The sequence below is a fragment of the Proteus penneri genome (assembly GCF_003144535.1).
Classification (GTDB): domain Bacteria; phylum Pseudomonadota; class Gammaproteobacteria; order Enterobacterales; family Enterobacteriaceae; genus Proteus; species Proteus penneri.
Genome location: NZ_PHFJ01000001.1, coordinates 403,700 through 461,370, shown reverse-complemented (window position 1 = coordinate 461,370; position 57,671 = coordinate 403,700). Strand labels below are relative to the sequence as shown.

49 protein-coding genes and 1 tRNA gene (2 of these 50 running past the window's edge) are annotated in these 57,671 nt (G+C 36.4%); 19 read left to right on the top strand and 31 right to left on the bottom strand.

What is annotated here, in order from left to right; genetic code table 11:
- A protein-coding gene (locus CUB63_RS02285; RefSeq protein ID WP_109847363.1) for an HIT family protein crosses the window boundary here: on the top strand, positions 1-426 show its 3' portion. Its footprint begins 39 nt before the window's first position; only the last 426 of its 465 coding nucleotides appear in the window; its start codon lies off the left edge, out of view; its stop codon occupies positions 424-426.
- Between the two features lie 107 nt (positions 427-533).
- Here CUB63_RS02285 and CUB63_RS02280 read toward each other — a convergent pair whose 3' ends face one another.
- The 7 genes from CUB63_RS02280 to betI form a co-directional block, all read right to left on the bottom strand.
- A complete protein-coding gene (locus CUB63_RS02280) occupies positions 534-878 on the bottom strand; it encodes a low molecular weight protein tyrosine phosphatase family protein (protein ID WP_006536478.1) in 345 nt (114 codons plus the stop codon).
- 2 nt (positions 879-880) lie between these two features.
- Positions 881-1,099 carry a hypothetical protein gene (locus CUB63_RS02275; RefSeq protein ID WP_006536477.1) on the bottom strand — a complete coding sequence of 73 codons (219 nt, stop codon included), beginning with the start codon at positions 1,097-1,099 and terminating at the stop codon, positions 881-883.
- 397 nt (positions 1,100-1,496) lie between these two features.
- Entirely contained in the window at positions 1,497-2,774 is a 1,278-nt protein-coding gene (locus CUB63_RS02270; RefSeq protein WP_006536476.1) for a cytosine deaminase, read from the bottom strand.
- Entirely contained in the window at positions 2,764-4,014 is a 1,251-nt protein-coding gene (gene codB / locus CUB63_RS02265; protein ID WP_109847362.1) for a cytosine permease, read from the bottom strand. The genes CUB63_RS02270 and codB overlap by 11 nt, the downstream gene beginning before the upstream one ends.
- Positions 4,015-4,387: 373 nt before the next feature.
- Positions 4,388-6,058, bottom strand: a complete 1,671-nt coding sequence (gene betA / locus CUB63_RS02260; protein ID WP_109847361.1) for a choline dehydrogenase — start codon at positions 6,056-6,058, stop codon at positions 4,388-4,390.
- Between the two features lie 39 nt (positions 6,059-6,097).
- A complete protein-coding gene (gene betB, locus CUB63_RS02255; protein WP_109847360.1) occupies positions 6,098-7,573 on the bottom strand; it encodes a betaine-aldehyde dehydrogenase in 1,476 nt (491 codons plus the stop codon).
- Between the two features lie 24 nt (positions 7,574-7,597).
- Positions 7,598-8,200 carry a transcriptional regulator BetI gene (betI, locus tag CUB63_RS02250; RefSeq protein WP_006536469.1) on the bottom strand — a complete coding sequence of 201 codons (603 nt, stop codon included), beginning with the start codon at positions 8,198-8,200 and terminating at the stop codon, positions 7,598-7,600.
- A gap of 210 nt (positions 8,201-8,410) precedes the next feature.
- On the opposite strand from betI, the gene CUB63_RS02245 reads away from it, so the two are divergent.
- Complete coding sequence (locus tag CUB63_RS02245; RefSeq protein ID WP_109847359.1) at positions 8,411-10,447, top strand: choline transporter; 2,037 nt, start codon at positions 8,411-8,413, stop codon at positions 10,445-10,447.
- A gap of 223 nt (positions 10,448-10,670) precedes the next feature.
- A complete protein-coding gene (locus tag CUB63_RS02240) occupies positions 10,671-11,828 on the top strand; it encodes a pyridoxal phosphate-dependent aminotransferase (RefSeq protein WP_109847358.1) in 1,158 nt (385 codons plus the stop codon).
- A 68-nt stretch (positions 11,829-11,896) separates the two neighbouring features.
- Here CUB63_RS02240 and CUB63_RS02235 read toward each other — a convergent pair whose 3' ends face one another.
- The 13 genes from CUB63_RS02235 to CUB63_RS02175 all read right to left on the bottom strand — a co-directional run bounded on the left by CUB63_RS02235 (position 11,897) and on the right by CUB63_RS02175 (position 26,872).
- A complete protein-coding gene (locus CUB63_RS02235; protein ID WP_267472748.1) occupies positions 11,897-12,424 on the bottom strand; it encodes a fimbrial protein in 528 nt (175 codons plus the stop codon).
- A 49-nt stretch (positions 12,425-12,473) separates the two neighbouring features.
- Positions 12,474-13,469 carry a fimbrial protein gene (locus CUB63_RS02230; RefSeq protein ID WP_109847357.1) on the bottom strand — a complete coding sequence of 332 codons (996 nt, stop codon included), beginning with the start codon at positions 13,467-13,469 and terminating at the stop codon, positions 12,474-12,476.
- A gap of 18 nt (positions 13,470-13,487) precedes the next feature.
- Positions 13,488-16,079 (bottom strand): fimbrial biogenesis usher protein, encoded by a 2,592-nt coding sequence (locus tag CUB63_RS02225; protein ID WP_109847356.1) that lies wholly within the window; start codon positions 16,077-16,079, stop codon positions 13,488-13,490.
- 33 nt (positions 16,080-16,112) lie between these two features.
- Complete coding sequence (locus tag CUB63_RS02220) at positions 16,113-16,805, bottom strand: fimbria/pilus periplasmic chaperone (protein WP_006536456.1); 693 nt, start codon at positions 16,803-16,805, stop codon at positions 16,113-16,115.
- Positions 16,806-16,829: 24 nt separating this feature from the next.
- The gene (locus CUB63_RS02215; protein ID WP_109847355.1) at positions 16,830-17,372 is read right to left on the bottom strand and encodes a fimbrial protein; all 543 of its coding nucleotides are present in this window, start codon (positions 17,370-17,372) and stop codon (positions 16,830-16,832) included.
- 65 nt (positions 17,373-17,437) lie between these two features.
- Positions 17,438-17,998, bottom strand: a complete 561-nt coding sequence (gene fimA, locus CUB63_RS02210; RefSeq protein WP_072064082.1) for a type 1 fimbrial major subunit FimA — start codon at positions 17,996-17,998, stop codon at positions 17,438-17,440.
- 265 nt (positions 17,999-18,263) lie between these two features.
- Positions 18,264-18,599, bottom strand: coding sequence for a helix-turn-helix domain-containing protein (locus CUB63_RS02205; RefSeq protein WP_109847354.1), 336 nt, complete (start codon positions 18,597-18,599; stop codon positions 18,264-18,266).
- Positions 18,600-19,398: 799 nt separating this feature from the next.
- Entirely contained in the window at positions 19,399-20,406 is a 1,008-nt protein-coding gene (gene oppF, locus CUB63_RS02200; protein WP_109847353.1) for a murein tripeptide/oligopeptide ABC transporter ATP binding protein OppF, read from the bottom strand.
- Positions 20,403-21,389, bottom strand: a complete 987-nt coding sequence (gene oppD, locus CUB63_RS02195) for an ABC transporter ATP-binding protein (protein WP_072064085.1) — start codon at positions 21,387-21,389, stop codon at positions 20,403-20,405. The genes oppF and oppD overlap by 4 nt, the downstream gene beginning before the upstream one ends.
- A 10-nt stretch (positions 21,390-21,399) precedes the next feature.
- The gene (gene oppC / locus CUB63_RS02190) at positions 21,400-22,308 is read right to left on the bottom strand and encodes an oligopeptide ABC transporter permease OppC (protein ID WP_006536448.1); all 909 of its coding nucleotides are present in this window, start codon (positions 22,306-22,308) and stop codon (positions 21,400-21,402) included.
- A gap of 18 nt (positions 22,309-22,326) precedes the next feature.
- A complete protein-coding gene (gene oppB, locus CUB63_RS02185) occupies positions 22,327-23,247 on the bottom strand; it encodes an oligopeptide ABC transporter permease OppB (protein WP_023581988.1) in 921 nt (306 codons plus the stop codon).
- 78 nt (positions 23,248-23,325) lie between these two features.
- Positions 23,326-24,963, bottom strand: a complete 1,638-nt coding sequence (gene oppA, locus CUB63_RS02180; protein ID WP_109400565.1) for an oligopeptide ABC transporter substrate-binding protein OppA — start codon at positions 24,961-24,963, stop codon at positions 23,326-23,328.
- Positions 24,964-25,234: 271 nt separating this feature from the next.
- Positions 25,235-26,872: an ABC transporter substrate-binding protein gene (locus CUB63_RS02175; RefSeq protein WP_109847352.1), complete on the bottom strand. Its 1,638-nt coding sequence runs from the start codon at positions 26,870-26,872 to the stop codon at positions 25,235-25,237.
- A 752-nt stretch (positions 26,873-27,624) separates the two neighbouring features.
- On the opposite strand from CUB63_RS02175, the gene CUB63_RS02170 reads away from it, so the two are divergent.
- The 5 genes from CUB63_RS02170 to CUB63_RS02150 all read left to right on the top strand — a co-directional run bounded on the left by CUB63_RS02170 (position 27,625) and on the right by CUB63_RS02150 (position 32,673).
- The gene (locus tag CUB63_RS02170) at positions 27,625-29,190 is read left to right on the top strand and encodes an ABC transporter substrate-binding protein (RefSeq protein ID WP_072064089.1); all 1,566 of its coding nucleotides are present in this window, start codon (positions 27,625-27,627) and stop codon (positions 29,188-29,190) included.
- Between the two features lie 77 nt (positions 29,191-29,267).
- Positions 29,268-30,311, top strand: coding sequence for an ABC transporter permease (locus tag CUB63_RS02165; protein ID WP_006536438.1), 1,044 nt, complete (start codon positions 29,268-29,270; stop codon positions 30,309-30,311).
- Positions 30,311-31,141: an ABC transporter permease gene (locus CUB63_RS02160; protein WP_006536437.1), complete on the top strand. Its 831-nt coding sequence runs from the start codon at positions 30,311-30,313 to the stop codon at positions 31,139-31,141. Before CUB63_RS02165 ends, CUB63_RS02160 begins: the two co-directional genes overlap by 1 nt.
- Positions 31,134-31,970, top strand: a complete 837-nt coding sequence (locus CUB63_RS02155) for an ABC transporter ATP-binding protein (protein ID WP_006536436.1) — start codon at positions 31,134-31,136, stop codon at positions 31,968-31,970. The genes CUB63_RS02160 and CUB63_RS02155 overlap by 8 nt, the downstream gene beginning before the upstream one ends.
- Positions 31,960-32,673 carry an ABC transporter ATP-binding protein gene (locus tag CUB63_RS02150; RefSeq protein WP_006536435.1) on the top strand — a complete coding sequence of 238 codons (714 nt, stop codon included), beginning with the start codon at positions 31,960-31,962 and terminating at the stop codon, positions 32,671-32,673. Before CUB63_RS02155 ends, CUB63_RS02150 begins: the two co-directional genes overlap by 11 nt.
- Before the next feature lie 82 nt (positions 32,674-32,755).
- Here the strand turns inward: CUB63_RS02150 and CUB63_RS02145 are convergent, their stop codons facing one another.
- Positions 32,756-33,400, bottom strand: a complete 645-nt coding sequence (locus CUB63_RS02145) for a YchE family NAAT transporter (protein ID WP_006536434.1) — start codon at positions 33,398-33,400, stop codon at positions 32,756-32,758.
- Between the two features lie 514 nt (positions 33,401-33,914).
- Between CUB63_RS02145 and adhE the strand changes: the two genes are divergently transcribed.
- On the top strand, positions 33,915-36,581 hold the full coding sequence (adhE, locus tag CUB63_RS02140) for a bifunctional acetaldehyde-CoA/alcohol dehydrogenase (RefSeq protein WP_072064093.1): 2,667 nt from the start codon (positions 33,915-33,917) through the stop codon (positions 36,579-36,581).
- 1,223 nt (positions 36,582-37,804) lie between these two features.
- Here the strand turns inward: adhE and CUB63_RS02130 are convergent.
- On the bottom strand, positions 37,805-38,401 hold the full coding sequence (locus tag CUB63_RS02130) for a thymidine kinase (RefSeq protein ID WP_006536430.1): 597 nt from the start codon (positions 38,399-38,401) through the stop codon (positions 37,805-37,807).
- A gap of 508 nt (positions 38,402-38,909) precedes the next feature.
- Between CUB63_RS02130 and hns the strand changes: the two genes are divergently transcribed.
- The gene (gene hns, locus CUB63_RS02125) at positions 38,910-39,314 is read left to right on the top strand and encodes a histone-like nucleoid-structuring protein H-NS (protein WP_006536429.1); all 405 of its coding nucleotides are present in this window, start codon (positions 38,910-38,912) and stop codon (positions 39,312-39,314) included.
- Positions 39,315-39,533: 219 nt separating this feature from the next.
- On the opposite strand, the gene CUB63_RS02120 is transcribed toward hns, so the two are convergent.
- From CUB63_RS02120 to rssB, 3 genes are all read right to left on the bottom strand, one after another.
- A complete protein-coding gene (locus tag CUB63_RS02120) occupies positions 39,534-40,541 on the bottom strand; it encodes an NAD-dependent epimerase (RefSeq protein ID WP_006536428.1) in 1,008 nt (335 codons plus the stop codon).
- A 266-nt stretch (positions 40,542-40,807) separates the two neighbouring features.
- A complete protein-coding gene (galU, locus tag CUB63_RS02115) occupies positions 40,808-41,716 on the bottom strand; it encodes a UTP--glucose-1-phosphate uridylyltransferase GalU (protein WP_006536427.1) in 909 nt (302 codons plus the stop codon).
- A 180-nt stretch (positions 41,717-41,896) separates the two neighbouring features.
- Complete coding sequence (rssB, locus tag CUB63_RS02110; RefSeq protein WP_109847351.1) at positions 41,897-42,916, bottom strand: two-component system response regulator RssB; 1,020 nt, start codon at positions 42,914-42,916, stop codon at positions 41,897-41,899.
- Positions 42,917-43,065: 149 nt separating this feature from the next.
- On the opposite strand from rssB, the gene CUB63_RS02105 reads away from it, so the two are divergent.
- From CUB63_RS02105 to CUB63_RS02095, 3 genes are all read left to right on the top strand, one after another.
- A complete protein-coding gene (locus CUB63_RS02105; RefSeq protein WP_109400570.1) occupies positions 43,066-43,539 on the top strand; it encodes a YchJ family protein in 474 nt (157 codons plus the stop codon).
- Positions 43,540-43,577: 38 nt separating this feature from the next.
- Positions 43,578-44,426 carry a formyltetrahydrofolate deformylase gene (gene purU / locus CUB63_RS02100; RefSeq protein ID WP_072064098.1) on the top strand — a complete coding sequence of 283 codons (849 nt, stop codon included), beginning with the start codon at positions 43,578-43,580 and terminating at the stop codon, positions 44,424-44,426.
- Between the two features lie 251 nt (positions 44,427-44,677).
- A tRNA-Tyr gene (locus CUB63_RS02095) sits at positions 44,678-44,762 on the top strand.
- Between the two features lie 33 nt (positions 44,763-44,795).
- On the opposite strand, the gene CUB63_RS02090 is transcribed toward CUB63_RS02095, so the two are convergent.
- Positions 44,796-45,659 carry a helix-turn-helix domain-containing protein gene (locus CUB63_RS02090; protein ID WP_072064099.1) on the bottom strand — a complete coding sequence of 288 codons (864 nt, stop codon included), beginning with the start codon at positions 45,657-45,659 and terminating at the stop codon, positions 44,796-44,798.
- A 436-nt stretch (positions 45,660-46,095) separates the two neighbouring features.
- Here CUB63_RS02090 and xthA point away from each other — a divergent pair, with 436 nt between their 5' ends.
- Positions 46,096-46,902, top strand: coding sequence for an exodeoxyribonuclease III (gene xthA, locus CUB63_RS02085; RefSeq protein WP_109400572.1), 807 nt, complete (start codon positions 46,096-46,098; stop codon positions 46,900-46,902).
- A 66-nt stretch (positions 46,903-46,968) separates the two neighbouring features.
- Here the strand turns inward: xthA and CUB63_RS02080 are convergent, their stop codons facing one another.
- From CUB63_RS02080 to CUB63_RS02070, 3 genes are read right to left on the bottom strand one after another with little or no spacing between them, the layout of a single operon-like run.
- Positions 46,969-48,930 carry a DNA topoisomerase III gene (locus CUB63_RS02080; RefSeq protein WP_109847350.1) on the bottom strand — a complete coding sequence of 654 codons (1,962 nt, stop codon included), beginning with the start codon at positions 48,928-48,930 and terminating at the stop codon, positions 46,969-46,971.
- Between the two features lie 4 nt (positions 48,931-48,934).
- Positions 48,935-49,978, bottom strand: a complete 1,044-nt coding sequence (selD, locus tag CUB63_RS02075) for a selenide, water dikinase SelD (protein WP_109847349.1) — start codon at positions 49,976-49,978, stop codon at positions 48,935-48,937.
- 16 nt (positions 49,979-49,994) lie between these two features.
- Positions 49,995-50,546 carry an NAD(P)H nitroreductase gene (locus CUB63_RS02070; RefSeq protein WP_006536414.1) on the bottom strand — a complete coding sequence of 184 codons (552 nt, stop codon included), beginning with the start codon at positions 50,544-50,546 and terminating at the stop codon, positions 49,995-49,997.
- Between the two features lie 533 nt (positions 50,547-51,079).
- Between CUB63_RS02070 and sppA the strand changes: the two genes are divergently transcribed.
- The 3 genes from sppA to pncA all read left to right on the top strand — a co-directional run bounded on the left by sppA (position 51,080) and on the right by pncA (position 54,870).
- A complete protein-coding gene (gene sppA / locus CUB63_RS02065; RefSeq protein ID WP_109847348.1) occupies positions 51,080-52,936 on the top strand; it encodes a signal peptide peptidase SppA in 1,857 nt (618 codons plus the stop codon).
- A gap of 244 nt (positions 52,937-53,180) precedes the next feature.
- Positions 53,181-54,203, top strand: coding sequence for an asparaginase (gene ansA / locus CUB63_RS02060; RefSeq protein WP_109847347.1), 1,023 nt, complete (start codon positions 53,181-53,183; stop codon positions 54,201-54,203).
- 22 nt (positions 54,204-54,225) lie between these two features.
- Positions 54,226-54,870, top strand: a complete 645-nt coding sequence (gene pncA / locus CUB63_RS02055; protein WP_006536409.1) for a bifunctional nicotinamidase/pyrazinamidase — start codon at positions 54,226-54,228, stop codon at positions 54,868-54,870.
- Positions 54,871-54,990: 120 nt separating this feature from the next.
- Here the strand turns inward: pncA and CUB63_RS02050 are convergent, their stop codons facing one another.
- A complete protein-coding gene (locus CUB63_RS02050) occupies positions 54,991-55,272 on the bottom strand; it encodes a YeaC family protein (RefSeq protein ID WP_072064107.1) in 282 nt (93 codons plus the stop codon).
- 80 nt (positions 55,273-55,352) lie between these two features.
- On the bottom strand, positions 55,353-55,790 hold the full coding sequence (msrB, locus tag CUB63_RS02045) for a peptide-methionine (R)-S-oxide reductase MsrB (protein ID WP_109847346.1): 438 nt from the start codon (positions 55,788-55,790) through the stop codon (positions 55,353-55,355).
- 343 nt (positions 55,791-56,133) lie between these two features.
- Between msrB and gapA the strand changes: the two genes are divergently transcribed.
- A complete protein-coding gene (gapA, locus tag CUB63_RS02035; protein WP_109400579.1) occupies positions 56,134-57,129 on the top strand; it encodes a glyceraldehyde-3-phosphate dehydrogenase in 996 nt (331 codons plus the stop codon).
- Positions 57,130-57,242: 113 nt separating this feature from the next.
- Positions 57,243-57,671, top strand: partial view of a D-hexose-6-phosphate mutarotase gene (locus tag CUB63_RS02030; RefSeq protein WP_109847345.1) — the start only. It continues 456 nt past the right edge of the window; the window shows 429 of its 885 coding nt (coding positions 1-429); the start codon lies at positions 57,243-57,245; the stop codon falls past the right edge of the window.

Genomic DNA, 57,671 nt, shown 5'->3' with positions numbered 1-57,671 from the left:
GCACCTTGCCATAAAATTTGGGAAGACGAACACCACCTTGCATTTCTGTCTATATTTCCAAACACCAAAGGCTTTACTGTTGTTATTCCTAAAAAACACTATCCAAGTTACGTTTTTGATCTTAGTGATGAAGCCTTAGCTTTATTAGTGATTGCCACAAAAAAAGTGGCAAAAATCTTAGATAAAACATTCCCTGATGTCTCCCGTACAGGCATGTTTTTTGAAGGATTTGGTGTTGATCATGTTCACAGTAAACTTAGTCCAATGCATGGCACTGGTGATATGACTAAATGGGCACCCATTGAAAATAAGCAGAAGATTTTCTTTGATAAATATCCAGGTTATCTTTCATCTCACGATTTTGAACGAGCGAGTGATGAAGAACTTGCACAATTAGCCGCCTTGATCAGAAAAAATAATCAATAAATACAACAAATAAAATTTAACTTATTTTTTATACCCAAGGCTTTCAAATATAAAAAAACGCTCAGTCTTATATTTTGAACTGAGCGTTTTTGATCAAGATAAATAAATTATTTAGTTGAAAGCTTTGCTTCCATCGATAAATAAGGCTGAACTTTCTGTTCAAGGCGTTCAATTAATGCCGGATCATTAAAGCGATAATTATCAGGTATTCCCAATGCATGGGCTTTTTTATAGCGCATGGTTGCAGGAAAATGTGCAGATAAGCGATTTAAATGTTTAGATTCCATAGTAAGGACTAAATCAGCCCATTTTAGCAATTCGTTATCAACAACACATTGCGCATCTTTGCGCGTACCCGCTGAAAGTGTATTAATCCCTTCTCTATCTGCAAACAATAGTTCAGCAGTCGGGCTTCGCCATTGGTTTTTACTGCAAATAAATAAGATATTCATTATTACTCACTATCAGATAACGCATTTAATCGACGCTGACTACGAGAAATTCTTGGGTATTCAATTCCTAGTTGTGTAGCTCTGGTCATTTTAAGTGATCGAGTATATAAATTAGACCATTTTTTTTCTGGTTTAAACATCACTCGTGAACAACCCATTTCTTGATGTTTATTTTTTCGGTTAACACATTGGCGCCAACCACGATCTCTTTGTGTAGACATAAAAACCTCTCAGATTAAAGGGATAGCAGCCGCAGTAATACGGAGAGGATCTAACAGCGTCTTATTTTAATTAAATTAGGTAAATCTGCAATGATTCATTTTTATTCAATAAATCTTGAAATAAGAAAACAAAGAGTATTCTAAATAGATTAACTATCTTCTTGTTTTATATAAAACACCAAACATGAGATAATAATAATTTAAATATATTTATTTGCGTTTAGGAATTGCATTTCACAACCATAAGGTAAATATTGATTTTTAAGTTAAATAATACAAATAAAAAAAACATAAAATAATTAAGCATTACATGTCTATTTATTATTCAATTTATTAATTTACTTATATAAAAAAGTCATCCTAAATAAAGATGACTTTTACTACAATTATTGGGTTATTATTTATAATTAACTAGTGTCGGCTTATCTAACATAATTTCTGTTTTTGCTGGCTCTGTTTGTGCGATCACTTTACCTTGACGAACGGAATAACGCACTGGTACTTGGCGACGTAAAGCATCAAATCCATTATCAGCGGGTAGAATGATAAAGTTTGCACTATTTCCTACTTCAACACCATAATCTGTTAAAGCGAGTGTTTTTGCACTGTTGTGGCTAATTAACTGTAATCCGTTATCAATTTGACCATAACCCATTAATTGGCAAACATGCAGCCCCATATGTAAAACTTGAAGCATATTTGCTGTACCTAATGGATACCACGGATCAAAAACATCATCATGACCAAAGCAGACGTTAATATTACTTTCTAGCATCTCTTTTACGCGAGTAATACCACGACGTTTTGGATATGTATCAAAACGCCCCTGCAAGTGAATATTCACTAAAGGATTCGCCACAAAGTTAATGCCTGACATTCTTAATAAACGGAATAAGCGCGAAGTATAGGCCCCATTATAAGAGTGCATTGCGGTTGTATGACTTGCAGTAACTCTTGAGCCCATATTTTCTTTATGTGCTAAAGCGGCAACGGTTTCAACGAAGCGAGATTGCTCATCATCAATTTCATCACAATGAACATCAATTAAACGATCATATTTTTGTGCTAATGCGAAGGTTTTATGCAATGATTCAACACCATATTCACGCGTAAATTCAAAGTGTGGAATAGCACCTACAACATCAGCACCTAATTTTAATGCTTCTTCTAATAAAGCTTCACCATTAGGGTAAGACAAAATACCTTCTTGTGGAAAAGCAACGATTTGTAAATCAACCCAAGGTTTAATTTCTTCTTTCACTTCCAGCATTGCTTTTAATGCGGTGAGCGATGCATCCGAAACATCCACATGAGTTCTAACATGTTGAATACCATTAGCAATTTGCCATTGAAGCGTTTGCCATGCACGTTGTTTAACATCATCATGAGTTAACAATGCTTTTCGCTCTGCCCAGCGCTCGATACCTTCAAATAACGTACCTGATTGATTCCAATTCGGCTGCCCCGCAGTTTGTGTAGTATCTAAATGAATATGAGGTTCAACAAAAGGAGCGTGAACTAAACCACCTTGCGCATCTAATGACTCAAGATGAAAATTATTTTCAGGCTGAGGCTCTATCGCTTCAATTTTGTTATTTTTTAGCGTAATGCGCCACAAACCTTCTTTTCCAACTAGACGAGCATGGTTAATTTGTTCGATATTTTTACCCAGCATGATTTATCTCCGCTTGTCGAGCTGTACGACGATTTAATATGGGATTTAACACAGCATAACTTATTGCTCCCCCCAACACGGCATTAACAGGCACAATACCCGGTAACCAGTGCCCTGCGATAATACCAATTGCAACAGCGAGTAATGCAACCCAGTTAACCGATTGCATTGTAGCAACATTAAAGCTGTTATAGCGTGCTTTATTCATCAGATAATCTGCAATAATAACACCTCCTACTGGTGGAATTGCTGCAGATAAAAAGGTAAGCCAACCAACAAAGTTATTATAAAGCCATAATGCACACAGCGTACCAATGATACCGTTTATTACAGAAAGTTTTTTACTTGATAAACCAGTGATATTGGCAAAGCCCAATCCTGATGCATATAACGCATTATCATTGGTTGTCCAGATATTTAAACCTAGCACCACGATAGCCGGCAGCAATAATCCTTGCGCAATCATCACATCAGAAATATCTGCCATTCCCAGTGAAGCGGCGCCTGCTGCGCCAAAGACAAACATCAATGTATTGCCTAAGAAGAAGGCGACAATTGCAACAACCACTGCGACTTTAGGGTTTCGTCCAAAGCGGACAAAATCAGCCGTCAGTGTACCCGCACTAATAAACGATCCGACAACCATCGCCAGCGCTAAATTAAAATCTAATGGCTGAGTAGGTTTAACAGCCATTAACGTAGAAAGCCCGCCCATATCATGTATGGCAAGATAAACAGAGTAACTTCCAAGGATAGCAATAGCGGGAACAGCAATGATAGAGAGAACGGTGAGAGCGGAAATGCCGAAAAATACAGTGATGGTCATTAAAATGCCGGAAACGGCGATGAGGAGATTGATATCAATACCAGTGGCTTTTCCTACTGGGATGGCAAACATTGCCACCCCCACACCGAACCAACCAACTTGAGTACCACCGAGTAAAAATGAGGGAAGCCAAGAACCTTTAATACCGAAAGAGTAACGCGCGAGAAGATGAGTAGTAAGACCTGTTTTTGAACCAATAAAACCAAGAAATGCGGTGTAGATACCAAGAAGAAGATTACCAATTAGAACTGCGAGGAAGAAATCATTAAAGGAAAGACCAGTACCAAGAGCGCCGCCAGTCCACATACTGGCTGAAAAAAACGTTAATCCCAACATCACAAAGGTTAACGCTAATCCACCCTTTCTTGCGGATATGGGCACTGGGCTCTGACTATAATTGTTGTCCTGAGACACTTTAACCCCCTATTAATTTCACCAGGCCAAAAAAATCTGGCGAATTCTATCTACATAAAAATATTATGCAAACGTTTTCGTCGTCTGTTTATTATAATTAATGGAATGCTTCACTTATGGAGAGTTGATATTCGTCACAGAAATGGCAGAACAATCGTTGTTTTACTTGAATTTATCTCGTTATTTCGAATACGACTTATCAAGTAATTTTATTTAGGAATATTTATGATAAAGATTAATCACATTCCCTCTCTCGAAAACCTCAAATTACATAAATATTTCTTATTTAAATTGAAAGCAATAAAAAGAAATTATTGATAAACGCACAAAAGAGGAACTTTCATCCCCCTTTTGCATATTGTAAATAACTTGCTTAATTTCGTCTTCTCACCGGAGTATTATCTGCAACATAGTATTTTGCCTGACTTTTAGGTAAAGGTTTAATCCCTCTCACCTTATCAGCTAACTTTTCTGCAATCATAATTGTAGTCGCATTCAAATTCCCAGTGATTATTAGTGGCATGATAGATGCATCAATAACTCTTAAGTTTTCCATGCCGTGTACTCGACCTTCACCATCAACAACAGCCATTTCATCCGTTCCCATTTTACACGTACCACAAGGATGAAATGCTGTTTCAGCACGTTCTCTAACAAAAGCATCAAGCTCTTCATCACTTTGGATATGTTTGCCTGGACTAATTTCTTCACCACGATAAGCATCTAATGCCGGTTGTGCCATTATTTCTCGCGTGATACGGATAGCTGAACGAAACTCTTCCCAATCTTGTTCTGTGGACATGTAATTAAATAAAATATTGGGATGTTGATGAGGATCTATAGATGCTAATTTTACTCGCCCTCGACTGGGTGAACGCATAGAGCCCACATGCGCTTGGAAACCATGTACTTCTACCGCATTGGTGCCATTATAATTAATGGCAACAGGTAAAAAATGGAATTGAATATTAGGCCAGGCAAACTTTTCGCTAGAGCGAATAAACCCTCCCGCTTCAAATTGATTGCTTGCCCCAATCCCTGTTCCTTGAAATAGCCATTGCGCACCAATCTTAGGCTGGTTATACCATTTTAAAGCAGGATAAAGTGAAACAGGCCTTTTACATTCATACTGCAAATACATTTCTAAGTGATCTTGCAGATTTTCCCCAACTCCAGGTAATACATGTACTGGTTGAATATTAAATTCATTTAGTACTTTTTCAGGCCCAACACCAGAACGTTGCAAAATTTGGGGCGAAGCAATTGCACCAGCGCAAAGCAATACTTCTCGGCGAACTTTTACATGGTGAGGAGTGGTATTTCTCCCTAAAAAATAGCGAACGCCTACGGCTTTTTTGCCTTCAAACTCAATAATATCGGTCGTTGCATGTGTCTCGATCGTTAAGTTTTTGCGTGCTTTCGCTTGATCAAGATAGCCTCTTGCTGTGCTTGCTCGACGGCCTTTAGGTGTGACGGTTCTATCCATCGGGCCAAAACCCTCTTGCTGATAGCCGTTAAGATCAATCGTTCTTGGGTATCCTGCTTGTACACCCGCCTCAATCATTGCTTGAAATAAGATATTATTGCCTTTTTTCGGCGTAGTCACACTTACAGGGCCTTTATCACCATGATAATCATTGGCACCAATATCGCGACTTTCTGCCTTACGAAAATAAGGTAAACAACTTAAGTAATCCCACTCTTCAAGGCCGGGGAGTTTTGCCCAACCATCAAAGTCCATCGCATTACCACGGATATAACACATACCATTAATTAATGATGATCCACCAAGCCCTTTCCCACGACCACATTCCATGCGTCGGTTATTCATATAAGGTTCAGGCTCTGTTTCATAAGCCCAATTATATCGCCTACCTTGTAACGGATAAGCTAATGCCGCTGGCATTTGTGTACGAAAATCGAACCTGTAGTCCGGACCTCCAGCTTCAAGGAGCAGCACAGTAACTTCAGGATCTTCTGTCAAGCGGGTAGCAAGAACGTTACCGGCTGAACCAGCACCGATAATAATGTAGTCATAGACCATTGTTATCTCCTCTGTTTCAGTCATTAAAAAAAGAATGGATTAAAAAACGGATGAAAACTCCCCAAGTTCAACTTGAATAGATTTTATTTGCGTGTAATTTTGTAATGTAACTAGGCCATTTTCGCGCCCCACCCCAGAATGTTTATAGCCACCAACTGGCATTTCTGCTGGAGACTCGCCCCATGTATTAATCCAACAAATTCCAGCTTCCAATTGGTGAATAACACGATGAGCTGTTGTGAAATCTTTAGTGACAAGACCTGCGGCTAAACCATAAACGCTATTATTTGCGCGTGAAATCACTTCATCTTCAGTTTGATAACTCAAAATACTCATCACTGGGCCAAATATTTCGTCTTGCGTAATTTTCATATCATCAGTGCAATCAGTGAAAACCGTCGGTGCAACATAAGCACCTTGCGCAAAATTGCTTTCTAACAAACGGTGACCACCACAAAGTAATCTTGCCCCTTGAGCTTTGCCTAACTCAATATAATTCAAGACTTTTTCAAGATGAGGAAAACTGACCAGTGGACCAAAATTGGTATCCATCTCAAGAGGAGAGCCGATCCTAATACGTGATACGCGCTCTATAATTTTCGCTTCAAATGCAGCCTTTAATCTTTCGGGAACAAAAACACGAGTGCCATTGGTACACACCTGCCCCGAACTATAAAAATTCGCCATCATCGCAATATCAGCGGCGGTATCTAAATCTGCATCATCAAAAATAATTAAAGGCGATTTTCCACCAAGCTCCATGGTTACTTCTTTTAAACTTGAAGCAGAAGCATTTGCCATTACCTTTTTACCCGTTTCAATTCCACCAGTGAAAGAAACTTTCGCGATATCAGGATGCTGTGTTAACCACTGTCCCACATTAGCTTTTCCTGTAACAACATTAAAAACGCCCTTTGGCAATCCTGCCTCAGTGTATATTTCGGCAAGTTTTAATGCTGTTAATGAAGTCATCTCACTTGGTTTAAAGATCATGGCATTACCTGCGGCAAGTGCAGGTGCAGACTTCCACAACGCTATTTGAATCGGATAATTCCAAGCACCGATACCAGCAACAATTCCCAATGGTTCACGGCGAGTATAAGCAAAAGCCGTTTCTCTTAGTGGAATTTGCTCTCCTTCAAGTGCAGGAATAAGACCTGCGTAATACTCTAAAACATCAGCGCCCGTCACAATATCGACATAACGTGTTTCAGATAGGGGTTTGCCTGTATCTAGGGTTTCTAAATAAGCCAATTCATCATTACGTTCACGTAAAATATCAACAGCCCGTCGTAAAATTCGAGAGCGTTCCATCGCGGTCATTGCACGCCAAATTTTTTGCCCTTGCTTCGCACTCTCGACGGCCCAATTGATATCTTCTTCACTTGCAGATTGTAAATGTGCAATCACTTCGCCATTAGCAGGATTAATCGCATCAAATTGTTCACACTCTGGCTCTGCACAATCGACATATCCACCATGAATATAAAGTTTATGTAACGGTGGGTTTGGCATAGTTTCTCCTTTATTATTAGTTTTTTAAGTCTTTATTTGACTCCGATTTGTAAGTTGCATATCGATATATTCATTAGTAATGGTTTTGGCCTCTTCAAGAGAAAATGGTGCATTACTTAATGCACTTCGTAGCCATAAACCATCTATTAATGCGGCTAAACCTTTCGCAGCCAAACGTGCTTGATCTTTAGTAAGAACACGCCCAAACTCGTAACTTAAATTGGAATAAAGTCTTCTATCATTGACCTTTTGTAGACGATTCAAATTAGGCTGATGCATACTACTCGCCCAAAACGCTAGCCATGTTTTCATGGCAGCTTCACTGGTTTGCGTAGTATCAAAGTTACCTTCAACAATGGCTTGGATACGTCGCTTAGGTGTTGCATCGCTTAACATTCTTAAACGTATCGCCACCGCAAAACCCAATTGATACTGGATATGGCGCATAGCAGCTTCCAACAATCCATTTTTATCACGAAAGTAGTGGCTAATAATGCCGTTAGAAACACCGGCTTTTCGAGCGATCAATGCGATGCTCGCCTCTTGCATTCCAACCTCATTAATAACTGCTAACGTCGCTTGGATTAATTGCTGTTTACGTATCGACTGCATTCCTATCTTCGGCATGTTTTAAAGACCTAAAAAATACATTGAACATATTCATTAAACGTTTTTTTAATTGAACATTCAATCAATATTAACTATTGTTTATCACAATTAATTTACATTTCTATATGGGAGGATATTGTGAAAATTTGAATCTTTGCAACTAATTCAATTAGTTAACAAAGAATGCAACTTTTAACTTTTAGATAAATAAATTTTTTGGAATTTCTGATGACAACTCTTAACAGCACAAAAAAACCACAGAAAGACAAGCTAAATTCTGTCGTTTTTTTCGCTTCAGCAACGCTGATTTTAGCGTTTTCTTTCTTCACTATTTTGATGACAGAAACAGCAAATACATGGATTGTGGCAACACTGGGATGGGTATCAAAAACCTTTGGTTGGTACTATCTATTGGCAGCCACGTTATACATTGTTTTTGTTATTTTTGTTGCCACATCTCGTTTTGGAAATATCAAATTAGGACCTGAACAATCGAAACCTGAATTTAGTGTTTTAAGTTGGTCTGCGATGTTATTTGCAGCCGGTATTGGGATTGATTTGATGTTTTTCTCTGTAGCAGAGCCGATTACACAATATATGTTACCGCCAACCGGCGAAGGTGAAACAATAGAAGCAGCCCGTCAGTCGATGGTGTGGACTTTATTCCACTATGGCCTGACGGGCTGGTCTATGTATGCACTTATTGGTATCGCACTAGGTTATTTTAGCTATCGTTACAATTTGCCATTAACCATACGCTCTGCACTTTATCCTATCTTTGGAAATCGTATTTATGGCCCAATTGGTCATACAGTTGATATTGCTGCGGTATTAGGTACCATTTTTGGTATTGCAACAACGTTAGGTATTGGTGTTGTACAACTTAATTATGGCTTAAAAGTTCTTTTTGATTTACCCCAAGGATTAGGTGTCCAAGGTGGATTAATTCTATTATCCGTTATTATGGCCGTTATTTCGGCAACATCGGGCGTTAATAAAGGGATCAGGATTTTATCTGAACTGAACGTATTACTCGCATTGGGGCTTATTTTATTTATCTTATTTGCAGGGGATACTGAGTTTTTATTAAATGCACTGGTATTAAATGTCGGTGATTACACTAATCGTTTTTTAAGCATGACATTAAATAGTTTTGCATTTGATAGACCAACAGATTGGATGAATAGCTGGACACTGTTTTTCTGGGCTTGGTGGGTTGCATGGTCACCTTTTGTTGGACTCTTTTTAGCACGTATTTCAAGAGGACGAACAATTCGACAATTCGTCATAGGTACTTTAATTATTCCCTTTGTTTTTACACTGTTATGGTTATCCATTTTTGGTAATAGCGCTTTATATGAAGTGATCCATGGCAATAAAGCACTCGCACAAACCGTATTAGAAGCCCCCGAAAAAGGATTCTATTCTTTATTAGAACTCTATCCCGGTTTTGGTTTAACGGCTTCTGTCGCCACAATGACGGGATTATTATTTTATGTCACTTCTGCCGACTCTGGTTCATTAGTATTAGGCAATTTCACCTCTCAATTAAGCCATGTTAATAACGATGCACCCAATTGGCTTCGCATTTTCTGGTCTATTGCTATTGGTTTATTAACGTTAGGTATGTTAATGGCAGATGGTATTTCTGCCTTACAAAACACGACAATAATAATGGGATTGCCCTTTAGCTTTGTTATTTTCTTTATTATGGCCGGACTTTATAAGTCATTAAAAGTTGAAGATTTCAGACGAGTTAGTTCGCTAAATACCAATGCGCCGGCACCACTTTATGGTAATACGACGATGAATTGGAAACAGCGTTTAGGGCGGGTTATGAATTTCCCAGGAACCACCTATACACAACGCATGTTAGATTTAACCTGTATGCCAGCAATGCAAGATGTGGCTAAAGAACTTTTATTACGTGGAGCGAAAGTTGAATTCAATTATTACCCAATCGAAGATAATGAACGCTTACATCATTTAGAACTTGTGGTCGATCTTGGCCAAGAGCAAAATTTTATTTATCAAATTTGGCCACAGAAATACTCAGTACCTGCATTTACTTATCGTGCTCGTCGAGGTAAATCAGACTATTACCGTTTAGAGACCTATTTATGGGAAGGTACACAAGGTAATGACTTAATGGATTACACCAAAGAGCAAATTATTACAGATATTTTAGACCAATATGAAAAACACCTGAACTTTATTCATCTTAGTCGTGAAGCACCCGGATCGACACTAACTTTTCCTGAATAAAAGCTATAAATAGCCATTAATATCTAAGGGAAATCTGATAAACGATTTCCCTTTTTTATTATATTGATATTGAACCGTGTTAGACAATGTTTTCCAAAGAACCACGCAAGAAAAAAAGTGAATATTTAATTATTTTTATTACATAACTATTTACTTTGGTTTTCTTTTTAGTAATCTATGTGAACTAATAAAACATAGAATAATTTACTTGGGAAAACATCACATGAATCGTCGTTCATTCTTAACATCATCCAGCCTAGTGATTGGGGGGCTTTCGTTAAGTTCCTTTGTTAGCTCTGCTTATGCCAATGAACCATTGAAAAATAAATTGGTATTTAATGCAGAAAATCCGTTACTACTCAATTTTAATGAAAATTCACTTGGCATGTCGCAAAAAGCGAAACAGGCTATTATCGATGCTTTACCCAATGCTTTCAGATATCCAGATGATGCACGTAGCGCATTAATTAGCGAATTAGGGAAAGAATTTAAACTTTCAGATAAACATATTACCTTAGGAAATGGCTCATCTGAGACAATTCAAGCAGCCGTACAATTTGTGGCAAACAAAGCACAAAAAGAAGGTAAAGCAGTTCAACTTATTGTTCCTGACCCGACATTTAACTATGCCGAGCTTTATGCTGAACCTTTAGGTGTAAAAATCGTTAAAGTACCCGTTGATAATACTCTAGCTTTCGATTTAACAACCATGCAGAAAAAAGCGCAAGAATTTGACGGTATCAGTATGGTCTATTTATGCAATCCGAATAATCCAACAGCAATGTTAACCCCTAGTGCAGAATTATCGAACTGGGTAAAATCAGCAAAAGAGAATGTCTTTTTTATTATTGATGAAGCTTACGCTGAGTTTGTTTCAACACCTGAATTTATCAGTGCAATTTCGTTAGTTGCTGCAGGATATAAAAATCTGATTGTCGCCCGTACTTTCTCAAAAATTTATGCCTTAGCTGGGTTACGTGTAGGTTATGGCGTTGCTGTCCCAGAAGTAATCTCACAAATTGATTCCTTTGTTTCTATTGATAATACTAATACTGCAGGTGCAGTTGCCGCATTAGCCTCACTAAAAGATAAAGCTTATGTGGAATATAGTCGTAAATCGATTGATGTTTCACGTCAGATAGTCGTTGATGCCTTAAAAGAGCTGAATATTGAATACGCACCTTCTCATGCAAACTTTATATTTCATAAAGTTAAAGGCGATGTAAAAACCTATCAAAATAGAATGAAAGACGCGAATATTATGGTGGGTCGTGAATTTCCACCTGCTTTGGGTTGGAGCCGTTTAACTTTAGGCACACCCGAAGAGATGAGCTATTTCGTCGCAACCTTAAAAGAGTTTCGAACTAAAGGCTGGATTTGATTTTATTTTATTCAAATTCACTCATAATAGTTTATATATAAAGGGAACTAAAACGTTCCCTTTATAATTTAAAGATATTCTAAAGAAAACAAAACTTCGCCATTTGCACTACCACTGACAACAGACGACCCTGTTGATACATATTGCGCATAAAAATCAAGAGCAATATTATTGATTGTTCCTACTGGATAAATAACACTACTTTCACCTGGTAATACCTTATCTTTATTTTTATCTAAAATTGCGATCCCAACATTTTTTGCAGAGTCATTTTCTGACAATTTAAATAGTGTATTATCTTGATTATCAGTATCCCCTTTAAAGGTCACTTTCACTCCCGTCGTAAATACACTACAATCCGTTAAGTTAAGCGTAAACTTTATCGGTTCTGTTGTTTTGTTTTGCTGAAAGTCTTTCGTTCCCCACACACCTAAATCTACGAATTTATTCATTGATTCAGGACTTACTCTACATGTATTTGCAACAATATTTGCTTTTATAACAATATTGGTATTTGCCAATTCAGCTTTTGCGTCTTGAACTAGAAATATTGAACACCCTATCAATAAAAATAGTATCCATAATAAAGAGCGCATTATTTTGTTACTATAAAATAACTCATTCATGATGTGAGCCTATATAAATTTAAGGGAAATCGACTCTTAAGAAACCACTAGATGTCACGGAACCTTCTGCTGGTGTTTTTCCATCAATACTGACAGGATACACATTAATAGTAACATTAGAGTCAGAATTTCCATTTAGTTTAAAAGGAATAAAACTGGATAAATCGTTAGGGGTTAACTCCGTACCGTTAGCGTTCGCAATAATAAATCCAACACTTTTATTATTAGAAACAATTGCATTACCGTATACAGAATCGGCTTGTAAACGCATTGTCAAATCTGCACTGGCCTCTATATTGTCACATTGAATATTTAAATTACGCGAAATTGTATTTACTCCTTCCGCTTTTTTCCCCGCTTCTTTAAAACTTGATGCAGGAATATTATCAAAATCAATATTTAACACTTGACCCGAATTAATCACACAAGATTGTGGTACAGATATCGAAAGATTTAAAAATAACTTAGTGATCACCGCTTGTTTTGTTGCGCAATTTTGTGGTTGGCAGAATCCAAATTCACCGACAAAAATATTATTTACATAAGTACCTGAAATAATCGCTTTATCTATTTTTATTCGTGTCTGATATTTTCGTGTAGAAACAACCCCTTCTTCACCTTCTGTATAAGAACGAGGACCACAAGTAGAACTTAAAGTTGGTACATTATAAGGAACATAAATTGTTCTACAATTATTTGTCATCCTTAAAGCCACAGATATATAGTCATCTATTCTTGAGTATACCCAATCATTATTACTGGTGTTAGCTGTAGGAATATTACCATTAGAATATGTTGCCCAAGTTTGTCCTTGACCGGCATTCCACCTTAATGTTGTTCGATTTGTTAAATTAATATCAGAAGCATCTTTAGTGACCCCTACTTTATTTTCATTCTTTGTTAACTGTCCACTGAGTGTTGAAATTTCATTAGCATTACAACCACTGATGCAGTTAACAGCAATAGCACTATTTGAAGCAATGGCTATTATCGTAAATAATAATATTCTCATCATAAAAAACCCATTCAGTTGCTATTTATCAGATTGACAAGTAGAAGAGATAAAATAAATCCCTTTTTCTTTAGATGATTTATCGTTAATTTCATAATCAAATGTACATTGTTGGTCTTCCATTCTTCCCCACTTAGCTTTTAATTTCCCTATAGGTGCTAATCCAGAAATAAAGACATTCCCGTTATCACCAACAATACCACTTACAGAACGCGATTCGTCAATAACCATTGCACCAAATGGGATAATCGCACCATTTTTTTTCTTTAAATTTACTATTGCTCGATAACCGATATTGGTTTTAAAATTAGCCTGCACTAATGCTCCTTTAGTAGGAATAACATTCATAATTGCATTTTCTAATTCAATATTTTCACCTAATGAATTTATATCCAAAGAAACACGATTATTCTTATAAATAGATGCATAAGGTAGAACGGCATATCCTTTATTATTAGTTAATATACCATTAGCATTCTCAACTCTAATGTTATTAGCATCATTTGCTTTAATAAGAATATTTGTATCACCTAAAGGCTGGCTTAAAGTAATTCCACCAGAATGTGCAACAACACCACCATTTAAATTATAATTTAATTCATGCCAATCGTTATTATAATTATATCCGCTCCCCAGATTAGCATACTTTCCTTTATAGTTAGCATAAACCATTCCAGAGTAACCACCACCGTTATGAGCATACCCTTGTTGGATATTATAATTTAAATTATTATCCTCAAGTAATGTTCCTGTTAATCCAGCTTGTTGAACCCATACATTGTCATTACTTCTATTCATAGAATAAACGGCATACATACTATTTCGACTAGCGTTTAAATCATTAACTCTATTTTGATTAAAAAGATCATTAATAGGAATAGAAATATTAAATGCAATATTTTTATTATCTCCACTCATACCTGGCGATTTAGATTTAGAAAAATTCAAGCTATAATTAATTTGCTTTATATTTCCATTATAACCAATTTGCCATAATTGTTCTGTTTCTGTTGTTCGCCAATAATTTTGATAAGAACCCAATAAATATAAAGAACTGTTATCCGTCACTTGCTGATTTATATTAACTTGAAAACGTCCTTTTTTAGAATAATTTAAATTATAATAGTTAGATAAACTTTCATTATCCCTTATTATTCCATCAGAAGTGATAATTTCACGTCCTTCCATTTTATTGTAACTAACTTCATTTAACGTATAATATCCTTGAGTCGAATATCGATACCCCATAATTTGAAAGTTTGTCCCTGTGCTATTAATTGACTTCGCATAAAGTAGACGAAATGATTGTCCTTTTTTATGTTCATCATTTGGTAAAATACTATTTGCTTGAATAACATCTGCTGATATCGCACCTAAATTTCCTAAATTTCCACCTAGACCAATAGCATAAGCTTGATAGTTATTCGAAAATTGACTTCCCCCATAGAGGGTTAAATTATAAGGCAAACCATAAATTAAATTTAATTGCCCAAAATTAGGTTTATCCTGAAAATCAGACCCACTTCTAAATTCCCCTCCAATAAACTCATATTTAAGGCGTCCTTCACGTTGCAAAATAGGAACATTTGAATAAGGCACAACAAATTGAGTAATTTCTCCATTATTCTCTTTGATTACCACATCTAAATTACCACTGCTTGATGTTGCATAAAGATCTTTTATTTCGAATGCACCAGGAGGAACAGAAATTTGGTAGATAACAAAGCCATTTTGTTTAACAGTAACAATCGCATTGCTATTTGCAATCCCTTTAATTGTAGGAGCAAATCCTCTCATACTATCAGGTAGCATATTATCATCAGATTCTAGTTTAGCACCTCTAAAACCAAGGCTATCAAAAATGATACCGCTAGAAAATGAATCACCCACTGTCAGCTCTGCTTTTAATGGAATTATCGGTTTTTGTACATATGTTCTTATATTACGCCATTTATTCTGGTTATTTTCACCACTAGCGTACATCCATGTGCTTTCATTACGTAGTCGCCATGATCCTACATTAATACCAGGGTTTAGATTTAAAAAGTAATTATTATTATTAATATTATCTTTGAAATTTTTACTATTTCTTCCTGTAAAATTATAATTTAACAAAAAGGCATTAATACCATTATCCCATTTTTCTGGAGGAATATAGCCACGAACATTATTTTTAAACATTACTTGTGGAATACTTAAAAATAACTTTTGACTTTCAAAATCAAATCTAATATTTGACTTTTCAATCTCATCTAATATATCAATACACTCTTTACTATTAATTTTTTTACTATCATCATTTAAACTCACACCTATATTTTTTAATTCTTTATTGTTTAAACAAGGTAGCAACCCTGTTCCATCAGATGATTTATTATTTTCATAAAAGGGAATACTTTTAGTTTCAATATATTCATTATTGACATAAATTTCGACTGAATAGATTCCTTCTGGCTGGCCTTCACCTTTATCAAAGCGTGATAAATCTGCAACTTCACTATCAATGCTCGATATCAAATTAGGATTAAAAAAGCTATCTGCATAACTAATGCTAGAATAAAAAGATCCTAAAACGAAATAGAGATTAAAAATTATAGTCTTAGATTTTAACATAATAAAACCTTATCATTAATTAATCTTGTAGTATTATTTACTAACCTTTTTTATTATTATTGGCGTACTGGCACCATAATCATTAATAGTTTGATAAGATATTTGATTATAGCTAGGATTATTGACTTTTATTTCTATAGATCCTTTAGGCGGCACCATAGTACTATTCAACTTTTCTTCTCCGACTTTTATATTAATTAAGGTTGCATAATATGGTGTTGGATTTTTTATTGTTAAATTTTTCCCTGAAGGTATAAATTCAATACTACTAGGAACATCTTCAGTTCTAAATACCAAGCCTTGTGGCCTAACAAATATTTTTATTCTAGATAACACGGCCAATTGCAATATATTTTTATCTTTAATTTCTTCTCTTTCAATTTCAGGTATTGCTTTCATATTTAGCCAAAATAAACTTTCTCTATCAGTAGGTAAAATTTTTCCTGCATATATAATTCTTAATTTATTTTCACTTTCAGGCTTACTTACAAAAAGAGGTGGAGTCACAATAAATTCATTTGTTTTTTTATCATCGTTATCATCAATCCACGACTGAATTAAAAAACGTAATTTTTTATCTGTATTATTAATAGTAATTGATGTCTGTTTAGCATCCATTGGATATATAATTCGAGTTGCAGCCAATGCTACACCTCCAGCATAAGAGAATGAAGAAAAACAAAAGAGAAAAAATAAAATAATATAGTTTCTATATATTAAATACATATGAGCCTCGAGTAACAGGTTTAATTAGTGATAACTAAAAACAAACCACACAACACTATCGGCCTTACCGCCAATAACCGTTTCTTTTGTTGCTAAATAGCTTGCTTTAAATTCTATTTTTAACTCATTTTCTTTAATAAACTTATATTTATTAATATTATTTGGAATTATCATCTCATCTTCAGAATTAAATAGTGCAACACCAACACCTGAAGCTGAATTTTGTTTTTCTGTAATATTAAATAATCGTTTATCTATACTATTGACATCACCTAAAATATATAAACTGACTTTATCAGCCATATTTTTATTACAATTCATTAATTTAATAAAAAAAGGGAGCTTTATTGAATGACTTCCTACACCATTAAATTGATTACTACTAATAATACCTAAATCAACAATCTGATTTTTACTTTCTGGAGATACTGTACATGCTGGTTCAACAATACCTCCCCTAAAATAAACAATACCATCATCTAAAAATGTTTTATTCCTTTCTATAGAATATGTTGTAAATGAAATAGAAAAAAACAGTGCAATAGAATATATTAAGCTATATTTCATATTTGCCTCGATATAAAAGTATGGCCTTTATTATTAGGCCATACTTCTCAATAAACTAATTAGACTTATTCATATTGCATTCTAAAAGTCACATTGGCATCAGCCTGACCCGGTGTTACTGTATCTAATGTTGATTTATAGCGGGCAACAAAATTCAAAGTATTAGCTCCGTCAATTAACTGTTTAGCGGTAGAGAACACAGAACCATCTGGTGATAAAATTTTACCCGTATGGTCTGTAATCTCAATACCAACACCTGTGGCTGCGCCTGCGCCACCAGTTGTAATATTACTGACAGCTAATACTGTTTTGTCATTTGAATCACTAACACCTGAAAATGATGCTGAGGCATTTTTTGCAACTGTAGTATCACACGCTTCTAAATCAATCGAAAAATCAGTGTTTCCAACAGTTTTACCAACACTATCAAATTGGGCTGTTCGATATTGACCAATATTGATAGTTTGATTCATTGACTTTGCACTAACAGCACATGCAGCATTTACTATTTGCCCCGTAAAATTAATTTTACCACCATTAACAATAGTAGCCGCCGAAGCAATACTACTCAGTGATAAAACTGATACAGCTAATACGGTTTTAACTAGCATTTTTCTTTTAAGCATTGACTTTTCCTTTTATATTACAGGTAAATATAAACAACATCTTCACTTCAAAATATACTCAAGGCAATAAAACTCATATTAAAGAGAAATATTAATAATGGATTTCCATATCTAAATATAAAATTAAGATATGGATATTAAAATAAAGTATCAAGTAACAATAACTCAATAGACATGTCGATATTACATAAATAGGATTTAATTTAAATCCTTATTAAAAGTGTAATATTGGTATATCTATATAAATTAAAAAATCAAAAATATATTAAATAACATTTTTAAAAAAAGGAATGTTATTATCAGTATCATATTTTATTTTATACTTTAGTGTAATTACTCTATTTCTTACTCGATCAAAAAAATCACTAATTGAAATATCAAATATATTTAGTATATAACATAATATATCTACAGGTATTTTATTTATACCTCGTTCATAACGAGATATCTGTTGTTGAGAAATATTTAATATTTTTCCTAGTTCAGCCCCCGTCATAAAATTACGTTGTCGTAAGAGAGAGAGTTCATATCCTATCGAATGACAAAATATCTTTCTTTCTGAGATATATTTAAAATTCAATGAGAAATCATTTATTTCCAAAATTATCTTCCCCAAATGTATTTGTATTTAATTTACGATATAAGATTAATAAAATCAAACATTCAAAATTTTCTAACCAATTAAGATGCACATAATAAAACACCAAATAAGTGTAAGTAAATATACTCAATCACCTTATATCAGGAGGTTAATAATTTATTTTATTTATATCATCTTTTTTGTAAGGTGATAAAATCTAAAAAACAATGATTATTTGACAAAATAAAAGATAATATTCTGCATTTATAGGAAAGGTAAACACTTATCATTGTATGATAAAAGAATAATTTTGGAGGGATTAATATTTAATTAAAAGTAAAAACAAAGACAAAGCTAAAAAACAGTCTTTTTCATCCTTTTGAATTAAGTTAAAGAGATGAAGGCATTAACTAATCTTATTAATTGTAAAATATAACTAATTCCTGCTGAGTTTTGTTGATGAAAATCAAACTTTGTGTTAATTAATATTTCATTACAATAGTGAAAGTATAAGTCTCACTTAAACCACACCTAACTCATTAAAAAATAATATTTTTTTCAATATATTAAGATATCTAAACACAATAGATATGGTTAACATTAAAAATAAGCAACTTAATTGGTTTATAATTAGAATATTAATTATAAAACTAGGCTTCTTAAGCTTTTTGAAAAAATAATGATAAGCACTAAAACAAGGTGTATTAATAAAATATTTTTTGCTTATTAAACAACATAGAATTGACGTTCATATTTTATGATAAAAAAAGTCTGAATAAATTCAGACTTTTTTTATCCATTAGTATAATTTTATTAAAAATTAAAGTGGATCGACTTTTAAACAAGAGACGGCATGGCGGAAGCTTCCTTCTAATAAAGGTCGTGTTTTTGCACATTCTTCATCCGCCATAGGACAACGTGTACGGAAAATACAACCTGATGGTGGATTAATCGGAGAAGGCAACTCCCCCTCTAATAAATCAATGTGCTTATTACGCTCTTTATCGGGATCAGGAATAGGTACTGCTGACATCAACGCTTTAGTATAAGGATGTAGTGGATGATGATAAACTTCATCATAGGTTCCTAATTCTACCGCATGCCCTAAATACATCACCAAAACACGATCTGAAATATGCTTTACCACTACCAAATCATGCGCAATAAAGATTAAAGATAATCCCATCTCTTTTTGAATATCTTTCAGCAAGTTAACCACTTGAGCCTGAATTGATACATCTAATGCTGAAACGGATTCATCACAAATCACTAATTTAGGCTCTAGAATTAACGCGCGAGCAATACCGATACGCTGACATTGCCCACCAGAGAATTCATGAGGATAACGGTTGATTAAGTTTGGCAATAATCCGACTCGCATCATCATTGCTTTGACTTTTTCAACAACTTCAGCCTGTTTCATTTTAGGGTGATAAGTTTTTAATGGTTCAGCAATGATATCGCCAATCGTCATTCTTGGGTTTAGAGAAGCCAGCGGATCTTGGAATATCATCTGGATATCTTGGCGAATATCGCGCCATTGCTTATTCCCCATTCCCAGTAAATCATTACCTAACCAAGTGACTGTTCCACCAGAGGCTTTGACTAACCCAATAATGGCCCGCGCAAATGTCGATTTACCACAACCAGATTCACCAACAACCCCTAATGTTTCACCTTCATATAAACGTAGCGTGACACCATCAACGGCTTTGAGGCTTTTTTTAGGTTGCCAGAACCACTGTTTATTATCTTGAACATCGAAATAAACTTTTAAGTCATTCACTTCGAGAATAACTTTTCTATCTTGTAACATGGCTTGAGTCATACCAATTCCTCCACCGCTTTAAAACAGGCACGTAATCGCCCTTGTGCAAATTGCTCTAATTGAGGTTCACTCGTTAAGCATTGCTCTGTTGCATACTGGCAACGAGGTTGGAATGGACAGCCTTTTGGTAAACGCAATAAGTTAGGCGGATTACCCGGAATAGTCGCTAGTCGCTCATCTTCACCGTCTAAACGCGGAACGGCTTGTAGCAACCCGATAGAATAAGGGTGTGATGGTTGATAAAAAATATCACGCGCATTCCCATATTCCATCGTGCGCCCTGCATACATTACCAATACTTTATCGCAAATTCCTGCAACAACCCCTAAGTCATGGGTGATCATAATAATTGCGGTGTTTAAATCATTCTTAAGCTCATTTAACAGTGTCATGATTTGTGCTTGAACCGTCACATCAAGCGCTGTTGTCGGCTCATCAGCAATTAATAGTTTAGGCTTACACAGCAATGCCATTGCAATCATGACACGTTGACGCATCCCACCTGAAAATTCATGGGGGTACATACTCATTCGTTTATGCGCTTCAGGCATTTTTACGGCATCTAACATACGCACAGATTCTGCATATGCATCGTTTTTACTCATGCCTTTATGAAGCATTAAGACTTCAATAAGCTGTGAACCCACTTTCATATAGGGATTTAATGAGGTCATTGGATCTTGAAATATCATGGATATTTCTTCAGCACGCATTTTATTTAATTCACTTTGGCGAAGATTTAAGATCTCACGACCATTAAAGTTTGCGCTACCCGCTGTGCGACCATTTTTTGCTAATAATCCCATCAATGCGAAAGCTGTTTGCGATTTACCTGAACCCGACTCACCAACAATGCCTAGAGTTTCACCTGCGGCTAATTCAAAATTGAGTTTATTAACTGCGGTGACATCACCATCTGCGGTACCAAAAGTGACACTGAGATCTTTAACGCTTAATAACGACTTATTTGCTGTATTTGTCATTTTGTTCTCCTTAACGATCTTTCGGATCTAATGCGTCACGTAAGCCATCACCGATAAAGTTAAAGCAAAACAGTGTGACAACTAAGAACGAAGCCGGGAAAAGTAACAACCAAGGAGAAACTTCCATTGAGTTTGCACCATCACTTAATAGTGCTCCCCAACTACTTAATGGCTCTTGTGTTCCTAAACCTAAGAAGCTTAAGAAGGATTCAAATAAAATCATGCTAGGCACTAATAAAGAGGCATAAACCACCACCACACCGAGTACGTTAGGTACGATATGTCTTAACACGATATTGCGTGATGACACACCACAAACTAATGCAGCTTCAATAAACTCTTTACGTTTTAGACTTAAGGTTTGTCCTCTTACAATACGCGCCATATCGAGCCAAGATACCATCCCAATCGCAACGAAAATCAGTAGGATATTTTGACCGAAAAATGTCACCAGTAAGATAACAAAGAACATAAATGGGAATGAGTTTAATATTTCCAGTAAACGCATCATAATTGAATCAACACGCCCACCAATATAACCCGCCATTGCGCCATACAGCGTACCAACAATAACAGCAACAAAGGCGGCGGCGATACCGACCATTAATGAGATACGACCACCAATCGCAACCCGTACTAATAAGTCACGACCTGATGAGTCAGTGCCAAAATAGTGAGAAGAGGCAAAGTCAGGTGCCATCGACATCATTTCCCAATCAGTATCGTCATAAACAAAGGGCGATAACATTGGGGCAAAAATAACAAATAATAAAATAAAGAAAAGTAACACAAGACTCGTGATCGCAGCTTTATTGTGCATAAAACGACGACGAGCATCTTGCCATAAACTACGACCTTCAATATCTAGCTGCTCCGAGAAATTCCCCAGAGCTTCGCTGTTTTCCTTCAGTGATAACATAACGTGCTCCAGTGTCTATTAATAACGAATTTTCGGATCAATAACGGCATATAAGATATCGACAATGGCATTAAAGAAGATCGTTAATGCACCTACGATAATGGTTAAGCTTAATACCAATGAATAATCTCGGTTTAAAGCACCATTAACGAATAATTGTCCGATACCCGGCAATCCAAAGATGGTTTCAATAACCATTGAGCCCGTAATAATACCGACAAATGCAGGCCCCATATAAGAGATAACAGGTAGCAACGCGGGTTTTAAAGCATGGCGCAGTACAATTCTTTTCATCGGCAAGCCTTTCGCTTTTGCCGTTCTAATAAAGTTTGAGTGTAATACTTCAATCATTGAACTACGGGTAATACGCGAGATACTAGCAATGTAAGAAAGCGACAGTGCGATCATTGGCAACAACATATATTGTACAGCTCCGCCATTCCAGCCCCCTGCTGGCAACCACCTTAAGGTAATCGCAAAAATAAGCACTAATAGTGGTGCGACAACAAAACTCGGTATTACAACCCCCGTCATGGCAAAAGTCATGACGGTATAATCCCATTTGGTGTTTTGATTCAGTGCGGCTATCACGCCTGCCCCCACACCTAAAATGACAGCAAAAATAAATGCCGACAGCCCTAATTTAGCTGAAACAGGGAATGCTTTACCGACTAAGGTGTTTACACTGTAGTCTTTATATTTAAAAGAAGGCCCTAAATCCCCTTTCGACAATTGAATTAAATAATCGAAGTATTGCTTATAAATGGGATCATTTAAGTGATATTTCGCTTCAATATTTGCCATAACCTCAGGCGGGAGTTTTCTTTCACCCGTAAAAGGACTACCCGGGGCTAAACGCATCATAAAGAACGAAATCGTTATTAGAATAAATAGAGTCGGTATCGCTTCTAAAAAGCGACGAAAAATAAATTTGAGCATTGCCCGTTCCTATAATACAAACCTATTCAGGCGTGACGATAAAAAGACCTCGTCTTAATAAGACAAGGTCTCGCCCGATTATTTAGCAATAATATACAAGTCTTTAGTATGTAAATTATCTAATGGATCTTTACCTGAATAACCACCCACATAAGGTTTAACTAAACGGGTGTTTACATAATAGTAAAGTGGAACAATGGCCGAATCTTTATCTAATACACCTTCAGCTTTTTGATAAATAGCGGCACGTTCATCATCAGATTTCACACGTAACGACTCTTTGAGCAATGCGTCAAATTCTGTGTTTTTATAGTGAACAGTGTTGTTACTGCTGTAAGACAGCATCATGTTAAGGAATGAAGAAGGTTCATTATAATCTGCACACCAACCGGCACGAGCAACATCATAAGTTCCTTGATGACGAGTATCTAAGAACGTTTTCCACTCTTGGTTTTCAAGAGAAACATCAGCACCTAAGTTTTTCTTCCAAATTGAAGAAGCGGCGATCGCGACTTTTTTATGTAAGTCGGATGTATTGTACAGAAGCTTAAATTTTAGTGGATTTGCTTTATTATAGCCCGCCTCTTCTAATAATTGGCGTGCTTTTTCATTACGTTGTTCTTGAGTCCAACTTGCAAACCACTCAGGTTTGCTCTCTTTAATTCCATCTGTAAATGGAGGGGTAAAGCCATAAGCTGGGATATCACCTTGGTTTTTCACTTTATAAGTAATGATATCTCTATCCATTGACAGTTTCAGTGCTTCACGAACACGAGGATCGTTAAACGGAGCCTTCTCATTATTAATTTCATAATAATAAGTACATAAATATGGGCTTATACGCAATTCATCAGGGATCTCTTTTTTCAATTTTTGGAAAAATTCGATTGGTAAATTGCTATATGTCATGTCGATTTCACCCGCACGATAGCGGTTTACATCAGTGACTTCTGATGAAATAGGTAAGAACGTCACTTGATCAATAACAGTATTTTTGTTATCCCAATAAGTTGGACTACGCTCTAACACAATACGTTCGTTGACTGTCCAGTCTTTTAAATGATAAGCGCCGTTACCGACGAAGTTAGCAGGTTGCGTCCATTTCTCACCAAATTTTTCAATCACTTTTTGGTTAACTGGCGACATGGAGGAGTGAGCTAATAATTTTGGTAAATAAGGCACAGCTTCAGATAAAGTGATTTCTAATGTGTTGTTATCTAATGCCTTAACACCTAATTCTGTGGCTTTTTTCTTACCTGCAATAATATCGTCGATATTCACGATATGCGCATATTGCAGATAACTTTCATAAGGAGATGCAGTGTTAGGATCCGCTAAACGTTGCCAGCTATAAACGAAATCTTGCGCTGTAACAGGTTCACCATTCGACCATTTAGCACCTTCACGAATTTTAAATGTCCAAACAGTAAAATCTTTATTTTCCCAACTCGTTGCGGAGCCTGGTAAAATTTCACCATCTGGTCCAACAATAGTAATGCCTTCGAAAAGATCACGCGCTAATGCAGACTCAGGTACACCTTCGATTTTATGAGGATCAAGTGATTGTGGTTCAGAGCCATTATTACGCACCAGCACTTGTTTTTCAGCCAATTTCACCCCGTCAGGAACAACAGCAGCGTTAGCTGTTAGCGCTGACAATCCAAAGATTGCGCTTATTGCAATCGCCAACGCACTCTTTTTAGTTAAATTACTCATCTTATAAAATACTCCCAGTTAGTGAGCTGGTTGTTAGACAACCATTCTGTGATGTTCAGTTGTGTTTTAGAACGGTTTACACAACTTATTGTTTTTACAAAAAATAAATCAATTTTGTTTATTTGCTATCAGTTCTTAATTGCCTGATAGCATTATAATTTTTTTAATGCCGCTATCTTTTTTGGGTAGTTTTTTATTGTTTCACTACTTTTTAAATAACTTTTAATAATTAAATCGCACATAACTATAGAATGTCGATAATTTACCAGTTTTAGTTATCTGCCTTTATAAAATAGCGCTTTAAGTCCGTATAATCAAAGGGGTCTTTACCTATAAATCCGCCTACTTTTGGACTAACTAATCTAACACTGACACGATAATAAACAGGTACTATCGCCGAGTCCATGTCTAACAAGGCTTCAGCGCGCTGATAGAGTTGATGTCGAGCCTCTTTATCAACCGCAATTGAAGCATTATTTAATGCGTCATCGTAATCATTATTTTCATAAAAGACTGTATTAAGACTACTTGTGGAAAGAAATGAATTTAAAAACGAGGTTGGTTCATTGTAATCTGCACACCACGTTGCTCTCGCAACTTGATAATTTCCTTGATTACGATTTTCTAATGCGGTTTTCCACTCTTGGTTTTGCAACGTCACATTTGCACCAATACTTTTTTTCCACATTGATGCAGCAGCTATGGCCTGCTGTTTATTTTGATCAGACGTATTGTAGAGCAAAGTAAAAGTTAGAGGATTTTGAGCATCAAATCCCGCTTCTTTTAATAATTCACGCGCCCTCTCATTACGTTGCTGTTGTGTCCAATAAGCCCATTTAGGCGCTTTAAAATTACCGTTACCAATAAAAGAGGGAGTAAAAGAATAAGCGGGTATTTGCCCTTGTCCCATTATTTTTTCAGCAATAACTTCTCTATCAAGTGTCAGTTTCACCGCTTCACGAACACGAGGATCATCAAAAGGCGCTTTTTTATTATTTAATTCATAATAGAAAGTACATAAATACGGTGTGACATGTAAATTCTCTGGCTGTTCTTGCCTCATTTTTCTATACAGAACAGGAGGAATAGCGCTATTAGTGATATCTATTTCACCGCTACGATAGCGATTAATATCACTGGTTTCTGAGCTAATTGGTAAAAATGTAGCTTGCTCAATAATGGTGTTTTTATTATCCCAATAAAGTGGATTACGTTTTAAAGTCACCTTTTCATTCACAACCCAATTTTCAATAACATAAGCACCATTACCGACAAAATTTTCAGGACGAGTCCAATTCACGCCATATTTTTCAACAACCTCTTTTTTAACTGGTTTTAATGGCGTATGGCTGACCATATCGACTAAATAGGGAATTGGCTTGGTTAAATTAATTTGCAAAGTATGAGGATCTATCGCTTTCACACCTAGTGCTTCAGGCGTTTTTTTTCCACTAAGAATATCTGCAACATTTTCAACATAAGCATATTCAAGATAACTGGCATAAGGTGAACCTGTTTTAGGATCGACCACTCGACGCCAGCTATAAACAAAGTCTTCAGCGGTCACTGGTGTACCATCACTCCACTTTGCATCTTCTCGCAAATAGAATGTCCACACCTTGTTATCATCCGTTTCCCAGCGTTGTGCAACGCCCGGCATGCTCTCGCCATTAGGCCCCACATAAGTCAGACCTTCTAATAAATTTAAAATAATATTAGTTTCTGGTGCGCCTTCTACTTTATGCGGGTCAAGAGATGAAACTTCAGTACCGTTATTAATCACAATATTCTGTTGTTTGGCCAGAGTAGTGCCTTCAGGAAGAGTAATGGCATGAGAAAAAAAGGAGGTTAATACAAGTGACATAATACTAAGTGGGAACACTGTTTTTAACGTGGCTTTATTTTTCATGGGTACCTCTCCTAATAAACAATAATTTATAGCGGGGTCGCTCAATTAACGATATGTATCGTTGTTAAATTTTGATTGTAATATTTGTGGCTCTTAAAGATTTTAAAGATATTTATGAGATAAAAATGATACCAACACTCTTCTTTTTTACACTTATCGTAAATTTTGTCAATTAATGCGGTATTCTTATCACTTAACTTTATTGAGCCCTCTAGAGTTCTATCCTGAGAAAATAAAATATATATATCGAGAGGAACAAAACAACAAATAAACATTAAATTAACATCATGCAAGTTTTATAGATAGAAAACCTACTCAGCTCACAAATTTAATATAATTAGGATGGGTTTTACTTAACTCACAGAACTTTATGATGCTTTATTTGTAAAAAATTTCTCTTTGAAATTAATTTAAAATAACAATAAATTCATCTCTAAACTGAATAACAATTCTAATATAAAAATATTTATAGATTATTAAATATTCACTTTTATTATTTGTTTTTAAAATTTAATCTAAATGTTTAATTTGAATGGAAAGTGATCGTCTAAAGACATATTTCATCACCCTATTCTTGCGGTTAATTATTCTTCTACCATAATTAATTTTGGCTACTTATAACGAAGGGTTATATGTAAGCGTAATTAAAACTTTGCGCATTGGTCACGTTTTGCCTAAGTTAAGTTCACAAAGTAATAAGTAATAAGTTATTGACATAACGACTTTAGCTACACCATTTCAGGGAGCGTCTCATGAAAGCAAAATTATTATCATTATTCGTTGTGGGTGCCCTTTCCGTACCGGCATTTGCAGCAACACCTGCGAATACATTAATTGTGGTACAAGGGCTTGATGATATTGTTAGCCTTGATCCAGCTGAAAGTAATGAACTGTCTAGTATTCAAACTGTGCCTAGTTTATATCAGCGTATTGTTCAACCTAATCGTGATAATCCTGAGATTAATGAGCCAATTTTAGTTGAAAGCTGGCAAGCAAATCCTGAACAAAAATCTATCGTATTCAAAATTAAACCTGATGCAAAATTTGCATCTGGTAACACCGTTCGCCCTGAAGATATTATCTTCTCTTATCAGCGTGCGATCACCATGAATAAATCACCAGCCTTTATTCTAAATGTCTTAGGTTGGAAAACAGAAAACATTACTTCATTATTGAAAAAAGTCAGTGATAATGAATTAGAAGTGCGTTGGACTGCGGATGTCAGCCCTGATGTTGTGCTAAATATCCTCTCAACCCCAATTGCTTCTATCGTTGATGAAAAGCTAGTTTCTGCTCACATTAAAAATAATGACTTTGGGAATAGCTGGCTGAAAATGAACTCAGCCGGAAGTGGCGCATACAAAATGCGGGCTTATCAACCACGTCAAGCCATAGTGTTAGAAGCAAACCCTCTCTCACCAACTGGCGCGCCTAAAATGGCGAATATTATTATTAAAAACGTGCCCGATCCGGCATCACGTCGCTTATTGATTGAAAAAGGTGATGCAGATATTGCACGTGAACTAGGCACTGACCAAACTGCCGCATTAGCAGGCAAAGCAGGGATCAAAATTTTAGATATCCCTTCTGCAGAACAAGTGTATATGGCGTTTAATACTGCCAGTGGAAACCCTGCACTGAGTAACCCTGCATTTTGGGAAGCGTCTCGTTATTTAGTTGACTACAAAGGCATTACTGAAGATCTAATGCGCGGTCAGTATTTTATTCACCAAAGTTTTTTACCCGTAGGTTTACCGGGTGCACTAAAAGATAACCCATTCACTTTTGATCCAAAGAAGGCCAAAGAAATTTTAGCCAAAGCAGGCATTACCAATGCTCGCTTTACATTAGATGTTGAGAACAAAGTACCTTATATTACGGTGGCACAATCCATTCAGGCAAGTTTTGCTCAAGCAGGTGTACAAGTAGATTTATTGCCAGCGGCAGGTAGCCAAGTGTATAGCCGCGTACGCGCTAAACAACACCAAGCCGCGATTCGTTTTTGGATCCCAGACTATTTTGATGCGCATTCAAATGCGAGTGCCTTTGCTTATAACGATGGACAATCCAATACTGTTGCTTGGTTAAATGGTTGGAAAATTCCTGAACTAAGCCAGCAAACATTGGCTGCACTTAATGAAGCAGACAAAACAAAACGTCAATCGCTCTATACTGAAATGCAAAAAGAGTTACAACGTAGTTCACCTTATGTCTTTATCGATCAAGGTAAAAACCAAATCGTCATGCGCGATAATGTTAAAGGTTATGCCCAAGGTCTAAATGCAGATATGGTTTATTATGACAAAGTAACTAAGTAATATTTTCTCCTGAAACCATCCACAGTCATGTTATTGTGGATGGTCTATTTTTTGCCATTTCACTAGGCTATTGCTGTATGAATACTGCTATGACGTTACCTATTCGTCTAAAAAGTCAGTTAATTACTTTTGCTCAAGGAATATTGACATTAGTACTTACACTTTTTGGGCTTCTTGTAATTACTTTCACGCTTTCTGCACTTTCCCCTGTTGATCCTGTTCTGCAAATTGTTGGTGATCATGCAAGCCTCGAAACCTATAACCAAGTCAAACATGAATTAGGGCTGGATTTACCTCTCTATATGCAGTTTTTTCACTATGTGGAAGCACTGCTACAAGGGCATTTAGGTACAGCAACATCAACAGGCCAGCCAGTGCTTGATGATTTGTTAGCAACATTCCCCGCGACATTAGAATTAGCGACGATTGCATTACTGATTGGTGCCAGTCTCGGTATTTTATTCGGTGTTTTATGTGCGCGATTTGTGGGAACACCTCTCGATTTTATTTTGCGCATTTTGACGCTATTGGGTAGCTCTGTTCCTATTTTCTGGTTAGGTTTGATTTTGCTATTGATCTTCTATGCCACATTACAATGGACTGCTGGCCCCGGACGATTAGACGATATCTATCAATTTACGATTGAACCCGTAACAGGCTTTGCGTTAATCGATACCTTATTAGCAGGTGATAAAGACGCCTTTTTTAACGCGTTATCACACCTTATTTTGCCCGTTTCTCTGTTAGCTTATTTTGCCCTTGCTTCTATTACTCGTTTAACTCGTTCGGCCTGTTTAAACGAAATGAATAAAGAGTATGTCACACTAGCGAGAGCAAAAGGCATTGGTGAGTTACGTATTCTTTTTTATCACGTATTACCCAATATTCGTGGTGTTTTAATGACTATTATCGCCCTATCTTATACCGGTATGTTAGAAGGGGCGGTATTAACAGAAACGGTCTTTTCTTGGCCGGGAATCGGTCGATATCTTACAACCGCACTTTTTGCGGGTGATACCACCGCTATTATGGGTGGTACTTTAGTTATCGGTTTATGCTTTGTCTTTATTAATAATATTACCGATATCGTTATTCGTTTGACTGATCCGAGGCTCCGCTAATGTCACCTTCATTTTTAAGAAAAATAGCGCGTTCGCCTTCCGCATTTATCGGTTTATCGTTGCTTATTTTACTGTTAATTATTGCTATTTTTGCACCTTGGTTAGCCCCTTATGATCCCAATTGGCAACATGCAGCCCAACGTTTGTTAGCACCCAATGCTGAACATTGGCTAGGCACAGACAATTATGGACGCGATATTCTTTCTCGCCTTATCTATGGTACTCGCCCAATGCTAGGTTTGGTGGGATTGGTGGCTATTATCACCTTACCATTAGGATTGTTGATCGGGATTTTATCTGGATATTACGGCGGTTGGACTGAACGTATTTTAATGCGCATCACCGATATTGTAATGTCGATGCCTTCTCTTATTCTCGCCTTTGCCTTTGTCGCAATGTTAGGTCCTGGCCTGCTAAATGGTGCATTAGCACTGGCTTTAACTGCATGGCCTGCTTATGCACGTCAATCTCGCAGTGAAATTCAACATTTGCGTAATAGTGATTATCTTGCTGCAGCCGAAATGATGGGAATTAAAGGTATTCGACTTTTATGGGGACATATTTTACCTCTATGCTTACCGTCAGCCATTGTACGTTTAGCCCTTAATTTGGCGGTGATTATTCTTGCTGCCGCAGGTCTGGGTTTTCTTGGATTAGGTGCTCGCCCTCCTATGGCTGAATGGGGAGCAATGATCGCAGAAGGTATGCCTGTTATTTTTGACCAATGGTGGGTAGCCGCTATTCCGGGTACAGCGATTTTAATCAGCAGTCTGGCATTTAATTTATTGGGTGATGGATTACGCGACGTATTGGGAGATACCCATGAATAAAACACCATTAATTGAGGTCAATAACCTCTGCATCGATTTCCCAAAAGCAAGAGTTGTCAATAATGTTTCTTTCTCTTTAGGTCAAGAGCGTTTAGCGGTTGTTGGCGAATCAGGCTCAGGCAAATCAATGACCGCTCGTGCATTAATGGGATTAGTTCGTCAGCCAGGAAAAGTCAGTGCAGATAAACTCAATTTGCAGGGAAATAATTTATTGGATTTCTCATCGCGCCAATGGAATAACATCCGAGGTAATACGATTTCAATGGTATTACAAGATCCTCGTTATGCCTTAAATCCGGTAAAAACCATTTATCAGCAAGTAGAAGAAACCGTCAAACAGCATCAAAAACTTTCTCGCCAAGATAGACGTCAACTTATCATCGATACACTACTGTCTGTCGGTTTACCTGAACAGAATATTTATCGCTATCCCGGTGAATTATCAGGTGGTATGGGGCAACGAGCAATGATAGCTATTGCGCTAATCAATAACCCTACTATTTTAATTGCCGATGAGCCGACATCAGCACTTGATGCTCAGTTGCGTCATCAAATTCTTGAACTGATCACCATGCAATGTGAACAACGCAACATGGGCCTATTGTTAATTAGCCATGATTTGCCTCTTGTTGCCGAATATTGCGAACGTGTAATGGTGATGTACCAAGGCGAACAAGTGGATGAACTCAATGCGAAAGCGCTACCGACAGCTACGCACCCTTATACTCGTACACTTTGGACATGCAGACCTAATGCAAGCACTTATGGCACGCAATTGCCGGTATTAGATAGGACGCTTAATTTCAAGGGGCTACATCATGTTAATTGACATTCATGATTTACATGTTCAATTTGAGCAAGGCAAACAAGCAAAGCACGTTGTAAAAGGGATCAACTTACATGTTCAACAAGGTGAAACTTTTAGCTTAATAGGTCGTTCTGGTTGCGGAAAATCGACTATTTTACGAGTGATTGCTGGATTATTGACTCATTGGCAAGGTAACATGTCACTTTTAGGGCAAACCATTAAACCACAACAACGTTTTCAAGGCGCATTACGTCGTAATATACAAATGGTATTTCAAGATCCCTACGCCTCTTTACACCCTCAACACCGTATTGAGCGTGCGTTTTCCGAGCCTTTAAAAATCCATCAAATTCCTTTCGATAAAGATACGATTAAGCAAGCATTGGCCCAAGTTGGTTTGCCTGCAGATGTGACAAGTCGTTATCCTCATCAACTTTCGGGTGGACAGCGTCAACGCGTCGCCATTGCCAGAGCCCTTTTATTACAACCTCAATTATTGCTTTTAGACGAGCCAACCTCAGCGCTAGATATGTCAGTACAAGCCGAGATCTTAAATCTGCTTAACACCCTGAAAAAAGAGCATAATATGACATATTTATTAGTCAGCCATGATGCTGATGTTATTGCACATATGTCAGATAGAGCCGCATTAATGGAAAATGGTGAACTAACACAACATTATGATCGGGAGGCGTTATCAAAAGGGATACATCGTCTCGATTGAGATAAAAGAGAATAAATAAAAGAAAGGAACCGAGCAGTATTGCATTATTAATACTGCTCTTTTTAATTGTTCTGCGCTGTGTTTAAACTAATAAGCCGGGGAAAATAGAACGCAATCCGGTCACAATAAATTCAATACCTAACGACATTAATAATAAACCCATTATACGAGTAACCACATTAATGCCAGTTTGCCCTAAATATTTTACTAATAGTGTTGCACTGCGAAACAGCAACCAACAGCAAAAGGCAAAAAAGATACTGGTTGCGGCTAGTCCTATAAAATTAGTAAACCCTTCCCAGCGAGAGCTCCACACAATACAGGAACTGATTGCCCCGGGTCCCGCCATTAATGGTAATGCTAAAGGTACAACCGCAACACTATTGCGTACTGCGGATTCGTTTCGTTCTTGGTTGTTTTGTTTATCTTCCCCTAAACGCCCATTAATCATCGTCATGGCAATGGTAACAATCAGTATCCCACCAGCTATACGAAACGAGTCGATAGAAATACCGAAAACATTCAGTATAGAATCACCGATTAACAGAGAAGAGACTAAAATAATTGCAACAGAGCCATTCGCAATTAAGTTTGTTTTGTTGCGCCCTGCATCAGTTTGATAACTCGTCATACTGATAAAGACTGGCAAAATACCAATTGGATTTACAATCGCAAAAAGACCGACAAAAAATTTAATATAACCGGATAAATCCAGTAATGACCCCATGAAAAGCCCCTTATTGGCTAATAAACATGCGAATTATCTATAAAAAGATAGATTAACTCCAAAAAATGCGCGTTACTTTAAATCAATAAACCAGTTAATTCTATTAGTTAACAAGTTTTTACCTAAAATATTCTATTGTAAACTGATTAAAACCTAGTGGTTTAATTTTATATCGAAATCAAGTCTACGACAAAAAAATCGTTGAAGATTTATTACATATAAGAATCATTCTCATAAAAAGCCATGCTGAAAGGTGTCAGCTTGCCAATTTTGTGATATATATCACGTTAATTAATTAGAAAGATGGTAAGCTGTTATCATTCAAAGAAAGAGGGCTACTTCAAAAATATATTTTCCTTGATTATTGTTTTTTTTAAGTTTTTTAAGCAAATTATGCTCTCTAATAATTATTATCGAATTGAGCACATTATCATCTTTCTAAGCTATTCTTATTAATTATGATGAAAACGGCTAATTTGCTTAAAAAATTTAACATTTTATCAGGAGTCTCTTTATGTCTGTAACTAACGTTACTGAACTCAATGATTTGGTTGCTCGTGTAAAAAAAGCCCAACGTGAATTTGCTAATTTCTCTCAAGAACAAGTTGATGCTATTTTCCGTGCTGCTGCATTAGCTGCCGCTGATGCTCGTATTCCTCTTGCAAAATTGGCCGTCAAAGAGTCTGGTATGGGTATCGTTGAAGATAAAGTGATAAAAAACCACTTTGCTTCTGAGTATATCTACAATGCGTATAAAGACGAAAAAACCTGCGGGATTTTATCTGAAGATCTCACTTACGGCACAATAACCATTGCTGAACCTATTGGGATCATCTGTGGTATCGTACCGACCACTAACCCAACTTCTACTGCGATTTTTAAAGCATTAATTAGCTTAAAAACACGTAATGGTATTATTTTCTCTCCACACCCTCGAGCAAAAGAAGCGACAAACCGTGCTGCTGAAATCGTTTTAAATGCAGCTATCGCCGCGGGTGCGCCAAAAGACATTATTGGTTGGATTGATGAACCATCAGTCGCCCTCTCTAACGCATTAATGCACCATGAAGATATCAACCTGATCTTAGCAACAGGTGGTCCAGGCATGGTTAAAGCAGCATATAGTTCAGGTAAACCTGCTATCGGTGTTGGTGCGGGTAATACGCCAGTCGTTATTGATGACTCAGCAGATATTAAACGTGCTGTAGCATCAATCTTAATGTCTAAAACTTTCGATAACGGCGTAATTTGTGCGTCAGAACAATCTGTTATCGTTGTTGATAGCATCTATAAACAAGTTCGTGAGCGTTTCTCAACTCACGGCGGTTATATGCTAACAGGTAAAGAATTAAAAGCGGTTCAAGATATCATCTTAAAAGACGGTAACTTAAACGCAGCTATTGTAGGTCAACCAGCAACAAAAATTGCTGAAATGGCTGGCATTGAAGTACCTGTAAATACCAAAATTTTAATTGGTGAAGTAAAAGAAACTACAGAAGCAGAACCATTTGCTCACGAAAAATTATCTCCACTACTAGCAATGTACCACGCTCAATCGTTTGAAGATGCGGTACATAAAGCAGAAAAATTAGTTGAAATGGGTGGTATCGGTCATACATCTTGCTTATATACAGACCAAGATAATTGTCCTGAACATGTTGCCTATTTCGGCGATAAAATGAAAACATCTCGTATCTTAATCAATACTCCAGCATCTCAAGGTGGTATTGGTGATTTATACAACTTTAAACTTGCTCCTTCTCTAACTTTAGGTTGTGGTTCATGGGGTGGTAACTCCATTTCAGAAAACGTAGGGCCAAAACACCTTATCAACACTAAAACCGTGGCGAAAAGAGCAGAAAATATGTTGTGGCATAAACTCCCTAAATCTATTTACTTCCGCCGTGGTTGTTTACCTATCGCACTGGAAGAGATTGCGACAGATGGTAAAAAACGTGCTTTTATCGTGACCGATGGTTTCTTATTCAACAATGGTTATGTTGATGAAGTAACTCGTGTACTGAAAAAATTTGGTGTTGAAACAGAAGTCTTCTTTGAAGTTGAAGCAGACCCAACATTAAGTGTTGTGCGCAAAGGCGCAGAACAAATGAACAGCTTTAAACCTGACGTGATCATCGCATTAGGTGGTGGTTCCCCGATGGATGCGGCAAAAATCATGTGGGTTATGTATGAGCACCCAGAAACTCACTTCGAAGAATTAGCATTACGTTTTATGGATATCCGTAAACGTATTTATAAGTTCCCGAAAATGGGTGTGAAAGCACAAATGGTTGCTATCACAACAACATCAGGTACAGGCTCTGAAGTAACACCATTTGCAGTTGTAACTGATGATGAAACCGGTCAAAAATACCCATTAGCAGACTATGCATTAACACCAGATATGGCTATTGTTGATGCAAACCTTGTTATGAATATGCCTAAATCATTGTGTGCATTTGGTGGTTTAGACGCAGTAACTCACGCATTAGAAGCTTATGTTTCTGTATTAGCTAACGAATATTCTGACGGACAAGCACTGCAAGCATTGAAGTTACTGAAAGAATATCTGCCAGCAAGTTATCATGAAGGGGCTAAAAACCCAGTTGCTCGTGAACGTGTTCATAATGCGGCAACTATTGCGGGTATTGCTTTTGCTAACGCATTCTTGGGTGTTTGTCACTCAATGGCGCATAAATTAGGCTCTGAGTTCCATATTCCTCATGGTTTAGCTAATGCGTTATTAATTTCAAACGTTATTCGTTATAACGCTAATGACAACCCAACAAAACAAACTGCATTTAGCCAATACGACCGCCCTCAAGCACGCCGTCGCTATGCAGAAATCGCTGACCACTTAGAACTTTCAGCACCGGGTGACCGTACTGCTGCTAAAATTGAGAAGTTATTAGCTTGGTTAGAGGAAATGAAATCTTCATTAGGAATTCCATCTTCTATTCGTGAAGCTGGTGTCCAAGAAAGTGATTTCTTAGCAAGGGTTGATAAATTATCTGAAGATGCGTTTGACGATCAGTGTACTGGTGCTAACCCACGTTACCCACTGATATCTGAACTAAAACAACTGTTATTAGATTCTTACTATGGTCGTGAATTTAATGAACATCCAGTTGTTGAAGTAAAAGAAGAGACAAAACCAGCTAAAAAAAGCAGTAAAAAATAATTGAAATACACTGTACTAGTGTGATCCTCAATATTTCGGTTATTTATTCTTAAATAGAAACCCAGTCCTACCATGGCTGGGTTTTTTTATGGCTTCTCATTTGCTTATCTATAATTTGCGACTGTTTTCTAATATTGAGGAATAAGGCGTGATAGGTCACTATTTAGCCATAAAATATAAGTAGTTATACTTATTTTGTAAATTTGATTTTTACTATAAAAATAACACCTTTCTTTATGCATTCATAATTGGCTCTAGAAAAGGCGCTGAGCAACTCATCGATCAAGCCATACCAACGTATTACCACATGATAAAAAATGCTTTGTAGGGGATTATAGAACGCGTCAAACTCTCCCCTCTTTGATTTAGTTAGTTTAATCATCTCACTCTTATCTTATATCCTTCACATAATGACGATAACAAAATGTTATTTGAAATCATCGTGATTACTTTACGCTTTCTTACAATTGAATTCTTATCCGATAAAACAAATAGACTTCATTATTTGGATTATTAATTTGTGTTTAAAATATGGAGATATAAATATTTTATATCTCTAACCGCGTTGGATTTATAAAAAATATAATCTCAATAAAGTATTATCAGAATGAAGCTGATTAACTTATTACCGAAATAATAACGTAATAAAGGTCGCTATTTGTACATTACGCTTAGAAACTTACTCCTTTAGGAGTATGAGAAGAGCCTGTTTATCCGTATTAACAGCTACAAAATGAAGTGTTTTATTTATTCAATGATAACTTAAACAGTCTATAATCAGCATCTATAAAACCTGATATAAACGTTTCATTATACTAACCATAGATAAACGAAATATCTTTTAGTGTTTTCCGCCTATCTTTATTCAACTTTATTAAACTATGAACAATATAAATGAATCAAATGTCCCTCTCTCTTATCATTTGTAAAAAACAATATCGACATCACAAAATAAACACCTTACGTATATTTGATTATGTCTTTTTTGATTAATGATAATGAAATCGATGAAATAAATAAATTTTCCTGTCAAAAAATAACATATCTTCACAAAAGAAAATCAAACTCACCGCATTTTGATATAAAAAAAGCCAACAAATTGGCTAAAAATTAAAAATGTATAAACATTTTTTGGTATTACATAATATAACGCTTTATTTGAATTCTTATTTCATCCCCCTCTTTTACCCTAACAAATTAGTAAAAGAGGGAAATTGAAAAAGTTACTCTTGTTCAATACACCCTTTTAAGGTTGCCTGCGTATAATGCTTACGACAGACTGAAACATATTTTTCATTTCCACCTATTTCAACTTGAGCACCATCACTCAGAACATTTCCTTTATCATCTAGGCGTAGTACTTTATTTGCCTTTCTACCGCAGTAACATACTGTTTTAAGTTCTACAAGCTTATCAGCCCATGCTAATAAATAAGCACTGCCAGTAAATAACTCACCTCTAAAGTCCGTTCTTAATCCATAAGTGAGAACAGGAATATCATAGGTATCCGTTATTTCGCAAAGTTGTTCAACATGTGCCTTACTTAAAAATTGGCATTCATCAATCAATACACAGTGAATAGGTTGTTTGTTATGTTCAGCAACAATAACATCACGAATATTCATATCATCACTAAAGAGTAATGCATCAGCACTTAATCCTATTCTTGAGCTAACCTTTCCCTTTGCAAAGCGTGTATCAATAGCCGCTGTGAAAATCAATGTGCGCATTCCTCGTTCATTATAGTTATAAGAGGATTGCAATAAAGATGTTGATTTTCCAGCATTCATGGCTGAATAATAAAAGTAAAGCTGAGCCATCAGCTCTCTCCTTAAATAGTGTTTATTTTCACGAACGACAGTCTAACATAAACAATCTACAAGTTATCTATAACAAGTATTTATAGCCTTTATTTCTATTCTAGATATACCATCCAAAGATAAAGTTTGTTGTTAATGCTAATTTTGTTTAAAAAATAAATAGCTTTAATAAGTACTTAACATATTAAAACACACCTTGATATACCTTTATTAAAGTATGAAAGTTAGTCCGATTCCATTTTTAGAAAAAAGTCAGTTATTATAAAAAAATGAACAAAGCTTTCTATTCTTTAGCATTAGCGCTATCATCACTTAAAAGATGCATTTCCTTACTAATATTTCCTTTATTGACTAAAGATACCTCAACTTTTATTATTTTTTTCGTTGAGATATTAGTTTAAAAAAAAGAAATTTTACGTAAGGTTTGTATTTAGGTATTGCAGAAATTTAAATAGCAATCTATTATTAGTATTACATCAGCCAACAACATTTATTTGAGACCAGGAAAATGAGCGAATCTTTAAAAATATTAAATAACATCCGTACTCTCCGCGCACAAGCAAGAGAAACTTCTTTAGAAACTTTAGAAGAAATGCTGGAGAAACTCGAAGTTGTCGTTAATGAGCGTCGTGAAGAATTCTCATTAGAAAAAGCAGCTGAAGAAGAACGTGTTCAGAAATTACAAAAATACCGTGAAATGTTAGAAGAAGCCGGTATTGATCCAACAGACTTACTTGAAGCAAGTGCAACTAATAAAACTGGCCGTGCTAAACGTGCAGCTCGCCCAGCTAAATATTCTTACGTTGATGATAATGGTGAAACTAAAACTTGGACAGGCCAAGGTCGTACACCAGCTGTAATCAAACGTGCTATTGATGAAGAAGGCAAATCATTAGAAGATTTCCTGCTGTAATTTACAGTCAATACTCTATTTGAAATACCCTTTTAATTACTTAAAAGGGTATTTTGTTGTTTATCCCATTTAATTAAACAAGCGTTTAATTTTAATATGTGCTGATGTTGTTTGTATTAGATGAGGGTAAACAAAATAAAAAATGTAATAACTACGTTATTTATAATGAAAAAGGAGCTTTATCGCTCCCTTTTTTTTGATTTAATGAAACTAATATTATTAATTTTTATAATAACTTAAATACCAATCAACAAACTGTTTTACGCCATATTCTACTTCTGTATTCGGTGAGAAACCTATTGTTTCAGACAAGTCTTGGCAATCGGCACAAGTAGAAAGAACATCACCATCTTGCATCGGCATTAAATTCAATTTAGCTTTAATATTTAATGATTTTTCTATCGCTTCAATAAATGCCATCAATTTAGTTGGTTGCCCATTACCCACATTATAGATTTTATAAGGAGCAGAACTTGAAGATGTTTCACCTTTCTCTACTGTCCAGTTTTCATCTGCTTCTGGTATAACATTAACCAATCGAACAACGGATCCCACGATATCATCAACATAAGTGAAATCACGCGTCATATTTCCACCGTTATAAACATCAATAGGTTCACCTGCTAACATTGCTTTGGTGAATTTAAATAATGCCATATCAGGACGTCCCCAAGGGCCATATACCGTGAAGAAACGTAATCCCGTTGTTGGTAATTGATATAAATGTGAATAGCTATGAGACATTAATTCATTGGCTTTCTTTGTTGCCGCATATAATGAAACAGGATGATCAACACTATCTTCTGTTGAGAAAGGCTGCTTCTGATTTAAACCATAAACAGAGCTTGATGAGGAGTAGATAAGATGTCCGACTTTATTATGGCGACATCCTTCTAATATATTAATATGACCAACAATATTCGCATCAATATATGCCATTGGGTTTTCAATTGAATAACGAACCCCAGGTTGAGCAGCTAAATGAATAACTCGGTCAAATTGGTGTGATGCAAATAATTGAGCCACTTTTACTGAATCAACAATATCAAGTTTTTCAAAATGGAATTTTTCTAGCTGTTGTAATTTAGCTAATCGAGCTTCTTTTAAGCGTACATCATAATAATCATTCAGGTTATCTATTCCAACAACATGATAACCCATTTCGATTAAACGCTGACTCATATGATAGCCAATAAAACCCGCCGCACCTGTTACCAATATTTTCATATTATCACTCAAATAGCCCAATAATTTATTTTTATGCCAACGCTATCATACTTAATATCACCTCGATTAAACATCATAACGCTTAACATCATCATACATAACAGAAATCAACATGGCTCAATACTATATGCATTGAGCCATACCTTAATCTCCTACAATCACTTTATCTAGCTTTTCCCACAAAATAATCACTTATTATGCATTATACATTGACAGGAATTATACAGTGAAATTAACTAGATAAATGATGGTTAATAAGCTTTATTTTATTGTATTTTTAATGATTTTATCCATTGGGCAAAATCTTCGCCAAACTCTTCGTGCTGTATTCCATACTCTACAAAAGCTTTCATATACCCTAGTTTATTACCACAATCGTGGCTTTTCCCTTGTAGGTGATAAGCTTCAACAGCTTCTTTTTCAATCAGCATTGCAATTGCATCAGTTAACTGAATTTCATCTCCAGCACCTGGTGCAGTTTTCGCTAAGAGTGGCCAAATACTTTCAGATAACACATAACGCCCTACGATAGATAAATTCGAAGGTGCTTCTTCTTTTTTAGGTTTTTCAACAACACGAGTAATTGGTTTGCTATCACCTGGGCATAAGCTTTCGCCCATGCAATCAACAATACCATAATTAGAAACTTCATCTTCAGGAACAGGTTCAACAAGGATTTGGCTTGCGCCGGAATGTTCAAAGTGAGAAAGCATCTCTTTTAAGTTAACTTTGGTTAAATCAGCACTGTATCTATCTAAAATGACATCAGGCAGGATAACAGCGAAAGGTTCATCACCAATTAATGGCTTAGCACATAAAATAGCATGGCCTAATCCTTTTGCTATTCCCTGACGAGTTTGCATAATAGTGACATGGCTTGGACAAATGCTTTGTACTTCTTCTAATAACTGGCGTTTAACTCGTTTTTCTAAAATTGCTTCTAATTCAAAACTGGTATCAAAATGGTTTTCAATTGAATTTTTAGATGAATGTGTAACAAGTACAATTTCATTAATACCTGCTGCAATACACTCATTCACTACATATTGAATAAGAGGCTTATCAACCACTGGCAACATCTCTTTTGGAATTGCCTTGGTTGCAGGTAGCATTCTTGTTCCTAATCCAGCAACAGGGATCACCGCTTTTCTAACTTTACGCACTGCTGATGACATTACATTTCTCCTGCAATTCGTACCGTTCTACTTTCAGATTGTGAATGGGTACAATTAAAAATAATCGCCAGAGTATACCAGCTAATATCTAAGGATAAACAGACTCCTACCCGTTAATTGAGATAGTTCTTCATTTATGTTTAATATATGCACGATATTCTATTTTTATTTAATCTAAACTTAACTTTTATAGATAGGAGAAAACATTAATTTAATCTGATTTGTGTTATCCCAAATTTTACATTGCCAAATTGTTCCCTCACATTTTATTTGATTAATATATAAAAGTTGCAAGGTGCCCAAGGGAACACCACTATTTAATTTGAATTTTTTACTTTCTGTTTTTATTTCAGCTTTTAAGCCTGCTGAGGCTAAAAGGATATTTTTTTTCTGAGTATGATAATAACCAATTGTAATAGGAAATTGTCCTTTCACCCCAATTTCATTAATCATTTTATTTAATTTATTCAACATATTATGCATACTTGGCAAAGATCGTACTTTTTCTGATGATTTTAATACATCATTAAAAACAACCCGTAAAAGTAAAGCGACTAAAAGTCCATTTTCATCATCTCTCGATATATCAACACAATAGAAAATAATTTGATCTTCTGATAAAGCTGCAATATCAAATAATAACCCCATCTTAGCTATATCATTTAATTGACGATAATTAACACAATATCCCGCAACAACCTGCTTAACCTGAGGTTGCATCTGTTTTATGAACGACTGAATATAATGAGTATCTTTTTGTAAGCTATTCCAAAGTGGTTTTAAGTGTATGCCTTCTATTAATACTGATTCAAAAAAACCAGGACATAATACTTCAATGACTTTTTGTTTTAATTTATCAAGATGTATTATTGGTTTAAGGAAAATCTCCTGTGCTCCTAAACGCAACATATCATCTATTTCAGCCATATTATCTGCACATGAAATGGCAATAACAGGAATAGCCAATTTAAGTTGTTCAAGATGATACAAAAAAGTGGGCCCATTCATTATCGGCATACGGATATCACATAAAATAAGATCAGGAAGCAATCCCCCTTCTAATAAAGATAATGCTTGGCTACCGTTATCTGTTGTATAGACACATGCTTTTTCATGTGAGAAATATTCCGTCAACATTGTGCGAAAAACGACCTCATCATCAATTATTAAAATTTTTTTACCCACTAAGGCTTTGTTCATTGGTGACTCCGGTAACTATCGTTTCACATGCTGATAAATTAGCGCTACATTATTAGTTTAGTTCAACATTGACGTTAACTATTCCCAATCGTTACTTTTTTCGCGCTATGGGAAATCGTCATACTGATAACGTGAGTTAGGACATTATTTTGTCGAGTTTATGCCCCTGCAATAGCCAATTATTCTACTCTGATTGTTGCGAGCCTTACCATTTAGGTCAAAAAAACGCCCCAACAGCAGAGGCATTGATGCGTTCGCGTTATAGCGCGTTCGTTAAGCATAATGCTGATTACTTAATAAAAACGTGGCACCCCTCTTGTCGTGTTGCATCCTTACATGATGAATTAGTTTCAGGCTTTCCAAATACACAATGGCTTGGACTCAATGTTATTTCATCGCAAGCGAGCACAAATAAAAATGAGGCATATGTTGAATTCTCAGCTTGCTTTATTGAAAGAAATGCCGATGATAAACAGTACTTACATGAACGCTCTCGTTTTCTAAAAATAGATGACTGTTGGTTTTATATTGACGGTGTGAAACCGAAAGTGGGACGAAACGATCCCTGCCCCTGTGGTTCAGGACGTAAATACAAAAAATGTTGTGAAAATAACATCAAATAACTGCAAACACAGAAGTAAAAGAAAGGATTTATCCATACATGCAACACCAAAATATTCAAAAAAAAATACTACGTACTATTTGCCCTGATGCAAAAGGACTTATCGCTAAAATCACCAATATTTGTTATAAACATCAATTAAATATTGTTCAAAATAGTGAGTTTGTTGATCATCGTACAGGTCGTTTTTTTATGCGTACCGAGCTTGAAGGTATCTTTAATGATGAAACCTTTCTTGCCGATTTAGATGATGCCTTACCACAAGGTTCAAAACGTGAATTAAATACCGCAGGCCGTCGTCGCATCGTCATTATGGTGACAAAAGAAGCACACTGCTTGGGTGACTTATTAATGAAAAGTGCATTCGGTGATTTGGATGTTGAAATTGCCGCCGTTATTGGTAATCATGACACGTTAAAACATTTAGTAGAACAGTTTGGTATTCCTTTCCATCTTGTTAGCCATGAAGGCTTAACCCGTGATCAACATGATGAAAAGTTAATTACACAAATTAATCAATACAAACCTGATTATGTTGTACTCGCAAAATATATGCGTGTATTAACACCTGCATTTGTACAAAACTTCCCAAACCAAATTATTAATATTCACCACTCCTTCTTACCTGCCTTTATTGGTGCACGTCCTTACCATCAGGCTTATGAGCGTGGTGTTAAAATCATAGGGGCAACTGCACACTACGTAAATGATAATTTAGATGAAGGTCCAATCATCACTCAAAATGTGATCAACGTTGACCATACGTTTTCTGCTGAAGATATGATGCGAGCGGGTCGAGATGTTGAAAAAAATGTTCTTAGTCATGCATTATATTGGGTACTTTCACAACGTGTATTCGTTTACGGTAACAGAACAATCATTTTATAAGTTTTCTGCCACTAATAACGCGAGCATGACTATCTAAATGTAAACCGCGATATCAAGCATATCGCGGTTTATTTTTATCCCTTATTAATAGAGATGATATTAATTAAAATCAACACGATAGCGCATAAAGCTTGAACGATACGCACATTTTTACAGCAGTCAGACTCTTTTTAGTAAAATAGCGCTTTACAGATCTCAGGTATTTGGTATTATTGCGCCCGCTGTCACGGACAGCAAAACAATTTAATGTTGGTGGGATACCCAAGCGGCCAAAGGGAGCAGACTGTAAATCTGCCGTCACAGACTTCGAAGGTTCGAATCCTTCTCCCACCACCATCTCCTCTTCGTTTTAGTCTAGAAAAATCCTTTTCATTCCATTTTATTAATTAAATCTAAAAATCGATTCAATACACTTGAGTGATACTTAGATTTATAGATGTAACAGTTATATCGTATCTTAGGTTGAATTAATGGTATAAAGCATAAGTCTGCTTCATACTCATCTTTCAATGGGTTTTCATCTGTCAATAAAAGAGAATTATGCGTTTGAATAAAACGTAAACAGCAATTAAGATCATCCATTATTCTGACACACACAGTCTTTCCTCTATCCCCCATTTCACTCTCTAATTTTTTTATCTTAGTTGTTTTGTATAATGCCGGATCACATAACCAAATATTTTCACTTAAAAGTCTATCAAGATTATTATTTACACTATTTACAAGTGTTTTTTGACAACAAATACCTAAGTGTTTATTTTCTATTTTATGAAGAAGGCTAAATTTTTCACTAATAATTTTATCAGAACTTAATATTAATGTATTACCATCATAATCAGGTATTTCTTCAAAGCTTTCTCTTGAGAATCGCATTATATTTATATGGGAATAATTTTTATTTGCTGCTTGATAAAGCTGAGTTAAATATTGGCTTTTTCCCCAATCATAATAAACATGAATGCTATTATTTATAATACCCGAGATATGTTTTTTAGTTATCTCTTTTTCCTGTAGATAGAGCGATTTCAAATCATTATAAAGCTCAAGCCCTTCTTGGGTTAAACTCATACCAAACTTCTCTCGTTTAAATAAACGCTTTCCTAATACGGCTTCAAAGTCTTTGATAGATTTAGCGACGGGAGGCGTTGTGCGATTCATCACCCGAGCAGCTTTACTTAATGAGCCATTTTCGACTACGGCCATAAAGGCTTCTAATTTACGAGAAAAAAACATAATTCACCATTCCTTAGCTGTGTAGAATAAAATAATTTCATTAATTCATTTGATGTAAATGAAATAGTGATTAATTAATTTAAAAATTAATTTTATATAAAAGCAGTTTTATATAAATATTCTTTTACCTCCTTTTAATGAATACAATTTATAACTACAATATTATTTTTATTATGTCATCATTCTTCACATATAAAGAATAATAATACTTATATTCTTCTATCAAAGATTAGTTTATGTTTCTAGTTTGTTTAATTAATATTTTTTGTTATGTAATTAATTATTTTTATTAAATTGGCGTACTCTATTTAATAATCTTTATTTTATCTCTCTCTTGATAAGCTGTACCATCATTTCAGTGATTTGCTTACATTCATTTTATGATCCTGTTAGTATAAGGCATCCTATTATTCAATATATAAATGGTTACAGTCACATGAAATTTGTCTCTTTCAATATTAATGGTTTACGCGCTCGTCCTCACCAACTTGAAGCTATCATAGAAAAACATCAGCCAGATGTTATTGGACTTCAAGAAACAAAAGTTCATGATGATATGTTTCCATTAGATACAGTGGGTGCCTTGGGTTATCATGTTTTCTATCATGGTCAAAAAGGGCATTATGGAGTTGCCTTACTCACAAAGGAAAAACCCGTCGCAGTACGTAAAGGTTTTCCTAGTGATGACGATGATGCTCAACGCCGCATGATCATGGCTGATATCGAAACACCCGCGGGTTTATTGACAGTGATGAACGGTTATTTCCCTCAAGGTGAAAGCCGTGATCATGAAACTAAATTTCCAGCAAAAGAAAAATTTTATGCTGACCTTCAAAACTACCTAACTGCCAGCTTAAAACCGACCTCTCCAGTACTTATTATGGGTGATTTAAATATTAGCCCAACAGATAAAGATATTGGTATTGGCGAAAATAATATGAAACGCTGGTTAAAAACAGGTAAATGTTCTTTCTTACCAGAAGAGCGGGAATGGCTGGCAACATTGATGGGCTGGGGATTAACAGATACTTTCCGCCAACAACATCCTGAAGCAGATGATAAATTCTCGTGGTTTGATTATCGTTCTAAAGGATTTGATGACAATCGTGGACTACGTATCGATTTACTCTTAGCCAGTCGTTGTTTAGCGGATAATTGTATTTCAACAGGAATTGATTACGATATTCGTGGAATGGAAAAACCATCTGATCATGCCCCTGTATGGGCTGAATTTAAAATCTAATCAAATAAAATTTTAATTCAATAAAAGCACTTCGCTAAATATAGAGAAAGTGCTTTTTATTTGTGCTTAACTCTCAGTCGTTGCGTCTTTACTCTGCGCTTTATTTTTTTTGGCGCTTGCTTTATGACTTCCTTTCGTTGCTGTCTTGCGCTTTTTGTTATGCGCCGGTGCAGGAAGATTTCTAAAAGCTTGAATATTCGGACGACGTTTTGCTTGAGTAATCAACTCTATCAAGGTGTTATTTAATGGCATCATAAAATCTTGATATTTAAATTGCTTTTCACTAATTTGCGTGAGTATCGATTCCCAGTGTGCGGTCATATCCGGTAAGGTTGCCATATCGGGCAATACATGAATTAATGCTCTACCGGCCGGCGTTGAATTAATGGCTCGCCCTTTTTTTTGCAAAAAACCGCGTTTAAATAATAGCTCAATAATCCCCGCCCTTGTCGCTTCAGTACCTAAGCCATCTGTTGCTCTTAGGATTTTCTTAAGTTCTTTATCTTGAACAAAGCGCGCAATTCCGGTCATAGCTGAAAGCAATGTTGCATCAGTAAAAGGCCTTGGGGGCTGCGTTTGCTTTTCAACAATTTCACCCTTTTCACACAGCAACTCATCACCTTTAGCCACTATTGGCAATGCAGAACCATCATTTTCAGCATCTTGCTCTTTCGCACCTAGTAATACTCGCCATCCTGATTGTGCTAAAAAACGTGCTTTAGCAATAAACTTGCCATTCTCAATATCAAGTTCAATAACGCATTTACGATAAACTGCATCAGGCATAAATTGCATTAGATATTGGCGAGCCACGAGATAATAAATATTTTTCTCATTTTCACTTAATGAGATATTACTCGTTTTTGCCGTTGGAATAATCGCATGGTGAGCATCAACTTTTTTATCATCCCAGCAACGATTCTTTTTATCAATATCTAGGGTCGCTTGCGGTAATAGGCTTGGATCATGTGTACTAATCGCATTAATAACAGCATGGCGACCAGCAAAATGTTCATCAGGTAAATAACGACTGTCAGAACGCGGATACGTGATCAGCTTATGTGTTTCATATAGGCGTTGGCATGTATCTAAAACTTGCTGTGCACTTAAACCAAAACGTTTTGCTGCTTCAATTTGTAATGCAGAAAGTGAAAAAGGAAGTGGTGCTATTTCAGATTCTTGCTTATCTTGATAATCCGTTACATACGCAGGTTTGTTTTTAATTCTCTCAACAACATGCTCTGCAAGTTTACGATTTAATAATCGCCCTTCTTCATCTTGCCAAGGTTCACAATGTTCACTTGGCTGCCAAATCGCAGTAAAGCGTTCATCAGCAGGTGTTACAACATGTGCTTTAACTTCAAAGAAATCCTTAGGAACGAAGTTTTCAATTTCTTCATCACGACGAACGACTAAGCCTAATACAGGCGTTTGTACACGCCCTACAGATAATACGCCTTGGTAACCATTGCGCTGGCCTAAGAGTGTATAGGCTCGCGTCATGTTGATACCATAAAGCCAGTCTGCTCTTGCTCGTGCCAAAGCAGATACACATAATGGTACAAATTCATGGTTATACCGTAGCTTATCAATAGCACGTGTCACAGCCGCGGGATTTAAGTCATTAATTAAGCAACGGCGTGCCTGTTTTCTTTGCTCTTCACTGATATTTAAATAGTTAAGCACTTCATCTACTAAAAGCTGACCTTCACGATCGGGGTCTCCCGCGTGGATCACTTCTTGTGCCTGCTTAAGCAGTGTTTTAATGGTTTCCAGCTGTTTCTTAACATCAGCTCGGGGTTTCAGTTGCCATTTTTCAGGAATAATGGGCAAATCATCTAACGACCAGCGGGCGTACCGCGGGTCGTATGCATCCGGCTCAGCTTGTTCAAGTAAGTGACCAACACACCACGTCACATACTGGTTATCACCACAAAGAATAAAGCCATCGCCCCGTTTATGAGGTTTTGGCAATACATCAGCAATAGCTCGAGCAAGGCTGGGTTTTTCTGCAATAAATAATCTCATTACGTTAGTTAATCACTTCAATCAACGCTTTTCCTGCCACTGGCTCAGTTAACTCACCGATAGAGGTTAGTTCAATATCAAAACGAGCCGCGACGTCTTTAACTTGTTCCACAGCTTCAGGTAATACTGCTAATAATAAGCCACCTGATGTTTGTGGATCACAGAGTAATTTGCGTTGCATTTCAGTGATCTCACCAATTAAATGACCATAACTTTCAAAGTTACGACTTGTACCACCCGGAACACAGCCTTGTTCAATATAAGACTCGACTTCTGGCAATCTTGGTACTTGTGAGAAGTGAATAGTCGCTTGTACACCAGAGCCATCACAGATTTCACTTAAGTGCCCTAATAAACCAAACCCTGTAACATCAGTCATTGCAGTGACACCATCAATATCAGAAAAATCAGAACCGGCTTTATTCATACGACACATAATTTCTGTCGCTAAACCTTGGTGTTCTGGTTTTAATAAACCTTTCTTCTCAGCAGTTGTTAATACACCGATACCCAAAGGTTTAGTTAAAAAAAGCTGACATCCTGCTTTAGCTTCACTGTTTTTCTTCACTTTACTCACAGGCACTACACCCGTTACGGCAAGACCAAAAATAGGTTCTGGCGCATCAATTGAGTGACCACCAGCTAATGAAATTCCTGCTTCTTGACAAGCAGCTCGACCACCTTCAATCACTTCACGTGCAATTTCCGGTGCCAGTTTATTAATTGGCCAACCTAAAATAGCAATCGCCATAATAGGTTTTCCACCCATTGCAAAAATATCGCTGATTGCATTTGTTGCAGCGATACGCCCAAAGTCATAAGGGTTATCAACAATTGGCATAAAAAAATCAGTGGTGCTGATAATACCTGTACCATTTCCTAAATCATAAACAGCGGCATCATCTTTAGTTTCATTACCAACAAGTAAATGAGGATCATGAAATTTAGCTTGTTCGCTGTGTAAAATGGTTTCTAAAACTTTTGGCGAGATTTTACAACCACAACCTGCACCATGACTGTATTGTGTTAAACGAATTGCTTCAGACATAACATGCCATCCTTTTTTAAAAATAAGTCACAAAATCAGTTAAGTCAGCAGGAGAAACCGTCATTGGTGCTTTTAAAGCTGGTGTACCTAAATAAAGGAAACCAATAATCTGGTCGTGTTCACCACAGCCAAGCCCTTCTCTTACAACTGCGTCATGAGTCCAAGAGCCTGAGCGCCAAATTCCCCCAAATCCTTGTGCAACAGCGGCCATTTGCATTGCTTGTACGCAACAACCTGCTGCAACAACTTGCTCCCATTCAGGCACTTTAGGATGATCTTTCACTTTCGCAATAACTGTGATGATCAATGGGGCACGAAAAGGTGCATTTTTTGCTTTTTCTTCAACCTCAGGGCCTAAATTACTCACAACCGCGGCTTTATGCAGTAATTGGCTAAAACGCTCAATACCTTCCTTTTGCATTACAACAAAATGCCAAGGCTTAAGTGCACCATGATCAGGCGCGCGCATACCAGCTTGTAAAATAGTATTGAGGGCTTCACTATCAGGGGCTGGTGTAGTCAGGCGGGAAGCTGAACGGCGGTTCAAAAGCAGTGTTAATGCATCCATTTTTATTCTCCTGTCAGCATTTTATTTTAGCAAGATCCCATTCTTATGGGGATGGACAGTTCTTATCAATTCGCAGTATAACAAACTGTTATATTACCACCATCCACAGATTTAGGCGGAAATTTTTCTAAAAGTCAGCGATGTGGTTATTTAATCGTAAATTATTGTTCATAAAATGATTAACATCAGCCTACTCCGTTAATTTAAGTCTATTTTTATCTTTAATTCGACGATTCTCATATTAGTTTGATGCCTTTTTGTGTGAATTTATTTAGCTATTTTTACGTAAAATAACTTTTTACTTAATAACATCTTAAGCAAAGAGTTATCATTCGAGGTTTCCTAAAAATCAATGACAGACATTCAATAAGAGCTATATTAGAATATTCCTTCATTGTTATTGCTATTCTCTCTATTGCTAACAACATTCTTTGTTTTAATAGTATGAGATTATGTGGATGTAACCTGCTTACCAATAATTCTAGCATGACTGTTTAGGATTAAATTTTAGCTTTACATGATGTGGAGATAATATGAATAAAATTATGGAGTTAATCGGCGTAATATTAAAATTCAGTTGGCAAGCCATTAACTTTATCAGGAAATTAATCTTAAACGTTATTTTCTTTTTCCTTCTCTTTATGGTTATTGGTATTTTCTTAATTAGTAAGGAAGCACAAAAACCAATGGATTATGAAGGCGCCCTTCTTGTTGACCTTAAAGGTGTCATTGTTGACCAAACTGCAACCCAAAATCCCTTAGGAGAAGTTGGACGTGAGCTTTTAGGCGTTTCTAGTAGTCAGCTTCAAGAAAATTCATTATTTGAAGTTGTCGACACGTTACGTCGAGCAACTCAAGATCCCAAAATTAAAGGTATGGTGCTTAAACTTGATGAATTTGCAGGCGCAGACCAGCCTTCGCTAAATTATATTGGTAAAGCACTTAATGAATTTAAAAAGACAGGCAAACCGATTTTTGCAGTAAGTGGCTATTACAGTCAACCACAGTATTATCTCGCTTCTTATGCAGATAAGATTTACCTCACTTCTCAAGGTGCCGTAGGCATTTATGGTTTTGGCTTTCAAAACCTCTATTACAAAACACTGTTAGAAAATTTAAAAGTTAGTACTCATATTTTCCGCGTAGGAACGTATAAATCCGCGGTTGAGCCATTAATGCGTAATGACATGTCTGCAGAATCACGGGAAGCTTCATTACGTTTAGTTAATTCACTATGGTCTACTTATTTAACCCAAGTTGCAGAAAACCGTAGCATTACCAAAGAAGATGTTTTCCCTGGTGCAAAAGAGATGATTGCACAGCTACGCAATGCAGATGGCGATAACGCAACTTATGCGCTAAATCGTAAATTAGTGGATTCTGTAAGCTCATACGCTCAATTTGAAGCAGATATGACAGAGACCTTCCAGTGGGATAAAGAAAACCAACAATTTAACAATATCAGCATTTATGATTATGCCGATACATTAACTTCATCATTACCTGCAAATGATGAAGGGAATATTGCCGTCGTCGTTGTTCAAGGAGCCATTATTGATGGTGAAAGTATCCCGGGTTCTGCAGGAGGGACAACTATTGCTAATCAAATTCGCCAAGCACGTTTAGATCCGAATATTAAGGCACTTGTATTACGTGTAAATAGCCCTGGAGGTAGTGTTTCTGCATCAGAGCAAATACGTAGTGAAGTTGCCGCCTTTAAACAACAGAAAAAACATGTGGTTGTTTCAATGGGAGGTTTAGCCGCATCAGGTGGATATTGGATCTCAACCCCTGCAAATAAGATTATTGCTAGCCCATCGACATTAACAGGCTCAATTGGCATCTTTGGCGTTATTAATACCTTTGAAAACAGCTTAGAGTCTATTGGTGTTTATACTGATGGCGTCACAACTTCACCCTTAGCCGGATTATCTGTCACAAATAAACTACCTGAAGAGTTTGCCGAACTTTTACAGTTAAATATCGAAAGTGGTTATAAAACGTTTATTCATTTAGTCGCAGAATCTCGTAAAAAAACGCCAGCTCAAATTGACCGTATTGCTCAAGGTCGAGTGTGGGTAGGAATAGATGCAAAGAATGTGGGTTTAGTTGATGAGTTTGGTGATTTTGATGATGCTATTGATGCTGCGGCTAAAATGGCAAAAATTGACCAGCCTGTTGTTGATTGGATGAAACCTGAATTAAGCCTGTCAGAGCAGATCATAATGAGTTTATCGTCTAATGCAAAAGCGCTCCTTCCTGATCCATTACAAGCGTATATACCTGCACCTGTTTTAAAAGAAGTTAAAACCCAGACAGAGTTTTATCGCAATATGAACGACCCGTTAAATCGCTATGCGTATTGTTTATCTTGTGGGGATATTCAATAATCTTTTCAGTCTCAACACCCACCCTTTCAAGGTGGGTGTTTTCTCTTTTATTTCTGACTTTATTTGGCATAATATGCTGGCGATTATTTTTCACTCATTCTTATCAATGATATTTTTAACGCGATGATTTAAAGCGGATATTCATTAATCTCTATTTTATTTTTTTAGCATCCTTTCCTTTTTTTATTCTGTAAACTCCCTATAATCAGATATTTCTCACAGCTGAATAAGAGTGCTTTGTCTGATGCAAAAAAAATCAATCTACGTTGTTTATACTGGCGGTACTATTGGTATGCAACATTCTGAACATGGCTATATTCCTGTATCAGGGCATTTACAACGCCAATTAGCTAAAATGCCAGAATTCCATCGTGAAGAGATGCCCGATTTTACAATCAAAGAGCACCTTCCTTTAATTGATTCATCAAATATCACCCCAGAAGATTGGCAATCTATCGCTGATGATATAAATGAAAATTATCACAACTATGATGGGTTCGTTATTCTTCATGGTACTGATACCATGGCATTTACCGCATCAGCACTCTCTTTTATGTTTGAGAATCTTAGCAAGCCTATTATCGTTATTGGCTCTCAAATTCCTTTAGAAGCCTTACGGTCTGATGGACAAACAAACCTATTAAATGCACTTTATCTCGCTGCACATCATCCAATTAATGAAGTAGCACTTTTCTTCAATAACACGTTGTATCGAGGAAACCGCACAGTAAAAGCACATGCTGATGGCTTTAATGCCTTCGCGTCACCGAATAGCGCACCATTGTTAGAAGCGGGCATTAATATTAAACAATTTAAAATTAACTCTTTTCCCAAAGGGAAAGGGGAATTTATTGCACATAATATTACGCCCCAGCCTATCGGTGTTGTCACGATTTATCCTGGCCTTTCAGATGTAGTAGTGAAAAATATTCTGATACAACCGGTGAAAGCCTTAATATTGCGCTCTTATGGTGTCGGTAATGCACCATCACACCCTGCTTTACTTTCTACACTGCGCGAAGCAACAGAGCGTGGCATTGTGGTTATTAATCTTACACAATGTATTTCTGGTCGAGTGAATATGGAAGGTTATGCAACAGGCCAAGCATTAGCGGAAGTCGGTGTTATTAGTGGTTATGATATGACATTTGAGGCGACATTAACTAAACTGCATTATCTCCTTAGCCAACAATATAATTACACTGAAATTTGTCGCTTAATGCAACAAAACCTTCGCGGTGAAATGACATTAAACGATAACGACTAAGCTTAATAAAAGGGCAACTTTAGTGAAAAACTCTGCGCTATTACTGGTTGATATACAAAACGATTTTTGTACAGGGGGAGCTTTAGCTGTTAACGAGAGTGAGAGGGTTATTCAAACAGCCAATCAGCTTATTAATGGTTTCAAGCAAACTAAAAGCCCGATTATTGCAAGTTTAGATTGGCATCCAGCCGATCATCTTAGCTTTGCTGAAAATTCAGGTACTGTTGTGGGAGAAATCGGTACACTTAATGGATTACCACAAGTTTGGTGGCCAGTTCATTGCGTACAACATTCTTATGGTGCTGCATTTCACCCTGAATTAAACCAAGCCTTAATTAATCATATTATTTATAAAGGGCAAAACCCCCTTATTGATAGTTATAGTGCTTTTTTTGATAACGACCATGAATATCAAACCGGCTTACACACACTTTTACAGACGCTCAATATAAAACATCTTTATATTTTAGGAATTGCTACAGATTACTGCGTCAAATTTACAGTGCTAGATGCGCTGTTATTAGGATATCAGGTCTCAGTCATTACAGACGGTTGTCGCGGTGTAAATATTCAAAATGACGATAGCGAAAAAGCACTGGAAGAGATGCGAGTGAAGGGTGCAATATTAATTGATTCAGCTCATTGGCTTAATCGTAATAATCAGTAGTTCAGTAGTCCAGTAGTTTCTTTATTTTTTATCTCATAAAATGAAAAAGGAGATACTATTAACCAACTTGGTTAATAAATATCCCCTTTTTATCTCTGTTCTATTCATTTAACACATTTTTTAGTCATCATCTATTGGCGTTAACGTTGCTAAACGTTCAGATTGAAACTGAGCTTTTAATTCTTGTTTGCTCTTCATGGTAATTTGTCCATTAGTGCCTACTGTCATATGCTCAGGTGTGTGGTTATTTTTCGCCTGCCATAATAAAACAATCTGCATACAATGCTCTTTTTGTTCAGCTGTCAATGCAACGCCATCAGGCCATTTACCTAGTTCAACTGCGGTTGAAATACGCTGATATATTTCGGGTGTTACCATCGAAATAAGTTCATTAACTTCCATTGATTGCTCCATAAGCTAAATAATCACTTGAAATAGCTGAATCGTTTTTTCAGTTGTTGTTATTTTGTTAACTCGCTAAATTAACCAGCTTGTTTTTCGCCTGTTTCACTATTCGTAAATGAAAGAGATGCTGAATTAACACAATAACGCTCCCCTGTTGGGGCAGGACCATCATTAAAAACATGACCTAAATGTGCATCACATTGTTGGCAACGGATCTCCGTTCTTTTCATATTATGAGAAAAATCATCAATATAGCGAATTGCACTATCACTAACAGGTTGATAAAAGCTAGGCCAACCACATCCTGCATCAAATTTGGTATCTGAATAAAACAAGGGAGCAGAACAACATAAACAGTGATAAATTCCTGTTTCGCGATTGTGTAATAATTTACCACTAAATGGGGGCTCTGTACCTTGTTGTTGCGTCACATAACGTTGCATTTCGTTGAGTGTTGATAAATCAAGGTGATTGTTATTACTTGAAATATTCACTTTCTTTTCATTATCTGCCATATAGACCTCTTGCCCAGAAAAATGCTTTTTAAAACAACAGTGAATAATAACAAAGATTTAACAACAAATCTGAAAAATATAGTCTAAAATCACTAAGAGTAATCTTTAGTTTTTGAAATGTGATGAGTTTCACATAACAGAGCAAAGGTAACTTCATTTATCGGCATTGATCCCGATAATACACAGCGTAACATTTGTCTAAAACGACCAATCTTTAAGCGAAAAGTGTTTTTTTAATTGATTTTTTGCAATTATTGACACGATTCCGCTTGACGATTGGCGCGGTTTTGGTAACTTTAGAATCAACTTTTTAATTCACTAAATTAAAGCTGGTGGAATACATATGACTATCAAAGTAGGTATTAATGGTTTTGGTCGTATCGGCCGCATCGTTTTCCGTGCTGCTCAAGAACGTTCAGATATCGAAATCGTAGGTATTAACGATCTGTTAGACGCAGACTACATGGCATACATGCTGAAATACGATTCAACTCATGGCCGTTTCAACGGTACTGTTGAAGTAAAAGATGGCCACCTCGTTGTTAATGGTAAAACCATCCGCGTAACTTCAGAAAAAGATCCAGCAAATCTGAAATGGAACGAAGTCGGTGCTGACGTTGTTGCAGAAGCAACTGGTCTGTTCTTAACTGATGAAACTGCTCGTAAACACATCCAAGCTGGTGCGAAAAAAGTTGTTCTGACTGGTCCATCAAAAGACAGCACTCCAATGTTCGTTATGGGCGTAAACCATAAATCATACGCAGGCCAAGACATCGTTTCTAACGCATCTTGTACTACTAACTGCTTAGCGCCTTTAGCTAAAGTTATCAACGACAACTTCGGTATCGTTGAAGGTCTGATGACTACTGTTCACGCAACAACTGCAACTCAACGTACTGTTGATGGCCCATCTTCAAAAGACTGGCGTGGTGGTCGTGGTGCTTCTCAAAACATCATCCCATCATCAACTGGTGCAGCTAAAGCTGTAGGTAAAGTTATTCCTGAGCTGAACGGCAAATTGACTGGTATGTCTTTCCGTGTTCCTACTCCTAACGTTTCTGTTGTTGACCTGACTGCACGTCTGGAAAAACCAGCAACTTACGCTCAAATCTGTGACGCTATCAAAGCAGCAGCTGAAGGCGAACTAAAAGGCGTTCTGGGTTACACTGAAGATGCAGTTGTTTCAACAGACTTCAATGGTGAAGTTCTGACTTCAGTATTTGATGCTAAAGCAGGTATCGCTCTGAACGATAACTTTGTTAAATTAGTTGCTTGGTACGATAACGAAGTTGGTTATTCAAACAAAGTTCTGGATCTGATTTCTCACATCTCTAAATAATTAGAGTTTAGAAAGTCACGATTTCTTTTAGAGCCACCTTTCGGTGGCTCTTTTATTTTCTAGCCAGTCAGTTTATTGTATTGAAATAGTCAGTGACATAAGGTCATAAGATAATGAATGAGAAAATTTTTTCTTTGCCGATTATTGAACAAATATCACCTTACTTAAGTCGTCGGCAATTAGGCGAGCTTTCTATCCTTGTTATTTCACACCCTAAAGTACGCGCAGCTATCAGTCTTCAAGGCGCGCATTTAATTGCTTGGCAACCCGCACAAGAACATCCTGTGTTTTGGGTAAGCGAAGCTTCTCTCTTCACTCCTGGCGTTGCCATTCGTGGCGGTATTCCTATTTGCTGGCCTTGGTTTGCTTCAGCAGGTACACCAAGTCATGGATTTGCGCGAATTATTCCTTGGGAATTTAGTGCCCATACAGAACAAGATGATGGTGTTCTCATCACTATGACATTAAAAGAGAGCCAGCAGACACAAAAATATTGGCCTCATCCCTTTACTGTTATTGCTCGTTTTAAATTAGGAGCAACC

Bases quoted from the DNA above. Each gene is read 5' to 3' on its own strand.
- CUB63_RS02280 (WP_006536478.1), bottom strand. From the start codon at position 878: ATGAATATCTTATTTATTTGCAGTAAAAACCAATGGCGAAGCCCGACT.
- CUB63_RS02275 (WP_006536477.1), bottom strand. From the start codon at position 1,099: ATGTCTACACAAAGAGATCGTGGTTGGCGCCAATGTGTTAACCGAAAA.
- CUB63_RS02270 (WP_006536476.1), bottom strand. From the start codon at position 2,774: ATGCTGGGTAAAAATATCGAACAAATTAACCATGCTCGTCTAGTTGGA.
- betA (WP_109847361.1), bottom strand. From the start codon at position 6,058: ATGGTCTATGACTACATTATTATCGGTGCTGGTTCAGCCGGTAACGTT.
- betB (WP_109847360.1), bottom strand. From the start codon at position 7,573: ATGCCAAACCCACCGTTACATAAACTTTATATTCATGGTGGATATGTC.
- betI (WP_006536469.1), bottom strand. From the start codon at position 8,200: ATGCCGAAGATAGGAATGCAGTCGATACGTAAACAGCAATTAATCCAA.
- CUB63_RS02245 (WP_109847359.1), top strand. From the start codon at position 8,411: ATGACAACTCTTAACAGCACAAAAAAACCACAGAAAGACAAGCTAAAT.
- CUB63_RS02240 (WP_109847358.1), top strand. From the start codon at position 10,671: ATGAATCGTCGTTCATTCTTAACATCATCCAGCCTAGTGATTGGGGGG.
- CUB63_RS02235 (WP_267472748.1), bottom strand. From the start codon at position 12,424: ATGCGCTCTTTATTATGGATACTATTTTTATTGATAGGGTGTTCAATA.
- CUB63_RS02230 (WP_109847357.1), bottom strand. From the start codon at position 13,469: ATGATGAGAATATTATTATTTACGATAATAGCCATTGCTTCAAATAGT.
- CUB63_RS02225 (WP_109847356.1), bottom strand. From the start codon at position 16,079: ATGTTAAAATCTAAGACTATAATTTTTAATCTCTATTTCGTTTTAGGA.
- CUB63_RS02220 (WP_006536456.1), bottom strand. From the start codon at position 16,805: ATGTATTTAATATATAGAAACTATATTATTTTATTTTTTCTCTTTTGT.
- CUB63_RS02215 (WP_109847355.1), bottom strand. From the start codon at position 17,372: ATGAAATATAGCTTAATATATTCTATTGCACTGTTTTTTTCTATTTCA.
- fimA (WP_072064082.1), bottom strand. From the start codon at position 17,998: ATGCTTAAAAGAAAAATGCTAGTTAAAACCGTATTAGCTGTATCAGTT.
- oppF (WP_109847353.1), bottom strand. From the start codon at position 20,406: ATGACTCAAGCCATGTTACAAGATAGAAAAGTTATTCTCGAAGTGAAT.
- oppD (WP_072064085.1), bottom strand. From the start codon at position 21,389: ATGACAAATACAGCAAATAAGTCGTTATTAAGCGTTAAAGATCTCAGT.
- oppC (WP_006536448.1), bottom strand. From the start codon at position 22,308: ATGTTATCACTGAAGGAAAACAGCGAAGCTCTGGGGAATTTCTCGGAG.
- oppB (WP_023581988.1), bottom strand. From the start codon at position 23,247: ATGCTCAAATTTATTTTTCGTCGCTTTTTAGAAGCGATACCGACTCTA.
- oppA (WP_109400565.1), bottom strand. From the start codon at position 24,963: ATGAGTAATTTAACTAAAAAGAGTGCGTTGGCGATTGCAATAAGCGCA.
- CUB63_RS02175 (WP_109847352.1), bottom strand. From the start codon at position 26,872: ATGAAAAATAAAGCCACGTTAAAAACAGTGTTCCCACTTAGTATTATG.
- CUB63_RS02170 (WP_072064089.1), top strand. From the start codon at position 27,625: ATGAAAGCAAAATTATTATCATTATTCGTTGTGGGTGCCCTTTCCGTA.
- CUB63_RS02165 (WP_006536438.1), top strand. From the start codon at position 29,268: ATGAATACTGCTATGACGTTACCTATTCGTCTAAAAAGTCAGTTAATT.
- CUB63_RS02160 (WP_006536437.1), top strand. From the start codon at position 30,311: ATGTCACCTTCATTTTTAAGAAAAATAGCGCGTTCGCCTTCCGCATTT.
- CUB63_RS02155 (WP_006536436.1), top strand. From the start codon at position 31,134: ATGAATAAAACACCATTAATTGAGGTCAATAACCTCTGCATCGATTTC.
- CUB63_RS02150 (WP_006536435.1), top strand. From the start codon at position 31,960: ATGTTAATTGACATTCATGATTTACATGTTCAATTTGAGCAAGGCAAA.
- CUB63_RS02145 (WP_006536434.1), bottom strand. From the start codon at position 33,400: ATGGGGTCATTACTGGATTTATCCGGTTATATTAAATTTTTTGTCGGT.
- adhE (WP_072064093.1), top strand. From the start codon at position 33,915: ATGTCTGTAACTAACGTTACTGAACTCAATGATTTGGTTGCTCGTGTA.
- CUB63_RS02130 (WP_006536430.1), bottom strand. From the start codon at position 38,401: ATGGCTCAGCTTTACTTTTATTATTCAGCCATGAATGCTGGAAAATCA.
- hns (WP_006536429.1), top strand. From the start codon at position 38,910: ATGAGCGAATCTTTAAAAATATTAAATAACATCCGTACTCTCCGCGCA.
- CUB63_RS02120 (WP_006536428.1), bottom strand. From the start codon at position 40,541: ATGAAAATATTGGTAACAGGTGCGGCGGGTTTTATTGGCTATCATATG.
- galU (WP_006536427.1), bottom strand. From the start codon at position 41,716: ATGTCATCAGCAGTGCGTAAAGTTAGAAAAGCGGTGATCCCTGTTGCT.
- rssB (WP_109847351.1), bottom strand. From the start codon at position 42,916: ATGAACAAAGCCTTAGTGGGTAAAAAAATTTTAATAATTGATGATGAG.
- purU (WP_072064098.1), top strand. From the start codon at position 43,578: ATGCAACACCAAAATATTCAAAAAAAAATACTACGTACTATTTGCCCT.
- CUB63_RS02090 (WP_072064099.1), bottom strand. From the start codon at position 45,659: ATGTTTTTTTCTCGTAAATTAGAAGCCTTTATGGCCGTAGTCGAAAAT.
- xthA (WP_109400572.1), top strand. From the start codon at position 46,096: ATGAAATTTGTCTCTTTCAATATTAATGGTTTACGCGCTCGTCCTCAC.
- CUB63_RS02080 (WP_109847350.1), bottom strand. From the start codon at position 48,930: ATGAGATTATTTATTGCAGAAAAACCCAGCCTTGCTCGAGCTATTGCT.
- selD (WP_109847349.1), bottom strand. From the start codon at position 49,978: ATGTCTGAAGCAATTCGTTTAACACAATACAGTCATGGTGCAGGTTGT.
- CUB63_RS02070 (WP_006536414.1), bottom strand. From the start codon at position 50,546: ATGGATGCATTAACACTGCTTTTGAACCGCCGTTCAGCTTCCCGCCTG.
- sppA (WP_109847348.1), top strand. From the start codon at position 51,080: ATGAATAAAATTATGGAGTTAATCGGCGTAATATTAAAATTCAGTTGG.
- ansA (WP_109847347.1), top strand. From the start codon at position 53,181: ATGCAAAAAAAATCAATCTACGTTGTTTATACTGGCGGTACTATTGGT.
- CUB63_RS02050 (WP_072064107.1), bottom strand. From the start codon at position 55,272: ATGGAAGTTAATGAACTTATTTCGATGGTAACACCCGAAATATATCAG.
- msrB (WP_109847346.1), bottom strand. From the start codon at position 55,790: ATGGCAGATAATGAAAAGAAAGTGAATATTTCAAGTAATAACAATCAC.
- gapA (WP_109400579.1), top strand. From the start codon at position 56,134: ATGACTATCAAAGTAGGTATTAATGGTTTTGGTCGTATCGGCCGCATC.